This is a genomic window from Nocardia sp. NPDC003999 (genome assembly GCF_053604885.1).
The window spans coordinates 573050-616621 of the sequence record NZ_JBSGIB010000003.1 but is presented as its reverse complement, the minus strand read 5'-3'; the positions used below and the strand labels follow the sequence as shown (position 1 = coordinate 616621).

Here is a 43572-nt window from a genome sequence, read left to right as displayed (position 1 = left end):
AATTCGTCGACCCGAATACCGCGGCACCCCCCACCAACGGTGGAACAGGCAGTGGCGGCGGAACCGGAAACAACAACGGCGGCAACGGCAACAACGGCGACAACGGCAACAACAGCGGCGGAGACAACAACAACGGCAAATCCAACGCAAACGGAAACTCTCCCCAGCCCAGCAGCGACGGCGCCAACCCTCCCACCAGCGGCCTTCCGCCTTCATCATCCAAAAGCGGCTTGGACTCCACGGGCAACCAACCGACGCCGACCGGGTCGACCGGTCCGACCAACTCGACCAGCCCGCTCGGCAGTTCGGGGCCGTTGTCCAAGCTCGCGGACATGCTGGCTCAGCTGAATTCAGGCCCCATGTTCAGTGGTTCCCCCAGCCCGTTCGGCGCGTCCGGCCCGTGGGGCGCGTCCGGCCCATGGGGCGCGGCGGGTCCGTCCGGGTCGATCACTCCGGCGGGCCTCGGCGGCGGATCGGCCGGCGGCGGAGCGGGGATCGCCAGTCCGGTTGACGACAAACTGTTCCCTCGCGCCGGCGCTCCCGGGACCGGTACACCCACCGACACCGGCCGCGCTGGACTCCCGGCCACCGCAACCCAAACCAACGCCGCCTATCCGATGGGGATGGGCGGCTACCCACTGGGCGGAGGTATGGGCGGCGGCATGGGCGGACAAGGTCAGCAACAACAGCAGGAGCGCAAACGTGCCGCCTACCTGGACGGTCCCGAGCACCTCGAGGAAGCCGTCGGCGACGATCCACTGTCGGTCCGGCCCATCATCGATCGTTGAGACAGGTGCCCGACCATGCGCTTTCATATCGTGAACTTTCCCAATACCGAGACCACCCGGCACTATCAGCCGTGCGCGTACACGCAGAAGAATCGGCGCTTCGCCTCGATGATGACCGAGCTCGGTCACGAGGTATTCCTGTACGGCGGCGAGGAGAACGACGCGGCGTGCGCGGAATTCGTCCCGATCGTCACCAGGGCCGAGCAATCCGAGTGGTTCGGCGGTGCCGATCTCTATAAGGACCCCATCAATCTCACATGGAGTCCCCATGATGTGCATTGGCAGATTTCCAACGAGCGCGCGGTCACCGAGATCGCCCAGCGGAAGGGCAAGCGCGACTTCATCGGAATTCTCGGTGGCACTTGCCAAAAGCCCATCGCGGATACCTTCCCCGAGCTGATGACCGTCGAATTCGGCATCGGCTACAGCGGGGTGTTCGCCAACTACCGGGTGTTCGAGAGCTACGCGTGGATGCATGCTGTCTACGGCTCGTATGCGAGTGTTCCCGGCGTCATGAGCGCCCGCGGCCAGTTCTACGACGCCGTGATCCCGAACTACTATGACGTGGCGGATTTCCCGTTCTCCGAGGACAAGGACGGCTACTTCCTGTTCATCGGCAGGATGGTCGAGGCCAAAGGCATTCAGATCGCAATCGACACCTGCACGCGGCTCGGCGTGAATCTGATCGTCGCCGGCGCGGGGGAAGTCCCCGAGGCCGACTGCGTCGAATACGTCGGTGTAGTCGACTCGACGCGCCGCGGCGAGTTGATGAGCCGGGCCCGTGCGGTTTTCGTGCCGACGCTCTATCTCGAACCTTTCGGTGGCGTCCACGCCGAGGCGATGCTGTGCGGGACCCCGGTGATCACCACCGATTGGGGTGTGTTCACCGAAACCGTGCAGCACGGCGTGCAGGGTTTTCGCTGCCGGACGCTGCGCGAGTTCTGCGATGCCGCTGACGCCGTCCACAAACTCGACTATCGCGGAATCCGTGACTACGCGATCTCGAAATTTTCCACCGACGTCGTCGCCCCACAGTACGAGGCGTACTTCGAACGCCTACTCACGCTGTGGGGCGATGGCTGGTACGCGACATAGGAGGTCAGTGTGACGGGACACTGGCGCGGGCGCACACGAGGCCTACCGTGCTGACGGAATCGGGGCGCCGGAACCTGGTCGTACTGAGGGCGGGCGACGAATCACTGCACGAGCAGTGGCTGGCCGGGCCGCATCCACGTACCTGGGATCTGGTGGTGAGCTATTTCGGTGACGACCCGGACCGCTACCGGGTGGCGGACGTGGCCAGGATCGACCGTAAAGGCCCGAAATGGCCTGCCCTGCATCATGTCCTGACGACCGATTTGGCTGCGGTGCTCGATCGATACGATTACGTCTGGCTCCCCGACGACGACCTGGCCGCCGACACCTCCAGCATCAACGAGCTGTTCCACTGCGCGGCGCAGCACCGGCTCGCACTGACCCAACCCGCGCTCACCGAGGACAGCTACTACTCCCACGAGATCACGCTCGTCGATCGACGATTCAACCTCCGGCACACGAACTTCGTCGAAATCATGGCACCCTGTTTCAGCCGGGAATTCCTGCGCCGTTGCCTGCCGACCTTCGACGCCACCCAGACCGGCTGGGGTCTGGACTTCCACTGGCCGCGATTCATCACCGACTCCACATCGATCGCCATCGTCGACGCCGTAACGGTCCGGCACACCCGACCGGTGGGCGGGCCGAATTACGCCGCGGCCCGGGCGGGTGGGATCGACACGTGGGCGGAGTATTGCGAATACCTGGTCACGCACGAAATCAGCGACTTGACGCCACGCGTGCATCGCGGCGTCGGAGCACCCAACCGGCCCGCGGAGACCCTCGAACCCACCGCAATCTGCGTGACCATCGACCGGTGGCGCCCCGAGCTGGCCGACTGGTTCGACTTCCACTCCGCGCAAGCGGAATTGACCATCATCTATACGGATGACCCCGATGTCCGGGCCGCGCTGTGCGCAGTGCGCGGTGAGCGGCCCGTCATCCTTCGCGACCACGCGACACCCAACGATGACACGGTTGCTCGCGAGGTAGCCAACATCGCCGACGCCGCCGCAACGGCCGAGGCGGCGGGTATGCAATGGCTGCTGCCACTCGGCCCAGACGAGGTCTTCTATGACGACGGTCGCCGCCGCTGGCAGATTCCCGGCGCCGGGCAGGTGACATTCATCGGACACGAAGCCGTCCCTTCCCCCGTGCCGGTGACCGATCCCATCCACGAGTGCACCGTGTTCCGGATCAGCGGTCGATCCCCCTTTCTCGACACCCCGGCCAACCGCAGCGCGGTCCGTCTCGGCCCCGCTGTCGCGCCGGTGGACGAGTACGGTTTCACCGGATTCGACGGCGTGCACGGCACCGTGACTGCGCCGATGATCCTGCACTACCCGTATCCGAGTTTCGAGAGCTGGCTGGCCCGAGCCGAAGAAGTCGCCGAGGTCGGAGGCCGCAAGGCGCGGCACTTCGCCCATCACTCCAGAGACCTGCTCCAGGTGGCCCTCGCCCACGGCGAGCTCTCAGGCGCACGTGCCTGCTTCCAAGCCGGAATCCCGTCCGCCGGCATGGTCGACCGGATGCTCCTGAACGGCGAACTCATGCGCGCCGAGCCGCTACGACTGATGCGCGACCCCCCGGCGCGAGAGCGGCTGCCGTCAGTCGGTGAGGTCGAGGGCAGCGCGCACGAGGTGTCGATGCCGTTGTAGCGGTAGACGTCGTCGAGCGATCCGAATCGGCCGAATATATTGCTGACCCCCATGCGATACGGCGCACCGGGTTGCGCGTGGCCAGGAAGACCAGGGTCGAGGCGGCAACCCGCGGCGCGGTCGCGGCGACAGGCGGCCCGCTCGTCGACGGCTGGCGCGAGCGGTCCGACGCCGAATGTGACGCTGCCGGAACGCGCCGTCCTGAGCGCGGCCGGCCACGGCGATCCTCCGGGATGAAAGGGATCGGGTCGGTCGGCAGAGTAGTCCGCGCGGCCGCCGTTGACCTTGGAATCCGCCGATCACCGCAGGCAGCGGACCCGCACGCGTTTGCGTGCGTATGTCGGTGCGCAAAGGGTAGGCCGCATATGCACCTACTTCGATGAATGGAGGCGTCATGAGAGACGTCGACGACACCGTTCACGCAAACCCCGGCCGTCGCCTTCGAATTCCCCGTAGCCGAGGAGCCCTCGGCGGGCTCGCGGTGCTACTGCTGGGCTTGTGGGGTGCGCTGATCCCGTTCATCGGACCCTATTTCGGCTTCGCGTTCACTCCGGACGACCCGTGGGTGTGGACGGCGGCGCGCGGGTGGCTCCAGGTGTTGCCCGGCGTCGCCGCGATCATCGGCGGATTGCTCATGCTGGCCAGCCGCAACCGGCTCGTGGCGAGCTTCGGGGCGTGGCTGGCAGCGGCGGCGGGCTTGTGGTTCGTGATCGGGCCGATACTGGCGGACACCCTGAAAATCGGGGATGTGGGCGAACCCGTCGCCACGTCCGATCTGAAACGGGCCCTGCTACAACTGGCCTACTTCTATGGTCTCGGAGCGCTGATCCTGTTCTTCGCCGCGACCTCACTCGGCCGATTGTCCGTGCGCAGCGCACGCGATATCGCCTTCGCGCGACGCGAGGTCGACACCAGAGCCGCCGCCGAGGCCGACAGTCGGCGCCGCGTAGCCGACGCGCCGGGCCCTGCGGAACCCGCCTCCCGTGCCGATGCCACACCGGGGCCGCGACCGAACAAACCCGAGTTGTATCGCAGCTGACCTCACCTCCAACGTTGCCGAGAACGGTGGCCGCCGACGTTCCATCCGGCACGCTGCTACGCAACACCCCTGTCGGCACAATATGGTCGGTTCGCGCGTGTCGCAGGTCCTCCGGTCGAGGAGGTTCCACCTCGACGGTGCAGCGAGCCCTGCGGCGGCGCGGACTGCTGTAGCCACAGGGATTTCGTGCGGATCGTAAGTCGTGGGCGATGCTGCCGCGCAAGGTGTTTTACGATCCACCGACCAGGCGCGACCGGGTCCGGCAGACCGACTTCAGCGAATTCGAAACCACTGGTGGTGGCATCTGGCGGATCTGCGCGGTCATCAACTATGCCACCAAAACTGGGATTCTTCCGGCGAAACCATCACAGTCGGACAGCGGTCCGACGTGCCGATTGGGTCGGCACTATTGCTGAAAGCTCGCGCCATGCCGTCAACGGCAGCGTGGTCGGATCGGTGCCTACAACCTGCAAGCACACGTGGTCAGCCCCTGCCGCCAGGTGCTGACCTATCCGTTCCTCGATCGCGGACAGATCGCCGTAGGCCATGATCGCATCAACCAGCCGACCGCTGGGTTCGCTGATGTCATCGTCGCCGAAGCCGAGCCTGTGCAGGTTGGCGGCCTGGTGCGGCGCGCCCGACGCATATGCCGCGACATAGGCGCGTGCTACTTCCCGAGCACGGCTGACATCAGTGTCCAGAACCACCGGTTGCTCCACGCCGAGAAATGGCCTGTGCCCCAACACCTCTCTGGCTCTTGCCGTATGCGCTACCGGAACGAAGTACGGGTGCGCACCCCACGTCCGTCGCGCCGCCAGTTCCAGCATCCTCGGCCCGAGGGCACCGATCACCCGCCGTGGCGCCGGATCGGGCACAGGGCCGTGCGCCGGTACCGCGTCCATTGCGTCGAGGTACCCTCCCATCAGCGCCAGAGGTTTACCGCCCGCTGGAATCGCATAGCCGTCAGCCTCGACCGGACGGCCGGCAACGCGGTGACCCCCAAGCCCCAGCAGGTAACGGCCCGGGAAGGCCTCACCGAGCGCACGCTCCGCAGTCGCCATAGCGAGAGGATCTCGCAGCGCGATATTGGCAATACCCGCCGCCACAACGATTCGCTCAGTAGCCGACAGCAGCAGCCACGCCTGTCCGACAGTGTCCCGGCCGAGTCCCTCGCCGAACCAGATCGCACCGAAACCCAGTTCTTCGATCTCCGCGGCCGCATCCCGGACCAGCGTTGCCGGCTGCCTGTCGAAGGCCCATGTCCAGAGACCCACAGCGCCCAAATCTCGTTGTGTCATCGTAGCTTTCCATTCACCCAAAACCGGAGAGATTCTCCGGTTCGCTCTCAGTAGAATATGGAGAGGCTCTCCGATTCGCAAGGGGTGTGATGAGGTCACACGCACAACGCAACTACAACCGCATACTGGCAGCGGCAGCCACTGTCTTCGCGGAGTCAGGGCCCGATGCATCGCTCAATGAAGTCGCCCGCCGTGCGGATGTCGGGCCGGGCACTCTGTATCGCCATTTCCCGGATCGGCAATCGCTGCAGCTCGCGGTGTTGCAGGACCGCATCGAAGCTCTCTGCAGATGCGGCGAGGAATTGCTGTCCGCACCGGACGCGCACGCGGCGCTCGGAGAATGGTTGCGGGCACTGCTATTCCACGCTCGCAACGACCGGGGACTCGGTGCGGCCGCACTCACCGGGCCCATCGGTTCGAACTTCGAGTGCCGGGAAGCCATCAGGCGAACAGCGGAGAAGCTGTTGACGCGCGCACAAGGAGCAGGCACCGTGCGAACCGATACGTCCGCGGACGATCTCATCCAACTGGTGGCCGGGATCGGCCTCGCCGCCACGGACAGCCGCGATGCCGGCCAGCCCGATCGGCTACTCGGAATCGCCGTCGACGGACTCATCACCCATTGAACCCGCCTAGTGTATGTGCCCGTCTGCGTGGACTAGTACGGGATCGTCAACTGCTCCGCGGCGGAGAGAGGTCGAACAGAGTCGGGTCGTGGAGCTGCCGTGCCGCTGCGGCGCGCTGTTCGGCCCGCTCACGAACCGCGCAGGTCGGCCCGATGCCCTGGACCACCGATTGCGGTGACAGCAGCCAACCGTGACAGCGGTGGCAGTGCGCGACGAGTCGCACGGTGGGCTGATCACCGGTCTCGGCCACGGTGTCCTTCCAGAAGTCCGAACGAACTGGGTGTCCGTGCGGGGAAGGGCACCGCTACTTCGAGCCAGGGCAGACCCATTTCCAGCCACACCCGCACGGTAACCCGCCGGGACGCAAGCCATTAGTGAGCCACACCGAACAAGACCGGGGGCAGCCGCATAGGGAGCCTCCCACCGGGCACCTGAGACTCGATCCTGGCCGGGATCAAGCCCTGACACCAGTCTTGAGTAGGCAACTCCTTTCGCTAGTTCGACCCCACACCGAACGGCCCCAGCCGTCCTCGCGTCGGCGGCAACATCAGATCATCGAAGCCATGACCCATGGATAGTATTTAATATTGCAGCTGTCTAGCTCTAGCGCACTATTTAATATAATATATAATGGCGGAGCGCAGCATGGACCTCGGGAAAGGAGCGTCATGGGTGGCGAACACCTGAACAAGACAGCGCGGCGAGTGATCGCGGGGCTGGATGCCGATGGCAAGTCGACGGTCGTCGCGGACGAGAACACCGCCACCCGGGTGGCCCTTCCGGCGTTCACGGTCAACGACGTCTGGCGGGTCGATTCCCTGCCCGGCCGGTACCAGGACGAGGACACGTTGAAATCGGATGTGGAACTCGATCCGCCGGCCAACGGCCTGGTGGTCCGGCTCGCCACCTTCCCCCCGGACAGCGAGATCGATCCCGCGGTGTACGCGGAGTCGATCGGAAACCTGCACGGCGAAGACGCCAACGCCGACAGTGAGGGCATCGTCGGCCTGCACGCGACGGAGACCATCGATATCGCCACGATCCTCGACGGTGAGATATACGCGCTCTACGAAACCGGCGAAACCCTGCTGCGCGCCGGCGACACCGTGATCAACCGCGGCATCAAACATGCCTGGAGCAACCGCACCGACAAACCCGTGACGATGGTCGCGGTCATGCTGCCGGCAAAGGACTGAGGAGTTTCATGTTGTCATTCGACGGACGCGTCGCCATCGTCACCGGCTCGGGACGTGGCCTCGGCGCCTCGCACGCCAAGTTCCTGGCATCCCGGGGTGCGGCGGTGGTGATCAACGATCTGGGCGGTTCCGCTCAGGGCACCGGGGCCAGTTCTGGTCCGGCGGAGGAGGTGGTAGCCGACATCGTTGCCGCCGGGGGACGCGCGGTGGCGAACTTCGACTCGGTCACCGAGAACCCGGAAGGCATCGTGCAGACCGCGATCGACGCGTTCGGACGCCTCGACATCCTGGTCAACAACGCCGGCATCAACCAGGCGCACGCCTTCGGCCGCGATATCCTGCCATCGATCCGGCAGCACATGGAGGTGCATTTCTTCGGTACCGCCGGGGTCACCGCCGCCGCCTGGCCGCACCTGATCGAGAGCGGATCCGGGCGCGTCGTGAGCACCACCTCCCCCACCCTGATCGGCTTCCCGCAGCAGACACCCTACGTCGCCGCCAAGGGCGCGATCTTCGCCTTCACCCGGACTCTGGCCCTCGAGGGGCAGGAGGTGGGCATCAAGGTCAACGCGATCGCTCCGACCGCGGCGACCCGGATGTCCGACGAGGCGGATCTGCCCGACGAGTTCAAGCAGTTCATGCGCGACAACTTGCCGACCTCGCTGGTCAGCCCCGTAGTGGCGTATCTGGCGCACGAGAACTGCGCGATCAACGGCGAGGTGCTCCAGGCCCAGGGCGGCGAAGTGCAGCGGCTGGTACTCGGTTTCAACGAGGGCTTCACGAGCAAGGACCTCACCCCGGAGTTGGTGCAGCAGCACATCGACCAAATCCTCCATCCCGCAACACATGTTCCGTTCAAGACGATCGACGAGCAGGATCTCAGCGCGGTGGGCAAGTAGGACAGCTGTCGCGTCAGGGCAGCTGATGTCGCGACGAAAAGCGCGTCGGCCGGTACTCGCGGCCGCCGCGCTTTCACCTTGGCCCACTCGACTTCCGGCCGTCGAAGTCAGCCCACGCTCAGCGGTGGCGACGGCGGGAACACGACGGGGAGCTCGGTCAGCGCCCGATGGAACGGGCCGGGGCGCCAGCTCAGTTCGTCGGCCGGCACCGCGAGCCGTATCTCGGGCAGGGAATCGAGCAGTTGATCGACCGCGTCCTGCGCGACCAGATAGGCCACCGATCGGGCCGGGCAGGCATGGAGCCCGACACTCCACGACAGATGGGAACTGTTGTCGACGTATTCGCCGACTACGACCGAGGGATCGTTGTTGCACGCGGCCATGCTGATGACGACCGGCTGGTGCGCCGGCAGCCAGACGCCGTCGATGAGCATCGGCTGCCGGGGAAAAGTCGTGCACATATTGGCGAGCGGCGGGTCGGTGAACAGCACCTCGTCCAGTGCAGCGCGGGTGGTCATGCTGCCGCCGAGCAGCCCGCCCGCGAACCGGTCTTCGGTGAGCAGCATGCGCACCGTGTTGACGATCAGATTGTGCAGCGGTTCGATCCCCGCACCGTAGAAGCTGAACAACTGCGCGATCATCTCGTCCTGGTCCAGCTGCACCGAATGCCGCAGCAGCCGCGAGGTGATGTCGTTGCCCGGCTCCTCACGCCGCAGCGCGATCAGGTCTGCCAGCGCCGCGATGAGCAGCGCCTCGGCCTTGTGGGTCTCGGCACCGTCGAATATCGCGGAGAAGGCGTCGGCAGCACGGCGGCCGATATCGGCGGGGCAGCCGAGTAGCGAATTGACCACCTGGAAAGTGAGCGGATAGGCGTACTCGGTGATGATCTCCGCGGTCCCGGTCGTGCAGAACGCATTGATCAGCGGAACCGATATCTGCTCCACCGTATGGTGCAGCGCGAACATTTCTACCTCGCGCAACGCGGCCACGGTGGGGGTGCGGTAGCGGGCGTGTTCGGCTCCGGCGTTGCGAAAGGCGTTGGGCCGCCATCCCATCAGCGGAAGTACCGGGCAGCCGGCCGGTATCCGCGGCTGCCAATGACGGGGATCGGCCGGGAAGTGTTCGGGGTCGTTGAGAATCCGCCGTGCGACCTGGTAGTCGATCACCAGGGTGGCGGGTACGCCCGGCGCGAGGTCGATCGGCACGAGCGCGCCGAACCGCTCACGCATCTCGCGGTAGATCCGATGCGGGTCGGCGGCGAACTCTTCGGTGTACAGGGGGATTCGAGGGCCGCTGCCGTCGACCGGCGAACCGTAGTGGGCCGGACCGGGGGGCTGCGATGAGGTGGTCATGAACGTACTCCGGACTGTCGAGCAACCGATGCGGACCGCCGGTCGAGTACGACGGCGGCCGGTCGGGATGGTATCCGGAGACGCACGATGCCCGTGGGAAGTTAAATATATCCCGCACTTAATGTTCCGTTGTCGATGCGCAGCGTGGGTGACCCACAGGTAGCCGTAATCGCCCCGCGGTCCACTCCCCGCTGGGCATCGTTTTTATTGTGGCGCAGTGAGGACCGTGTCCGGTCCGTCGGAGAACACGAGTCCGGTGTCGGTTACCGGGACGCCGGACGGAGCCAGACTTCCGTCCGCGGCGACGGTGTACGAGTGGACCTGGGTGGTGCCGTGCACAGTCAGCGCGTCGATGAGGAACACCTTCCGATTCAACCGCCACCGAGCCGCCGAAATCCGGCCGAGTATGCCCGGCAGCGGCTCTCCGCCGCCGGCGGTAAGCTGTCGAGCCCGTGGCGGCACTCCACATCGCATAGCTGTTACACCCTTCGGCCGTCTCCGCCCTCACCCCGGGGCGATGTAGCCGCTGCCTCCTGCCGCCGCCCCGGCTGTGTTTCACTGATCGGCGCTGACCGCGAAGACCGGAAACCTGTCGTGCCAGGGACGCGGCTGGAACTGCACGCGTACCGGTCGGCGCGGAAGCGAGGGGACTCTTCCTTCGATGGACGTGTAGACCCATGGACCTTCATCGAGTTCGACGATGGCGATCGTCAGCGGGACCAGCCCACCCCGTCTATCCGTCGGAGCGCGATCTATCGCGCGCCAAGACACGATCGAACCCACGCCCGACGACGGCATCCACTCGAGATCATCGGATCCGCAGGCTGAACATCCAGCGGTCATCGGCGCGAGCCGCATGTCACAGTCCGCGCAACGGCAAATCATCAACGCGCCACCTACACGATGCACATCGCGGGCGCTGATGCCGTTCGATGTGTGCCTCGGATTGTGCGCGTGCATACAGGCCTCCGCGGGATGGTGCCGGCTGGTTCCGCTCCAGCGTCTCCGGATCAGGGCATTGCGGCGACGGTCGATCGACCGGGGGCATACCTGTTTCCGACCCGCGCCCAGAGCAGTCGGGCCGCGATGCAGTGTCCGACGGCGCTGCGATCCATCACGTGCGCCGTACGCCGCACAGTAGCTCACGTATATAATACATAATGTTTTGAAGGTGCGATACCGAAGAGTCGACTGGTGATCGCGTCGTGGACGGTCGCCGGGTAGCTCGCTCCCAAGACTCGGCCTGCCATGCGACGCGAGCTTCTGTGGTTCGACGATCCCGCCCGCGCCGATCACGTTGCCCACCTGGCGAAATAGTGTGTCCCTGAAAGGAATTCGATGCGACGCTCCGCGTTCTTCGACACCGACTCCGACGACCGGATCCTGTCCCCTCTGCCCACGGCCGGCAGTGGCTGGAACGGCGGTCAGATGCGGGGGGCGGCGGTCAGCGCCGTACTTGCTCGCGGGGTCGAGCGCCGCCTGGCCGACCTCGGTCCAGACCGGCTTCGGCCCGCCCGCTGGACTGTGGACCTCTTCCACCCCGTCGCCATGCGCCCCTGTTCGGTCGAGACCGAGATCGTGCGGGCGGGCAAGCGGCTGCGTCTGGTGGACGCGCGCCTCCTCCAGGATGGGCAGCCCGTAGCCGCGGCCAGGGCGCTGTTCCTCGCAGCGGGCTCGGATCCAGCCGGTGACTGCTGGTCGGCGGGCAAGGCACTCCCGCCACCGCCTGCCTCATGGCGACGGAGCGAAGACCGTGCCCGCGTCTATTACAGCGACGACGCCGGCTGGGATGCCGATCCCGCCCAGCACCACAACAGGAGCCGGAACCGCTTGTGGCACGGCCCTATCGACATTGTCACCGGGGAGGAACCGTCACCGTTCCAGTTCGCCTGCGGCGTCGCCGATGTCTCCAATCTCGTCGCCAACCTGGGTACCCATGGGCTCGAGTACATCAACGCCGACGTCACCGTGGCGTTCAGCCGCCTCCCCATCGGCGGCGAAATGGGAATCTCCGCGACGGATCGACAGGAGTACGACGGCATCTCGGTGGGCACCGCCGTGCTCTACGACCGGCTCGGCGCCTTCGGCTCGTCAACCGTCACGGCCATCACCGCGCCCGCCCCCGCCGACCTGCGGGTGGCGAGCACCGCGAGCCCCTAGGGCAGGCCACTGCTGCTGCTCGAGGCACGGAGTTATCCTCGGGAAGGACGACCCCACCGCCGGATCGTCCGCGAGTTCGTCCCGAATCGAGGCCGACGATGGGCGATATCCCGCCGACCCAGCGCAGCCCCTCCTCGGGCATCGTCGCGGAGTTGAGCGCCGAAGGCTTCGACGATGCCGAGGAGATCGGCCGCGGGGGCTTCGGCGTGGTGTATCGCTGCACACAACCCGACTTGGATCGGGTCGTCGCGGTGAAGATCCTCACCGCGGAACTCGACCCGGACGGACTCCAGCGTTTCGTCCGCGAGCAGCAAGCCATGGGCCGCTTGTCCGGGCACCCCCACATCGTGGCGGTGTTCCAGGTCGGCACCACGCGCGGCGGACACCCCTACCTGGTGATGCCTTACCACGCACACGGCTCGCTCGAGCAGCGCATCCGGGACGACGGACCGCTCGGGTGGGCTGCGGTCCTGCGGCTGGGAGTGAAGATCTCGGGCGCGCTGGAAACCGCGCATCGCGCCGGGATCCTCCATCGCGACGTGAAACCGGGCAACATCTTGCTGACCGAATACGGGGAGCCGGAATTGACGGATTTCGGCATCGCGCGAATACCGGGAGGCTTCCGCACGACCAGCGGAATCATCACTGCCTCGCCGGCGTTCACCGCGCCGGAGGTACTGCGCGGCTCGCCGCCGACGCCGGTCTCGGACGTGTACAGCCTGGGAGCCACTCTGTTCTGCTCCCTCACCGGGCACGTGGCCTACGAACGTCGTGTCGGCGAGCAGGTGATGGCGCAATTCTTCCGGGTCTCCGAGCAGCCCGTCCCGGATCTCGGGGAACGGGACGTGCCGGAAGAGGTGCGTGCGGCCATCGAACACGCGATGGCCACGGAGCCTGCGGACCGGCCCGCGGGCGCCGCGAGCCTCGGCCAGGAACTGCGCCGGGTCCAGGAACGTACTGGCGGTCCGGTCGATTCCTTGGTCCTGCCGCCCACACACCGGTCGTCGGTCGCGCCCGCTGAGGTGTCGTCCAGTCGGCGGGAAAGAGACGCTGTCCCACCGACTCCCGCGACGAAGTACCGTCCGCCCGGCCTCCCACGGACGCCTCTCCCCAGGAAATGGCTGCTGGATCAGCTTCGGTCGAACGAACACACCCGGCTCACCTGGATCCACGCACCGAGCGGATTCGGCAAGACGACGCTGGCCGCGCAGTGGCGCGACGAGCTGCTACGTAAGGGCGCGGCGGTAGCCTGGCTCACCGTCGACGAGGACGACAACAATGTCGCCTGGTTCCTCGCACACGTGGTGGAAGCGCTCCGCTCGGCCTACCCGCGGCTCGCCGATGAACTCGCCGATGTTCTCGACGCCCATCCCGACCCCACCCGCGCGATGCTGACCGCGCTCGTCGACGCACTGCATACCCGGCAGGATCGGCTCACCCTGGTGCTCGACGACTGGCAACGGGTGAACGCCCCGGCATCGGTCGCCGCGGTCCGATTCCTTCTCGAACACGGCTGCCATCATCTGCCGATCATGGTGACGAGCACGTCCAGGTCCGGATTGCCGTTGAGCAGACTGCGCATGCACGGCGATCTGGTGGAGATCGACGCGACGGCGTTGCGATTCGATAGCGACGAAGTGCGCGAGTTTCTCGCGGAAGCGGGTGGATTGCGGCTGAACCGGGCCGATATCGACACCCTCGCGCGCGTCACCGACGGCTGGATCGCCGCGCTTCAGCTGGCCGTACTGTCGCTGCGCGCAGGCGAGGATCCCGCGCGTCTGCTCGAACGGCTCGCCGAGCACCCCGACATCGGCGAGTTCCTGGCCGAGAACGTGCTCGGCGCGCTCGACCCCAGCACCCTCGAATTCCTCATGCTCACCTCGCTCTGTGAGCGCGTCTGCGGCGACCTCGCCGCCACGCTCACCGGAAACGATCACGCCCAGGAACTGCTCGAGGACATCGAAGACCGAGGCATGTTCCTGCAGCGGGCCGACCCGGAGCGGCGATGGTTCCGCTATCACCAGCTGTTCGCCGGGTACTTGCGGCGACGGTTGGTCTCCGAGCGTCCGGACGAGATCCCCGCCCTGCGGCTTCGAGCGTCGACTTGGTTCGCAGAGCACCACCTGCTCAACGAGGCGGTCGATCAGGCGCTCGCGGCCGGGGACGAGGACCGAGCCGCCGACCTCGTCGAGCGAGATGGCCAATACCTGCTGGAGCGATCGCGGATATCGCTGCTGCAAGGCATTCTCGCCAAGCTGCCCGTGCGGGCAAGCTGCACGCGACCCCGGCTCCAGCTGCTCGCGACCTGGGTGAACCTCGTCCTGCGCCGACCGGGGCCAACCGCGGCGGCCCTGGCCCGATTCGATGCCGCCCTCGACGAGGCGGCCCCGCCCGAGAGTGAACGCGCGCAGATGCGGACCGAGGCCGACGTCCTGACGAGCGTCGGCGAGATGTTCGCCGACCGGGTTGCCGACCTGGACCGGCTGATCGGCGACGCGCTGGCGCGGCCGGAGGCCTTCTCGCCGTTCGTGGCGGGAGCGGCGGGCAATATCGCCACCTACGCCGCGATCCAGCGCTTCGATTTCGACGCCGCCCGCCGCTGGCAGCAGTGGGCCACCCCGTATCACGAGGCGACCGGTCCGTTTCCCAGGGTCTACGGCTGCTGCTTCGGCGGAATGGCAGCCAGGGAACAGCTCGACCTCCCGGCCGCCGAGGAGATGTTCCGAACAGCGCTCGATACCGCTCGCGCCACCATGGGGAACACTTCGCACGCGGCCCGTCTCGCAAGCGCCCTGCTCGGCGACTTACGTTACGAGACAGGTGATCTCGAGGAAGCCGCCGAGCTGCTCGAAGAGAGCAGGGGGCTGGCGACCGAAGGCGGAGGCGGTGTCGACTTCATGATGGCCACCTACGCGACGGGCGCGCGAGTCCGGGCGCTGCTGGGTGACCAGGACACCGCGCGGGGACTATTGGACGAGGGCATGGCGCACGCCGAACGCCTGGCACTGCCGCGCCTGGCCGCACGGGTGCGCAATGAGCGGGTCCGACTGGGGTTCGAGCTCGAGCACGGCGAACCGGAGGCGATCCTGCGCCGACGCGCGCCCCAGCGCAGGGACGGGATAGCGACTTTCATCGATGAATGCGACGAAGACTCCGCCATCCGGCTGCTGCTCGCCGACCCGAACGCCGAACGCCGTAGCGAGGCGGTCGAGCGAGCGCGCACCCTCACCTCCGGCATCGACGCGGTGAGCAGACCGCTCGCCGCACTGCGCGCCGGTTTCCTGCTCGGCGTAGCGCTGCGGCTTACCGGCCGGTCCGAGGAAGCGGAGCAGACGCTCGCACCGCTGGCACGGCATTCCGCCCGACTGGGACTGTCCCGCCTACCCGTCGATTCGGCGGCCGGAACAGCGCCCCGGCCCACCGGCTGAACAGGGCGCCGGCGGTCGTAGTGGCCGGCTATCGCCTCCGCGAGCCGCCACGACCGAGTTCAGAGGGGCGATATAGACGCGCACCGTGTCCAAGTTCTTGCACACTCCCGCCTCGGGACTCCCTTTAGTGTCGAGAGCACTCGTTATTCGGCGAAGCGCCACGAGGACAGGGAGCGAGAGTTGCCGAAGGGCTATCCGGCACAGGCCGGTCTCACCATCGATTATCCGGTGTCCGCGGTGGAGGACACCGCGCAGGCCAGCGGATACTTGCTGGCCGCCGTGCGGGATTGTCTCGAAGTATCGATCTGCCTGCTCGACGGGCCCGCACAGCCCGAGCAGCTCCGCAGGCTCGAAGAGGAGGCTGCGCGGTGGGCATGCGCGGACATCCCGATCGTCACCATCCTGCGCGTCGTCCACGATGGCGTCCGGCTCGGCATCGAACTGGCCGGCGACCGGGCGTCGACCGAGGCCGGCCAGCTCGGCGCCGTCGATACGGACCGGGTGCTGGGGTTGCTCGGCACCGTCACCGCCGCCGTCGCCCGCGGCTACACGCGGCAGTTGCACACCGCGGCCCATCAGCACCACACCGCCACGCGCGCCCTTGCCTCCGCACTGCTCGAGGGACAGCCGACCTCGACATTGGCGCGCCACAACGGCATCGAGGTCGCCGACGAGTACTGGATCCTGGCCGTCGCCGTCCCCCGTCCCGCCAGCGCCGCAGCCCAGTCACGTGTCCGGACCGAACGTCCGCTCCGGCGCATCCGAGCCGAACTCGCCCACCGTTCCCAGGGTGCCGCGCTGTCGATCCTCTCGCCCACCGGCGGCACCATCCTGCTGCCCACCGCACTCGCCGGCGACAGCACACTGGACGAGTGGATCGCCGCCATCGCCCGCATCGCCGAAGTTCCGGTCACCGCGACGCTCATCCGCGCGGCGACGCCGGATATTCCCTCCTGCGCCGCCCAAGCCCATGAACTGCTCGACTTGGTCCACCGGCTCGGATTGCGAGACGGGCTGCACCGCTTCGCCGATCTGGCACTGGAATACCAGCTCACGCGTCCTGGTCCTGGACTCGAATGGCTCAGCGCCCTGCTCGACCCCCTCGACGAGGAGCCCGAACTGCTCGAGACCCTGCGGTGTCACGTCGCCAACGGTATGAATCGAAGACGAACCGCCCAGATGCTGTACCTACATCCGAACACCGTCGACAACCGGCTCAAACGAATAGCCCAGATCATCGGTTTGGACGCGACCCAGTCGTCCGGACTGTGGTATCTGCGATCGGCTTTGATCGCCCGTAGGCACCGCGCTACCGCTCCGAAGCGGGTCCGCCGCGAACCGCCCACCGGACCCGAGCTACCGCGACAACTCCGCGAAGTGGCCCGCCACAAGCATTATGCATAATGCTAGATACGTAACTTTTCCAATTTTGTGCGCTAAATCTGCTTCAGATGCCCGTCGCCGGGTAGGTCTCAGGAGGAGACAGATCCGACTGACAAAGGAGGCGTACCGGCATGACGGACACGACGGCGAAGGCCAAGGACGCACTGACCGATGTCGCCACGAAGACCATAGGGGCCGTGGCGCCGAAGAAGATCATCGAACCGATGGTCGAACTCTGGGCGCACGGCAAACGGACTCCCGTATATCGGCGTCCTGACGAGGTGGGGTTGGCATACGAGGACGTGTTCTTCCCCGCCATGGACGGCCTGACGTTGGAGGGCTGGTTCATCCCCGCCGACTCCGACCGGTTGATCATCCACAATCACTTCCTGCCGGGCAACCGCTACGGCTACGCGGGCCACCTCGACGGTTTACAGGACTTCGGCGGGTTCGAGGTGAGTTTCCTGCCCGAGTACAGGGCTCTGCACGATGCCGGTTACAACATCCTGTGCTACGACATCCGCAATCACGGCCTCAGCCCCGACGGCCACGGCCGCACCGTCGGTATCGGCCTGCTCGAATACCGTGATGTGATCGGCTCGATCCGCTACGCGAAGTCCCGGCCCGACACCGCGAACATGACCACCGGATTGCTGAGCGTGTGTCTGGGGGCGGATTCGACCTTCGTGGCGATCGACAAGCATCCCGGCGAATTCACCCACATCAAGGCGATGATCGCGTTGCAACCCATCTCGGCTCGCGCGTTCGTCGAGCGCACGATTGTCGAAGGCGCAGGCATCGACAACGGCGTCGAACTGTTCGACCAGGCGTTGCACGCCCGCACCGGCTTCCACGTCGACGAGCAATCGCCGATTCCACGGGCCGCGTCGGTGCGTATGCCGACGCTGGTGGCGCAGGTACGGGACGACACGTTGACTTATCCGTCGGATGTGCAGGCGATCTACGACAACATCGCCGCCCGCGACAAGAAACTGCACTGGATCGAAGGGACCGACCAGCGCTTCCGCGGATACAACTATTTCGGCGAGCGCCCCGAAGTGATGCTGGATTGGTTCGACTCGCACATGAAGTAGAAGCTCACCCCCGCAGCACCGGCCGGGTGGTGGCGAACGCCTGCGATCAAGAGCTCTCCCCCTTGGCGTCCTCCACCACCCAGGCGGCGATCTGGGCCCGGGAGGTGAAGCCGAGTTTGGTCAGGATGTGTTCGACGTGGCCTTGCGCGGTTCGCTGGGAGATGACCAGTGCGGCGGCGATCTGCCTGTTGGTGAGGCCTCGGGAGACGAGATCGGCGACCTGATGCTCGCGCTTGGTCAATTCCGCGGCTCCCGAGGCGGAACTCGGGCCAACGGGCTGTTCACCCAGCGCGTAGGCCGCTGCGGCGTCCATTTCCATCGCCAACCCCCGCCGACGGGCCGCGTCGAATCGGCGTTCCCCGAGCATCCGCCGCGTCCGCTGTTCGCATTCGCGGTGGAAGCGCAGCATGTTCGGGAAGACACTCGTGGCGCTGCTTCCGGCCGGCCACGCGGTCTCGGCGGCTCCCAGCAGAACGGCCGCGCGCTCCGCGTCGCTCGGGTCGACAGTCCACGCCAGTGCCTCGAGGGCGAAGGCGGCCACGAAGGGGTTGCCCAGGCGCTGGTTGACGCGTAGCGAGTCCTCCAGCAATGCCCGTGCGCGGTGATGGTCGCCTTCTTGCCAGGCGACGACGGCGAGACCGCGCAATGCGGCCGCGCGATGGAGTAGTTCGCCGGAAGTCTCCGTCACAGCGAGGATCTGCCGGTAACAATCCGTTGCCTTGGCGACGTCGCCGCCCAGCTCGCATGCCCAGCCGAGCAACGCCAGGGCGTTGAGCCGCAGATTCTCGGTGCTGCCCGGCCCGAGCGACCGCAACGACCGCTCGAAGGCTGAAGTCGCATGGGCGGCGTCGCCCCGGGCGAGTGCGAGGGCCCCCTCGGAGTAAGCGATGCGCGCCAGGGTCAACGGGCTCGGCGATCGCTCGGCGAGCACCCGTCCCTCCTCCAAGAGAGCGGTCGCCGCCTGGAAATCTCCTTGCGCAGCGGCCAACTGGCTGTCGGCACGGAGAGCGTTGACGCGATCGGGTATCGATGAGGCGAGTGGGTGGGCCAGGGCTCGGTCCAGCCAGGACCGGCCTTCCCCGTACATGCCGCGGAAGTTCCAGAAATCGAACATCGCCGCGGCCATGGTCATCCCGCCGTCTCCGGCCGCGCCGGTCTCATCGGAGAGAAACAATTCGAGCGCTTCACGCATGTTCGGTTGTTCGCGGTCGAGCCGGGCGACCCAGTCCGGCGCGCGTGCGCCGATCCACTCCGCGTCCCAGTCCAGCGCCAGCTGCCGGTACCACTGGCGGTGCCTGCGGCGCAGGTTCTCCTCCTCACCGGACACCTGCAGCTTCTCCCGGCCGTAGTCGCGCAAGGTCTCGAGCATCCGGAAGCGCACGACGGTGTCGAATTCCTCGCGGATCAGGATCGACTTGTCCACCAGGGACGACAGCACGTCCAAGACGGCGTGCGGCGCGAAGTCGAAGCCGCATACCCGCTCGGCGGCGTCGAGTTCGCAGGTGCCCGCGAACACCGACAGCCGCGCCCAGAAACGCCGCTCCGCCGCGGTGCACAGCTCATAGCTCCAGTCGACACACCAGCGCAGCGTCTGCTGCCGGGCCGGTGCGGTGCGGCTGCCCCGGGTGAGAAACGCGTAGCGGTCGTCGAGCCGTTGCAAGATCTGCTGCGGCGACATCGTGCGTATCCGGGCCGCGGCCAACTCGATCGCCAGCGGCAATCCCTCGAGCCGGGCACAGATCCTGGCCACCGCGGTTTTGTTGTCCTCATCGAGTTCGAAGCCGGGCAGCGCCGCGGCGGCGCGATCGGCGAACAACGTCACCGCGTCGAAGCGCGGCAACCCCCGCAGCGACGGTTCTCGGTCCGGATCGGGAACCGTCAGCGGAGACACCCGTAGCACAGCCTCGCCCTCGGCATTCAGCGGCTCGCGGCTGGTCACCAGGATCCGCAGGTCCGGACAGGCGCGCAAGAACGTCTCGGTCAGCTGGGCGACCGCATCCACCAGCTGCTCGCAGTTGTCCAGTATCAGCAGCAGTTCCCGCGAACGCAGAGACCGGACAAGCGTCTCGAGCAGCGCCTCCGCCGAATCGTCCCGCACATTCAGGCTCGCCGCCACCACTTCGACCAGCAGCCCGGGATCGGAAACGTCGGCTAGTTCGACCGACCACACCCCGTCACGGAAGTCGCGCCGCGCACTCGAGGCGGCGCGCAGGGCCAGTCTCGTCTTTCCGACGCCCCCGCTTCCGGTCAACGTCACCAGCCGCGACGTCGTCAGCAGATTCCGCACCTCGGACACCTCGGTGCGCCGACCGACGAAACTGGTCAACTCCAGCGGCAAGCTGCCTTCGAAGCTTCGCACGCCGGATGTGCTTGCCATGGCGGGTGTACTCACCTCCCGGCGTGTCCGCAGCGGCTTATCGGCGACCGGAAGGACACGACCGCGCGGTCGAACCGATACGTGGAGCGGATACCACCCGCGACCGCAGAACAAACCGTTCGTTCGGTCTACCGGGCCGGCACAAGCACCGCCGCTTCGGCCAGGAAGCACACCGAGCCGCCCACCCGCTCGCAAGCGATACTCGCGGCGGTGATGAGCGAGCCCGCGGCGCCTCGCTCCGTGTTCCGAGCCGATCAGCTAAGGTGCTTGCGGAAGAACGGCACCAGGTTCTCCAGCGCGACACCGGTCGGGCCCGGCTTGTCGTACAGGTCGTAGTGCGACGCGCCCTCGACCACGACGAGTTGCTTGTCCTTCGACGCAGCTCGACCGTACAGCTCCATGCTGAGCCGCTGCGAACCGAAGGCGCCGACCTTGTCGCCGATCACGACGCACAGCGGCTGGGTCAGGAAGACCTCGACGCGGTCGTACGCATCCCAGTCGGCCAAGGCAGCCCGACGACCGAAGTTGAAGCTGGTCTTACCACCAGGGGCTTGACCGCGATCGGTTTTGTAGTACTCCGTGGCCTCGACGACGTCGACATCCGTGATACCCGCCTGCTTCGCCGCGTCGACCGACGGAGGCAGCAGATCGTTGATCACCTGGGCCTGTCCGCGAGCCTCCGCGGTGCGCTGCGCGGCGATGGCCTCGAGCATCCCCATCGGGTTGTACTCCGAGAAGCCCTCTCGCATCAGCCGGCCGACGTTGCTGCCGACGACGGTGCCCAGTGCCTTGATCCGGCGGTCGATCTTGGTGGCTGCCACGGCGTAACCCGCTCCGCCGCAGATCGCGAGCACACCGATGTTGTCCGCGTCGACGTAGGGCAGGGTGACGAGGTAGTCGATCACAAAGCTGAAGTCGCTGGTCCGGAAACCGGGATCCTCGACCGACCGCGGATCGCCACCGCTTTCACCCTGGAAGCTCGCATCGAAGGCGGCCACCACGAAGCCCGCCTCGGCCAGCGCCTTGCCGTAGACGTTGCCCGAAGTCTGCGCCTTACAGCTACCGGTGGGATGGGCCGAGACGATCGTCGGATACGTCTTCGACTCATCGAAACCGGGTGGGAAGTAGATATCCGTGGCGATGTCCCAGGCCCAACCCTTGACCGCCACCGTTTCGATATTGCCTGCCATGATCTTCCTCTCCTGTGCTCGACCGCTTACAAAGGCAAATCTATGAGCGTTTGGGCAGCAGGGGCAGGGCGCGACGGCGCCTAGGAAAAATCCCTCCCACAAGGATTCCCCACGCCCCCGACGGGGCCGCACCGAAGCCGAGCCGACATTCGTGCGGTATCCCACTTACCTCGTCGAAACGGACCAGCGCTATCGCCGCCATGTGATCGATCGGCCCCGACGGCTCGCCGATGCCCCGAGCAGCGCTTACCAGCGCTGTGACCCAGCCCACCCGCGGAGGTTGACAACATAATATATAAAGCATAGTGTGCTCGATCACATCCTTCGAGCGAGAAAGGCCAGGTCGAGCTCAAACAGCAGCAACGGACTGCCGTCGTGCCCGTTCGCTGAAACATCACCCCCCGAAAGAACAAGGAAGTTCAGATGAGGATCAGCACCGTCGTCGCCACCACTGTGGCCGCCGCATTCGCCGTCGTCGCCGGAACCGCCGGCGCCACCCCGGACAACCCGGACGCCGTCGGTTTCACAGCGCATGCCGTTGGTGACCGGAGCGTCATCGAGACCGACGCGGGTTCGCTTGCGGTGGAGAACGACATGTTCGAAGTCAAGGCCGCCGACGGAACCGTCCTCGCCGCGACGCCGTTGCGATTCCGGGTCGACGAGTTCGAATTTCCCATCAGCGCGGAGGTCGCCGGTCGCACCGCCACCTTGACACCCCGGTTCGATCTCGAGCACGCGGTGTACGCACCGGTCGCCCTGCCGTACGAGGACAAAGCGCCGTGGAAGAACGAGTACGACCGTGAACAGGCCGCTTGGAGCCGCATGACCAGCACCATCACCATGGGCGCCACGCTCGGCACCCTCATCGGCGGCCTCGGCGGCGGCGCCGTGGGCTGTGTGCTCGGCGGAATCGCCGGCGCGACGATCGCCGCGGCCACGATCGCCGGCCTCTTCGGCCCGTTCATTCCCGCCGCCGCGGTCGGCTGCCTCGGCGGGATCGTCGCTGTCGGCGCGCTGGGCACCATCGCCGGACAGCTGTTCGTCACGGCGCCCATCGCCACTGTCGCCGTCATCCAGTATCTGTCTACCGTGAATTCACCGCTGCCGGAAAAGTGATCGGCCCTGCCGAACCCGACTGTCGATGCTCCAGTCCGGCGGATGGAGCATCGACCGTCGTGAAATTCCTGCCGCCGAACTGCGCCAGAGCGTCGAGCACCGACTGCGACGCCGTGCAACCGCCCTGCTTCGGCCTGGTGTAGTAGCCGGCGCTGATCACGGCGAGCGTCGCCGGCATGGGAATGTGGCATCGGCATCAACTGCTTCGTCAGCGTCGGCAATCAGGCCGCGCTCGGCGGGCCCACCCGAGCACTGCCCCACCGAAATCGGTTGCAGGCGAGACCCGATGGATGGCCCGATCCGCACCGGCGTGGTCGCCGAAGGCCGATCTCGCGACCGGGCCGCTGCGTGTTGTGACGGCGATTCGAGTGCTCGTCCCGGAATGCCGGGCCGGAACTTCACCTTCCGGGCCACTAGCCCGCAGTCGTCAATGAATGTGACACCTTTCACAGGCGAATCGGAGACTATCGGCGCGCGCAACCGGGACCAAGTGAATGTTTCCGAATTCCGGGTTCGAAAATCGTGAATTGACCGCTGCGGCAGCCGGTGCGAGCATGCGTTTATCAGGTATCACAAGGGGTCACCCGGTTGGCCCGGGCGAATTCTCCGAGGGAGTCATCGATGTTGACACGGGGCGCGGTGCTGCGCGAATCACCGGGAATCTACGAAATCGTCGAAATGGAACTCGACGATCCGCGACGCGGGGAAATCCGGGTCAGGATGGTGGCCAGCGGCCTGTGTCATTCCGACGATCATTTCGCCACCGGCGACCAGACTCCCGGCATTCTGCCCATCGCGGGCGGGCACGAGGGCGCCGGCATCGTGGAGGCGGTCGGGCCAGGGACGACCGGCTTCGCCGAGGGCGATCACGTGGTGTTCTCCTTCCTGCCGGTATGCGGCCGCTGCCGGTGGTGCGCGAAAGGGTTACAGAACCTGTGCGACCTCGGCGCGTTCCTGGCCACCGGCGCCCGCTTCGACGACCCGACCTCGTTCCGGCTGTCGCTGGGCGGTGCGCCGGTCGGGCAACTCGCCGGGCTGGGCACGTTCTGCGAGTACGTCACCGTGTCGGTGTCCTCGGCCATCCGCATCGATCCCGCGATTCCCCTGGACGTCGCGGTGCTCGCCGGTTGCGGTGTCGGCACCGGGTGGGGCGCGGCCGTCAACTCCGCGCAGGTGCGCCCGGGAGACGTCACCATCGTGATGGGTGTCGGCGGCATCGGGATCAACGCGGTCCAGGGCGCCGCCCAGGCGGGCGCGAGCGCGGTGATCGCGGTCGACCCCGTCGCTTTCAAGCGCGAGTCGGCGCGGAAACTCGGTGCCACCCATGCTGTCTCCTCCATCGAGGAGGCCGAGGAACTCGCCCGCTCCATGACCAACGGTCAAGGCGCGGACTCGGCGATCGTCAGCGTCGGCGTGACCACCGGCAAGCACATCGGCCAGGCGCTGCAGGCGGTGCGCAAGGCGGGCACCTGCGTCGCCGTCGGCCTTGGCGACACCTTCGTCAAGGACGGCGACATCGACCTGCACCAGCTCATCCTGTTCCAGAAGCGGTTGCAGGGCTCGCTTTTCGGCGCCTGCGCGCCGACCGCCGACATCCCCGCCCAGCTCGCGATGTACCAGCAGGGCACCCTGAAACTCGAAGAACTCGTCACCACCCGCTACGCGCTCGAGGACGTCAATCAGGGCTTCGAGGACATGAAGGCGGGCCGTAATCTGCGCGGAATCATCATTCACGAGGGCTGACCGTTACGCACCCTGCGCTCCTCCGGATCGGCCGCCGCATTCGTCTTCGACGCGTTTCATCCGGCCGAGCGACTGCTGACCCAGCCGCTGCTCGTCGTGTGCGGGATCGAGCCGTTCTTCTCCGCACACCTGTGACCGTGAATGCGATGGCCGGTCCGGTGCGCCGGGTCGGCCATCGCGACAATATGCGGCCGCGTGTGGTTACAGATCGTCGGGCGACACAGCCGGTGGGCGGTGGCGCTCGGCCTCGGGGCCGGACGTGATCGGCGCGAAGTTGGCACCCGGCAGGAGCAGGTGGCCCGCGTCGACGGGCAGCGCGACACCGGTGATCTGCTCGGCCAGGTCCGAGAGCAGGAAGACCACCGCGTTGCTCACAGCCTGTGACGGCAGCGCGGTGCGGCCCGCAAGAGGGGCATAGCCGTAGATGGCGTCGAGGGCGATCCTGCGGTCGACCGGTTCGCCCGGGGCGACGAACAGCTTGTGGCCCATGGAGTTGTCCCAGATCTTGGTGTCGATCGCGCCCGGGCAGACCGTGTTGGCGCGTACGTTGTGCGGGCCGAGCTCCAGGGCGGTGTTCTTGAGCAGGCCGATCACGCCGTGCTTGGCGGCGATGTAGGAGGTGTAGCCGGCCGTTGCCTCGAGGCCACCCACCGACGCGATCGCCACGATGGCTCCGGCCCTGCGTTCGACGAAGTGCGGCGCGACCGCTTTGATCGTGCGGAATACGCCGCCGAGGACGGTGTCGACGACAACCTGGAACTCTTGCTCACCGGTCTGCCAGCCCGCGGGACCGAGGTCCCAGACACCGGCGTTGGCGACGACACCGTCGATACCGCCGAGGGTGTCCACGGCCTGGGCCACCGCCGAGTCCAGGTCGTCCTGGCTGCGCACGTCACCGACCACGGTGAGCGCCCGGCGGCCCTGCTCCTCGACGAGTTTCCTGGTCTTGTCCAGATCGTCTTCGGTCGCCAGCGGGTACCTGATACCGGGGACCGGTGCGGCGATGTCGAACAGGACGACGTCGGCACCCTCACGCGCGGCGGTCACCGCGTGCGAACGTCCCTGTCCGCGTGCGGCTCCGGTGATGAAGACGACTTTGCCGTCGAGTGTTCCCATGACGATTCCTTCGGTTCGATTTCGAGAATTCGCCGCAGGCACGGCGAAAAGATCGGGCAGGCGGTTCCGGACATCGACGGATCCACGTGAGGCGCGTACCTGGATTCGACAGTAGAGAGACGTGGGGCACAGCAGTGTCCAACATCTTGGACACTAACCTCGGGGACGGCCGCCACCACTTCATTCGCACCGAAGCGCGTCTTTCCCGATCGCTGATCGGCTTCCGGCGTGGACCCGGGTTACGTTCGTCCTGCCGGGCCCCCGATTTCCCGCAATATGCAGGTGGATCGGGGCGCGTCGACGACCTCGCTCGTATTCAGGCGATCACGCCGTCGGCGCGCAGCTCGGCCATGGCATCGGCACTGAATCCCCAGTCGCCGAGCACCTCGTCGGTCTGCTCGCCCGGCTGCGCGGGTGGGCGCTGGATCGCGCCGGGTGTGCGGCTGAACCGGGGGGCGGGAGCCGGCTGGACGACACCGGACACCTCGACGAAAGTGCCGCGGTCCCGCAAGTGCGGGTGCGTGGGCGCCTCGGTCAGCGACAGGACCGGGGACAGGCAGGCCTCCCGGCCGTCGGCCACGGCGCACCATTCGTCGCGGGTCCTGGTGCGGAAGACCTCGGCCAGCCGCTCGCGCATCCGCGGCCAGCCGCTCCGGTCGTGCTGATCCGGAAGTTCGGACTCGTCGAGGCCGAGCACATCCAGCAGATTGCGCCAAAACCGGGATTCGTTGGCGCCCACACTGATCCAACCGCCATCGGCGGTCTCGTAGACGTTGTACCAGGGCGCGCCCGAGTCCAGGCGGTTCACGCCGCGTTCGTCGTGCCAGTAGCCGGCGGCGAGCAGCCCGTAGAACAGGGTCATGAGCGAGGCCGAACCGTCGACCATCGCCGCGTCGACAACCTGGCCGCGGCCCGAGGTGCGGCTCTCCAGTAGGGCCGAGACGACGCCGAACGCCAGATACAGCGAACCACCGCCGAAATCGCCCGCTAGATTCAGCGGGATGACCGGCGGTTCTCCGGCCCGGCCGACCGAGTGCAGGACGCCGGTGAGTGAGATGTAGTTGATGTCGTGGCCGGGGGCCGACGCCAGTGGGCCGTGCTGGCCCCAGCCGGTCATCCGGCCGTAGACCAGTGCCGGGTTGACCGCCAGACAGTCGTCGGGTCCCACGCCCAGCTTCTCCGCGACACCTGGCCGGAACCCCTCGATGAGGATGTCGGCGCTGCGCGCCAGGGCCAGGACCGCGGCGACCGCCGAGGGCTTCTTCAGGTCGAACACCGCGCTGCGCCTGCCCCGGTTGAGCAGATCGAAGCGAGCGTCGACCGGGGCGCCGCCGTCGTAGCCGGGTGGCCGGTCCAGGCGCAGGACGTCGGCGCCGAGGTCGGCCAGCAGCATGGCGGCGAAGGGGGTCGGCCCGACCCCGCCCAGCTCCAGCACCCGCACCCCCGACAGCGGGCCGCTCATCGGGCCAGCGATCCGTTACTCGCGCCGATGTCCTCGGCGGCGGCCAACGGCGGCGGCCGCTTGCCGTCGAAGGACAGCGGCAGCCCGACGACCCCGATCTCGTCGGCACTGGGTGCGCCGATGATACCCAGTGCGCTGGTCTGCTCGTGGGCGATCATCTCGGCGGTGATCTGCACCGGCGCGAACGGAACCCCGAAGTCCCGCAAGCGGTTCTGCCAGAACTCGCGCGTGTCGCCTGCCAGCCGCTCTCCGATCAGGCGATCGATCTCGGCACGGTTCACCAGCCGCGCCTGGTTGGTCGCGAAGCGTTCGTCGGTGGCCCATTCCGGCCGGTCCAGTGCCGCACTCAAGCGCGCGAACAACCCGTCGTTGCCGCAGCTCACGATGAGATCGCCGTCGGCGGCAGAGAATGCCCGGTGCGGGACGATGAACGCCACGCCCGATCCGCGCCGTTCGCCGGGCGCGCCGTCGGTGTTGTAGCCGGCCACGCCGATCGACATCCAGGCGATGGCGGTCTCGAGCAGCGACGCGTCCACCGCTGCGCCGTCCAGCTTGGACTGCCGCCGGTACAGCGCGGCGAGGATTCCGATGGCGGCCCACATGCCGGTGCCGAAGTCGATGATCGAGACACCGGCGCGCACCGGCGGTCGGTCGGGTTCGCCGGTGATGCTCATGATCCCGGAGAAGGCCTGCATGAGCGGGTCGTAACCGGGCAGGGTGTTCATCGGCCCGGTGTGCCCGAACGCGCCGACCGCGCAGTGCACGAGCTCGGGTTTGGTCACCCGCAGGCTCTCGGCGTCGAGCCCGTACTTCGCGGCCGAGCCGGGACGCAGATTGTGCAGGAAGACATCGGCGCGCTCGGCGATGAGCCGGTGCAGTTCGGCGAGCTGGTCGCGGTCCTTGATGTCGATGCTGACGCACCGTTTGCCCCGGTTGAGCGCATGGAAGGCGGCGCCGCTGCCCTTCCACATGCTCGGTCCCCAGCCGCGCGCGGAGTCACCGGTCGGCCGTTCGACCTTCCAGACCTCGGCGCCGAGTTCTGCCAGGATCTTGCCGGCGAACGGCGCCGAGGCGCTGTCGCCCAGCTCCACCACCACGATCCCCGCCAGGGGGAGTTCATTCTGCATCGCCCGCTCCTGACCGATAGTCTTCTGTCATCGTGCACCTCTACCTGGTGGTCGCGGTGGTGAAGACGGGAACCGTCTGCGCGCCGCGTTCGACGAACCGGACGGTGACGGGTGCGTCGATGGTGAGGGATTCCGGATCGCCCTCGATCTGGCCGAAGAGCATGTAGCCCTCGGCCATCTCGACGAATCCCACGGTGTAGGGAGTGATCGAGGCCCACACGGGCGTGGGGCCGCGCATGACCGTACTGAACGAGTAGAGGGTGCCGTTGCCGCTGGACTGCTCCCAGGCCAGCCGGTCCGAGCTGCAGTACGGGCAGTACGAGTGCGCAGGCCACACGGGCTCGGTGCAGTCGGCGCAACGCTGGAAGGTCAGGCGCTGATCGTCGAGTGCCGCCCAGTAGGGTGCGGCGTCGAGCAGCTCGTACGGCTGCGGCCACTCGTTGGGTGCGGTGGTCTCGCTCATGATGTCTCCGATCCGCTCAGGCCGTCGCGGCCAGTACGAGGACGCTGCCCGCCGCGAGCATGCCGCCCGCGCCCTGGACCAGCGCGGTTTCCGGCCGCACGGCAGGCGCCAGTCCGTGTGCCGTGCCCCGCAGCTGGCGCACGGCCTCGACGAGGGTGTCCATGTTGCAGGAGATGCCGGGCTGGCCGAAGGACAGCCAGCCACCGTTGGTGTCGGTGGGCAGGTCACCGTCGATGCCGGTGCGGCCTTCGCGGTAGACGTCGATGCCGTGGCCCTTCTTCGCGAAGCCCAGGTCCTCCAGGAGGATCGGGCCCATGTGGGCGAAGTTGACCGACAGTTGCACCATGTCGATGTCGGACGGGCCGAGGTCGGCCATGGCGTAGGCCTGGCGTGCGGCCTCGATGGTCGCGGTGTGGGTCAGGTTGGGCAGGGTGCCGAAGCCGGGGAACTTGCACTGGCGCATGTTCATCCGGTCGGTCAGGTACTCGTGTGTGGTGGCCGAGCCGTAGCCGTGCAAGTAGACCGGACTCTGGTGCGGGCGCACGTTGTCGGGCGCGGTGACGACGAGGGCGCCACCGGTGCCGCCGCCCCAGGTGGAACACATCCACCGGCGCAGCGGGGTGGCCACATACGGGGAGGCGAGCACCGTGGCGACATCGATCTCGCCGTGGCGGGCCTTGGCCGCGTGCGGGTGGTGCGCGCCCCAGCGCTGGTTGGCGACGGCGACTTCGGCGAGATCGGTTTCGGTGATGCCGAATTCATGGAAGTACCGGCGCGCGGCCTGGGCGTAGAGGGACGGGATCGTGGGTCCGTAGATCACTTCGTACTGCGGATCCGCGTCGGCCTCGGCGCCCATGGCCACGGCGTCGACGAACAACTCCGTCGCGTCGCTCTGCAGGCAGAGCACGTACTCGGCTTTGCCCGCGGCGATCATCTGCGAGGCCTGCGCGAGCGTGGCGGTGAGGCCGGCGCCGTGCAGGGTCAGCTCACTGGTGAATGTCAAGGGCATCTGCATGTGGGAGGCGAAGATGTTGCTCCACTGCGACCGCTTGTCGGCCCACGGCGAGCGACCGGTGAACAGGGCATCCACCTGGTGCCTGGTGATGCCCGCGTCGGCCAGCGCGGCGACGGTGGCCTCGGCCGCCAGTTGCAGCGGGTCCTTGCGGTCGGCGCGGGTGGCATAGGCATCGCCCATGCCCACGATCGCGGCGACAGGTCGGGCGGTCATGGACTCAGCCCCGCGCGTTTTCGGTCGGCAGCGATGCGCCGACGAGGGCGTCGAGATCGGAGCGCTTACGCAGCATGAGCAGGCTCCACTCGCTGCGCTGGACCACGTCACCGTGCTGGTTGAGCGCCTTCATCAGGAAGGTGACGACGCCGAACTTGTCGTCCTTGTCCTTCTTGCCGGTCACCTCGGCGGTGACGTAGATGGTGTCGTTGATGAGCACCGGCTTCAGATAGCGCAGGTTGTCGATGCCGTAGTTGGCCTGGATGGACGGGCCGAACTGGATCAGACCGGTCATCAGCGAGTAGGTCAGCGAGCCCTGCACCAAGCGCTCGCCGAAGCGGGTCCGCGCGGCGTAGTGGATGTTGGAGTGGATCTCGATCCAGTTGCCGGTCAGCGCGCAGTAGTTCACCACATCGGCTTCGGTGATGGTGCGCCCGCCGGAGCGGAACACGGTGCCGACCTCGATCTCGTCGAGCGGCATATCGATGCGATTGTTGATGGTGGCCATCGGTGTTCCTCCTGGAAGTTCTGCGGGACTGCGGCTTACGCGCCGGACGGCAGGCGCATCGACTTGGCGATGATGGTGCGCTGGATCTGCGAGGTGCCGCCGCCGATGGTGGACTGCACGCTCTCGCGCAGGTAGCGCTCCATGTCGGCCTCGGGCAGGTTGGCGTAGCCACCGAGGATCTGCATGCCGTCGAGGGCACACTGCTTGAGGGTCTCCGAGCCGTACAGCTTGGCCATGGAGGTCTCCCGCGGAGCGGGCAGGCCGGCGGCCTTCATCTTCGCGGCGCGGTAGCAGAGCAGGCGGGCGGCGTCCACGCGCGTCTGGTTCTCGGCCAGCATGTGCTTGAGCACCTGGAACTCGTAGATCGGCTTGCCGAACTGGATGCGCTCGTGGGCGTACTTGTTGGCCGCGTGCACCGCTTGCTGGGCGTTGCCGACGTAGGCGGCGGCCACCGCGCAGCGCTCCAGCTCGAGGTGGTCGGTGATGATCTTCCAGCCCTGGCCGACCTCGCCGAGCAGCGCGTCGGCGGGGAGCCGCACCTCGTCGAGGAAGATCTCGGTGGTGCCGGTGGCGTGCCGCGACAGGGTCGGCAGCTTGCGGATGTCCACGCCCGGAGTGTCGTTGGGGATCAGCAGGACCGACAGGCCACCGTGCTTGTCCTCGGTGTCGGTGCGCACGAGCATGGCGATGACGGTGTCCTTGGCGGCGGCGCCCGAGCACCACAGTTTCTGGCCGGAGACGACCCAGTCGCCGTTCTCGTCGCGGCGGGCACGGGTCTTGGTGTTGGACGCGTCCGAACCGGCGTCGGGCTCGGAGATCGACACCGAGAAGCGGAGGGAACCGTCGATGAACGGCTTGACGTAGCGCGCCTTCTGCTCGGCGGTGCCGTACTTCAGGATGTTCATCGCGGTGAAGGTGGGCACCAGCACGGAGCAGGCGAAGTCGAAGCCGAACTTGCCCAGGCCCTCGGCCATCAGCGAGTAGTCGAAGATGTCGCCACCCGAGCCGCCGTCCGCTTCGTCGATGAGGATGCCCAGCCAGCCCTGCGCGGCGATCTTCTCGTACGCCTCGTAGGGGTACTCCCGGTTCACATCGCAGTGCCGGACGTATTCGACGGTGATCTCCTCGTCCATGAATTTGTTCACGACGTCGAGCCAGGCCGCCTGCGACTCGTCCAGAAAATTGGAATTCATTCTCTTACTCCGTTGTGCGATGCGATTGTTTTTCGCGCGATTCGGCGGATGGCAGGTACCGAGCCTGGGGCGGTCGGCCCGACCACCGCATGTCGATGTCGGGCGCGGTGCGCAAGGAACACTGCGGTGACCTCGCACGATTCCGGATTCCCGAGACGGGATTACCGGCGATATTCCGAGGCTGCACTACGGTGCGGCCGATAGCAAGTGATGAATCGTGAAGTGCCGTTTCACCGATTGCGAATTGAACCGCCGGAATCACCGATCTATGGTCGGAACAGAATTCCGCCGGACCGTCAAATTATCCCGGCGACGACGAATCGGCCATTCAGGAGTGATGATGAGGAATATTCCGTTCTCAACGCGGCACTGGAGCGCGGTCGAGTCCCTGCCCGCCGAGGACGCCCGTCGCGTGCAGGACGAACGACTGCGCGAGCAGCTCGCCTACCTGGCCGGGAACAGCGTGTTCTACCAGGCCAAGTTCGCCGAGCAGGGGGTCGACGTGAGCCGGGTCGCCACGACCGCCGACCTTGCGGGGCTGCCGTTCACCGAGAAGCAGGAGCTGCGCGACAGTCTCGCCGCCCATCCGCCGCTGGGCGCACACGTCGCGGCCGACGGGGCCGATATCGTCCAGGTGCAGGCGTCCTCGGGAACGACCGGCTCGCCGTCATATGTCGGACTGACCGAGCCCGACATCCGCACCTGGTGCGAGCTGGGCGCACGCGCCCTCTATGCCAATGGTTTCCGGCCCGGCGATCGCGTGCTGCACGGCTTCGGCATGAGCAAGGGTTTCGTGGGCGGACTGCCGATCATCCAGATCCTGCAGTACATGGGTGTGGTCGACATCCCCATCGGCGCCGAGGCCGGCGCAGAGCGGCTGCTGCGGGTGCAGGCCGATCAGCGGCCCGAGGGGCTCATCGGCACGCCGTACTTCTTGACCCACCTGGCCGAGCAGGCACCGCGCATCGTCGGCCGCGCCGCCGACGAGCTGGGTGTGCGCTCGATCAGCGTCGGCGGCGAGCCCGGCGGCGGCCTGCCCGCCGTCCGCGGGAAGCTCGAAGCACTGTGGGGCGCTACGTCACGGGAGATGCTGGGCGGCACCGATATCGCCTGCACCTATTGGGGCGAGTGCGAGGCGGGTGAAGGCATGCACTTCCTCTCTCCCGACCTGATGATCGCCGAGCTGATCGACCCGGAGACCGGCGAGCAGGTCGATCCGGTCGCCGGCGCGCAGGGCGAACTCGTCTACACCGCGCTGCGCAGGCAGGCCTCCCCCCTGCTGCGTTTCCGCACCCGCGACCACGTGGTGGTCACCGGCACCGACTGCGCCTGCGGCCGAACCGGTTACAAGGTGCGCTGCGTGGGCCGCACCGACGACATGCTCATCGTGCGCGGGATCAACCTGTTCCCCTCGGCGGTCAAGGAACTCGTCCTGGAGCTCGCGCCCGCGACGACGGGCGAGATGCGGATCCGGCCGGACTTCGAGGGTCACTCCACACAGAAGCCGCTGCCGCTCGTGGTCGAGTACGGACGGCAACTGAGCGAGCAGCAACGCGACGAGCTGCGCACCACGATCGAACAGCGGGTGCGCTCGGCGCTCAACGTCAAAACGATCGTCGACCTGGTTCCCGACGGAACGCTGAAGCGTCCCGACCACGTAAAGGTGGCATTGATCGAACGCGTCTGATCCTGACCAGCGAAGACACGCGCCTAGTTATATACAATATATACTACGGTATGATAGGGTCACTGACCGCTGCATGATCACGAAGGTGAGATGACCACTTTCAACCGCCTGCACCTGATCCGCCAGATCGACCTGTTCACGCTGCGCCTGTTCCTCTCGGCCATCGAAGAGCGGCAGATCGGGCTGGCCGCGATCCGCGAGAACATCGCCGCGTCCACCGCCACCAAACGAATCCAAGTGCTGGAGAACATCGCCGGGGTCGAACTGCTCGTCCGGACCCCGAAGGGCGTGGTACCCAGCGCCGCCGGCACGATCCTGGCCCGCCACGCCCGCAGGATCTTCGACAGCCTCGACGACATGCGATCGGAGTTCGCCTCGCTCACCGAGGGCGTGCGGGGCGAGCTACGGGTCGTGTCGGCCCGCTCGGTGATCGTGCCGTTCCTCGCCCACGAGCTCGGCGAGTTCAGCCGGGAGTTCCCGCTGGTGGACCTGATCGTGCACGAGGTGGAGAACTCCGACATCGTGAAGGAGATCGCCCGCGGCGAAGCCGATCTCGGCGTCTTCGCCTCCGCCTACGGCCTCGACCTCGACGGTGTCGATGTCACCCCGTACCGCCGTGACCGGCTGGTCGTGGTCACCCCGCGCGGCCACCACCTCGCCGAGCGGGGCGCGGTCACCATCCTGGACCTGCTGCCGGAGAACCTCATCGCGCCGCAGGCGCTCGTCGCCGCGCTGCGTGCCTCCGCCCAGCGGGCCGGCGAGGAGTACAAGCCCACGCACGTCCTGCGCAGCGGCGGCACGGCGATCAGTCTGGTGCACGCCGGCCTCGGCGTCACCGTGCAGCCCGAATGCCTGGTCGGGCACGAGTGGTCCGGCCGGGTGGCCGTCCTCGATCTCGATGAGCCGTGGGCCGAGCGCCGGATCCACCTGGCCACGCCGCGAGGCCGCGAACTCGGTCCCTCCACCGAGCTTCTCGTCGAACACCTGCTCGCAACGTCCGCTGCGGAGACCACCGACGCCCTCGGTCTTCCCACCGATTCCTGAGGACACCTTCACGCTCGGTTCCGCCGTATCCGCCGATCTCGCGGCGGCCTTTCTGTCAGCCTGATCTTTCCGAATCCACGTGGCCCGCGCGCGTAAATCAGCGGCGAGGTAGATGATCGTCGACTCGTCGAGGTCGAGCGCTCCGTCGGAGCCGATCGCGAATCGGCGCAGGACCTCCTCGCCACCTCGGGTGTGGTCGGTGCCCAACGCCCCACCTGTCGTCTTGGAATCAGAGGCCATGAAGGGATCATGGGGCGCGGTCCACGGCACGACTGCCCGTGACTCGGACACTTTCCGGATCAGTCGAAGAAGCGGCGCGGTGGCGCCGACAAGCTGCGTGTCGAATCGATTGGCACCATTGCCCTTTCAGACCGGACATCCCGTGATCGTGTCCGAATATCTGGACAGTTCCGGAACCGGAGATTGCCTACCGTCTAGCTCACTTCGCCCCGCATCGCAGCGGCTGCCGAATACGGAGCGGCCAGGGGCGGAAGAACAAGGAGCGCCGATGCTCTGTTTGCGAAAGGTACGTCGATGACGACATCTCCCTCCCGCCGATCCGGTTTCAGCCGCCGTGGATTCCACAAGGCGGCCGTCGCGGTCGCCACGGTCCTGCTCAGCTCGGCGAGCTGGACACTCTCCCCCGCACCGCAGGCCGCCGCCGCCCTGTCGCCGCAGTTCATGCTGGTCGGCGGCACCGCGAGTGGCAGTATCGCGGTACTGCGGATGAACGCCGACGGTTCGCTGACCAAGGTCGCCGGCACTCCGTTCGATGTGGATCTCGGCCTGTTCTCGGTGGCGCTCGCGCCCGAGGGCCGGACCGTCTATGCCACGCAGGCGGCCTCCCAGAAGGTCACCGGCTATCACGTCGACGACCAGGGCGCGCTACGGCCGGTGGCGGGCGGCGAGGCGGTGATCGACGGCGGACTGCCCATCACCTCGGCGATCACCCCGGACGGCAAGTGGTTGTTCGTCGGGGTCGGTGGGTTCCCCGGTCGCATCGACGCGTTCGCGGTATCGGCCGCCGGTGCGTTGACACCGGCCGGCTCGATCCCCGTGCCCGGCGCGGGCGCGGGCATGCTGCCCATGGTGACCATCGACCCCGACGGGCGATTCCTGCGATTCGCGAGCGCGATCGACGGCAACGTCGCCGGTTTCGCCATTCACGCCGACGGGTCCCTGGCCGCACTCGGCGATTCGACACAGGTCGGCCTGCTGCCGGTCAATCCCGGGTACACACCGGACGGACGATTCGTCTACATCAGCCACGAACAGGGCGGCGCGGTCTCGGGATACGCGATCGGCGCAGACGGCCGGCTCACACCCACTCCTGGCTCGCCCTACGCGGTCCCGGCGATGCCGCACAATGCCGAGGTCAGCGCCGACGGGCGCCGCGTCTACATCCCGTCGGTCGCCGCGGGCAAGGTCAACGGTTTCGCCATCGGTGCCGACGGTGCGTTGTCGCCCCTACCCGGCTCCCCGTACAGCACTCCGCTCGGTTCGGGCCCCGGCTGGGTCGTGCTCAGCGACGATCAGAAGCATCTCTATGCCGCCGATGTCCTCACCACCGGAATCACCACCAAGGTGCACATCTATGACGTCCGTGACGACGGCAGCCTGGTCCCCTCCGCACTGCCCACGGTCGACACCGGAACCATCATCTCCGACGGCCCGGTCATGGTGAAGACAAGATAGCCGCTCTGCGCCTCAGCCCAGATTCATATAGACCGCCTTCGGGTAGAGGTAGCTCTCCACGTGCTCGCGGCCGCCCTTCCAACCGTAGCCGCTCATCTTCGTTCCGCCGAAGCCCACCGACGGGTCGAGTACGCCGTAGCAGTTGACCCAGACGGTGCCCGCGGTGAGACCCCGCGACACCCTGTGCGCGGTACCGAGATCTCTGGTCCAGACACCACCCGCCAAGCCGTAGGGGGTCGCGTTGGCCAGGCGCAGTGCCTCGTCCGCGTCGTCGAACGGGATCACCGTCGCCACGGGGCCGAAGATCTCCTCCTGTGCGATGGTCATCTCGTTGGTGGCGGAGGCGAACACCGTGGGTTCGACGAAGAATCCTGAAGCCCGGTCGCCGTCCAGCCTCCTGCCGCCACTGACCAGTTCGGCCTCCTTGTTCCCGATGTCGATGTAGTTCAGCACCCGTTCGAGTTGACGTCGCGAGATCAGCGGGCCGAGCTGGCTGTTCGGGTCGAGACCGTCGCCCACACGAATCGTCTTGGTGAATTCCGCCATGCGCGAGACGAATTCGTCGTGGATCGAGCGCTGGACGAAGATCCGCGTGCCGGCCACACAGACCTGACCGCTGTTGGTGTACACGCCCATCGCCGCGCCGGGGACTGCCTTGTCCAAGTCGGCGTCGGCGAAGACGATGTCGGGTGATTTGCCGCCGAGTTCGAGCTGGAGCCGTTTGATGTTTCCGGCCGAGGCGCGCACGATCGTCCGCGCGGTACCGACCGAGCCGGTGAACGCGATCCGGTCGACGCCGGGGTGCTCGGCGAGCGCGGCGCCGGCATCTCTGCCGAACCCGGTGACCACGTTGACGACGCCGTCGGGCACCCCGGCTTCGGTGAGCAACTCGGCCACTCGCAGCACCGACAGCGATGCGTCTTCGGCTGGTTTGAGGACGGCAGTGCAACCGGTCGCGAGCGCCGGGCCGAAGATCCACCACAGGCCGATGAGCGGGCCGTTCCAGGGGATGATCCCGCCGACCACGCCGACGGGCTCGCGATAGCGCAGGGTCACGAAGTCGCCGGGCAGCGAGTTCGGCGGCGTGCTGGCCGTGCCCGCGGCGACCTGCGAGGCGAAGAATTGCAGCACCTGCGAGGTCCACTCCCGCAGTCCTCGGGTCCGGGCCAGCGGGGCGCCCATGTCGAGGGTCTCGATGGTGGCGAGTTCCTCGAAATTGTCGAGGACCAGATCGTGGACGCGCAGGATCAGCGAGCGACGCTGGTGCGGAGTCCAGCGGCTCCATGGGCCTTCGAAGGCCGCGCGGGCGGCCGCGACGGCGGCGTCCACGTCGGCGGTGCCGCTCGCGGCGATGACGCCGAGGGTGCCGCCGGTGGCCGGATTCACGACGTCGATGGTCTCGCCGGACGCGGCGGGCACCCAGCGCCCACCGATCAGGTTGCGCTGGGCGTTGCCGACGAACTCGGGCACGGGATGGGTTGCAGTAGTGGTCATGGTTCTCTCCGGATCAGCAAAGGGGCGTCGGTCAGCCGAACAGAAAGACGCCCTTGCCCGCGTCCTGCTTGTCGAACCATCGGTACGCCTCGTCGGCCTGCTCGATGGTCCAGGTGTGCGAGTACAGGTCATCGACCGGGAGGTTGTGCGCGACAACGTAATCTGCGCATCGTGCCTGCTCGATCGAAGACATGGTCCAGGACGTCATCAGCGTCCATTGCTTCTTGTAGACCGCCTGGGTCGTGAACTGGACGTGACCGGGCAGGCCGATGAACACGGCCCGGCCGAAGGTGCCGAGGACAGCGAGCGCGTCGTCACCGGCGCGCCCCGAGGTCTCCATGACGACATCGGCCATCCCACCGGTGTACTCGGCAACTACCGCCGCGACGTCCCGCTCGCGAGAGTTCACCACCAGATCGGCTCCGAACCGGCGACTCTCGGCCAGCCTGCGGTCATCGACATCGACCGCGATCACCCGGGCGCCCATCGATGCCGCGAACATCGTCGCCGAAAGCCCCACGGGGCCCTGTCCGATCACCACCGTGGTCGTATCCGAGACACCGCCGAGCCGCTTGATCGCGCCCCACGCCGTCCCGGTGCCGCACCCGATGGCTGCGCCTGCCTCGAACGACAGTCCCTCCGGCATCGGCAGCAGCGCCGCTGCCGGCACCAGGGCGAACGGCGCGTGGCCGCCGTCGACATGAACCGCCATGGTCTTACCCGGCGCGGTCTCACACATCTGCGGCCAGCCCGCGCGACAGCGGCGGCAGGTGCCGCAGCCGAAGTAGTGGTGGATCATCACGCGGTCGCCGACGGCGAACCGGGCCGGGTCGACGCCGTCGCCGAGCGCGTACACCTCGCCACACGGTTCGTGACCCTGGATCACCGAGTGGTCGAAATCGAAAGCGCCGTGGTAGAAGTGCAGATCCGAGCCACACATCCCCGAGGCGCGGACCTTCACCACGACCTCGCCGGATCCCGGTTCGGGCTCGGGGAAGTCCTTCAGCACCGTCGTCCCGTCTCCCGGGAACACGATCCCCTTCATCAGTTGTCTCCTGTCTCTTGCGGGCGATCGGACCGACGGGCGTCGCGCAGACGCGCCGTCGCCTCGCGATCGATGCGCAGTCCCTCGGGATCCAGACGCGGGTCGCCATGAACGACCACGCCGTAGTCGCGCGCTGCGCCCGCGATGCTCACGTACTCGTTGCGAACGTCGGCGAGCACCCGCTCGGGATCGCGACGCAACGGATCGCCCCAGCCCCCACCGCCATTGGTGAGGCAACGCAGGATGGTGTTCGGCTCGGTGGCCCACACCTGTTCGGCGGCGAAGTAGTGGTACCGGCCGTCGATCGGGTCCAGCGCCTTGGTCTCGGGATCGAGCACGCCGGCGACGGGAACGCTGTCGGCGTAGACCTGCGTGCCGGTGCCCAGAATTCCCGGGGTCGCGCTGTCGTCACGCGGCGGGAACAGCCACATCGCCCCGGTTGGCCCGGCCTGTCCGCCGTTCGCGCCCACACCGGACGGCTGTTTGGTGCGGAACGGCGACAGGTAGTGCGCTCCGGCGGTGAGCCACAGCGCGTCCTTGAGATTGGCCGCGCCGCCGCGGAACGTTCCCGCACCGCCGGTGTCGATGGCGTGTTCCTTGCGCAACAGCACCACGGGCGAATCGCGTTCGATCGTCTCGGTCGCGGGATCGAGGTTGTTGAGCGTGAACAGAACCGTGTAGCTGTCGCCGTCGCCGACGTGGGTGGCGCCCCAGGGGCCGTGCTCGCCGCCGCATTGGGTGGCCGAGGTCCACGCGGTGCCGTCGGCCCGCAGTCCCGACGCGTTGTGCGTATTGGTCGAGCCGTAGTCGCCACCCACTCCATACCGGCCCAGTACGGGATTGAGCGCGTCGAAGATCGCCGACGCGACGGCGCCGGAAGCCTCCCAGAACATCATGATCCCGCCGTCCGGCGGCAGAGAGGAGACGATAGTGCCCGGCGGCACCGCGATGTCGACGTTGCGCCAGGTGCCCGAGGTGAACGGCACCTTCGGATCCAGCAGCATCGTGAGAGCCACTCCCACAGCGGTTTTGGCGTCGAGCACACCACAGTTGATGCAGGTCCGCGCCTGGGGCGAGGTGCCGGACAGGTCGATCTCCAAGTTCTCGCCGCGTTTGCGCACGAGCACCCGCACGGTGTAGTCGATCGTGTCGTCGAGACCGTCGGCGTCGATCAGCGCCGAACCCTCGTAGTCGCCGTCGGGTATCAGCGCGATCGCATCGCGCATCCGTTCGGCGGAGGTGTCACAGGCATAGTCGAGCGTGCCGAGGTACGCCGCGACGCCGTACCGATCGATGTTCTCGAGCACCAGCCGCTCCCCCAGCTTCAACTGCTGGAAGATGCTCTTGAAGTCGGGCAGCAACATGCCGCCCCACCGGGTGTTGTCGAAGATCAGGCTGAACGTGGAGCGCACCGGTTCGTCCTGCGACCACAGCAACATGGGCGGGATCACCAGCCCGTTCTCGAAGACGTTGCTCTTGGTTGCCGAGAAACCACCGGGCACCGTGCCGCCCATGTCGAGCTGATGCGCGCACATGGTGACGAAGGAAACGATCTCACCGTCGACGAACACCGGACGGGTGAACGCCACATCGTTGACATGCCTGCCACCGCGATAGGGGTCGTTGCAGATCAGCACGTCACCGGGACGCAGGTTCTCGGACCCGTACTCCTCCACGGCGTTTCGGACGGCGTCGCCCATGGTGCCGAGGAAGACGACCAGGCTGTTGCTGACCACGGCCATCGGATAGCCTTTGCCGGCGGGACCGCTGATAGTGCAGGCGAAGTCGTACCAGTCGCGGATGATGGGCGAGAACGCCTCGCGCATGAAACCGGTGGACATGTGCTCGACCGCGTAGCGCAGCCGGTTGGCGATCACGGTCGCGCTGAACCGGTCGCACCCGTATCGATCGTGGAACTGCGCCTCGGAGAGGTCTCGGAGCCGAGGGGCGGCGGGGATGGGGGGACTGGACATGTCACTTCCTCTGGATCACGATTTCGCCGTACCGGCCGACGGTGGCCTGCTGCCCCGCGCCGACATGGGTGGTGGACAGTTCTTCCTCGACCACCGCCGGGCCGTCGAGCACATCACCGGCTCGCAAGCTCACGCGGTCGTAGACGTGGGCCTGCTGGGCGCCGACGCCATCCGCGTCCAGGTCACCTAGATAGCGCAGAGTGACCGTGCGGATCGGAGTGAGCGGCCCGTCCGCCTCGGAACGGACGGCGAGTTCGGCGTATTCGACCTTGGGGGTGTCGAGCACGGCGCGGACCCGGAACGTCACACCCTCGACAGGCATGGTCTCGAACCGGTTGCCCGAGCGTGCTTCGTAGGTGTCGTGGAAAGCAGACACCATGGTGGCCACCGCCGCTTCGTCGATCGTGCCGCTCGGCACCGGCACGAACGGGGTCTCCCAGCTCTGTCCGGCCAGGTGCGCGTCCATGCTGCGCAGCATCCGCACCGATCCGCCGCCGGTCCGCGCCCGCAACCTTTCCTCCATGTCGGCGAACAACGCATCGATCGCGGGAGCGGCCTCGCCGGTGAGCATTAGATACGCACTGCGGTCGACGGTGAACACCTGGTCGGTTGACAGCAGGCCGACGGCGGAGAACAGGCCCGGGTTCGGTGGCACGATCACCTGCTTGCACTGCACCGTATCGAGAACCGCCGGCAGCAGCATCGGGCCCGCGGCGCCGAAGGCGACCAGGCTGTAGTCGCGGGGATCGACACCGTTCTTGATGGCGACGTTGAACACGCCTTCGGCCATGTTGTTCACCGCCATCTCGTAGGCGTAGCGGACCCGATGGGCCAGATCGAGCTCGGTGTCGAGGGACTCGAACGCCCGCCGTGCCGCGTCGGCGTCGAGCCGCAGTTCCCCACCGGCGAAGTCGCCGGTGCCCAGGATCCCGATCAGCAGGCAGGTGTCGGTCGTCGTCGGTTGGGTGCCACCGCGGCCGTAACACGCCGGGCCTGGCTGCGCCTTGGCGCTGTCGGGCCCGACCTGGATTTCTCCGGCGGCACCGAGGGATACGATGCTGCCGCCGCCCGCGCCGATGCTGGAGATGTCGTTGGCGAGGGCGTTGACCACGAGGTCGTGCTCGAGTTCGAAGGTGGTGTCGACGAAAGGTTCCCCGGCGCTGACCACGCTGATGTCACAGGACGTGCCGCCCACGTCGGCACACAGCAGGTCGTTCTCGTCGATCAGCGCGCCGAAGTGGGCGCAGGCGACGGTTCCGGCGGCGGGACCGGAGAACACGATCCGGAACGGCTGCTCCATCGCCTGCGCCGACGGCACCAGGGTCGCAGCGCAATCGGCGAAGTTGAGCTGACCGGCGAAACCCAGTTCGCTCAACCCTTTCTCGAGGCTCGCCGTGTAGTCGGTGTAGATGATCTTCATCAGCGTGTCGATCACGGTGGTGGAGGCACGCGCGTATTCCTTCGCCAGCGGGGACACCTCGCTCGAGATCGAGCACGGCACGTCGCCGAGCACCTCGCCGACCAGCTCGCGCAGCCGCAGCTCGTGCGCGGGTTCGACATAGGCGTTGAGCAAGCAGATCGCGACACCGGCGACCTCGCACCGGCGCAGCACCTCGAGCTCGGTCCTGGCCTGATCCTCGTCGAGCCCGAAGAGCACCGCGCCGTCGGCGGTGATCCGTTCGCGGATGCCGCGCCGCAGGTAACGCTGCACCAACGGCCTGGACGCGTCACCGAAGCTGCGCCGCCAGTGCGGGTCGAGGATGGCCTCGGCCGGACGCCAGACGCGGCCCATGTCGAGGATGTCGCGGTGCCCCTCGGTGGTCAGGAAGCCGATCTTGGGCAGCTGGCGGGTGATCACGGCGTTGAGACCGTGCGTGCTGGCGTGGTTGAACACCGCCGCGTCCACTACGCCGAGGATCTCGGCACCACGCAATACGGGCCCCGCGACCTCGGCGTAATCGGTGGAGATCTTGGCGGTGTGGATCCGCCCGTCGCGCCAGGCGACGACGTCGGTGAACGTGCCGCCCACATCGACTGCGATCATGGTGTCTCCTGTAGTGATTCGATGCTCAGACGAGGTCGGCGAGCAGCTGGATGGGACCGAGGCGGTGCCAGGGCTCCCGCGTCACGGAATGCAGGCAGTGCTGGCACTTGACCACCCGCACCCAGCCCCGCTCGGCGACCACGGGATACGCGCGCAGTTCGGCGGCGCCGCATCGTGGGCAGGTGCCGTCGCGGGGTTCGCGGGTCACCTCGAGGGGTGTCGGTGCGTCGGGCATGACGGGTCCTCCTACGGCAATGGTTTTGTTCGGCGAGCGCCGTGAGGACGACCGTAGGATCGAGAGATCTGGGTCACAATCCGCCTGACGAAGGCGCGTTGTCCTTCGAACGAACCGTCATGCCGCCGGTGGACGATATATTATATTGACTATGTGACACCCTCACGCCTGGAAGGAGGGTCTGCCGTTGCCGTCAGCACCCGCGGCGTGCGTGAGCGCCTTTCGCACGGAAGATCCGGCCGCGGCCCACGACCACGTGGCCGCCACCTTCGCCCACCACGAACTCGCCCTCGACGAGCGTGGCGGCGTCGACTTCACCCTGGAGACGGTGCGGTCGGAGAGCCTGACCGTCGGCCGGATGGCCTACGGCACCGCCGCGCGCATCGACGGGCCGGCGATGCAGACGTGCTATCACGTGAATCTGGCCGTCGCGGGACAGAGCACGGTGGCGCAGCACGGCACGCGCCGCTCGTTCGGCGCGGGTGAGGCCGGAGTGGCGTTCGTCCACGACGCTCCTGTATCGATCCGCTGGAGCGCCGACGCGGCGCACTATCACATCAATCTGCGCCGAGGTGCCTTCGAACGTCACGCGGCCAGGCTGCTCGGCCACCGGGAGACCGAACCGGTCCTGTTCGACCTCACCTTCCCCATCGATTCCCCCACCGGCCGTGCCCTTTTGGCCTCGACCCGATTCGTCTACGACGAATTGGCCCGCGAAGGCGGGGTGTCGACGATGCCGCTGGCCTGCCGCGAACTCGAGTCGACACTGATGACACAGATCCTGCTCACCGCGCCGAGCCAGCTCACCCCGAGGCT

The 43572-nt window shown here is 67.1% G+C and carries 37 protein-coding genes (1 of these 37 running past the window's edge); 17 read left to right on the top strand and 20 right to left on the bottom strand.

Annotation, left to right across the window (positions count from 1 at the left end; translation table 11 throughout):
• Positions 1-334, bottom strand: a 334-nt coding sequence (locus ACWESM_RS10380) for a hypothetical protein (protein ID WP_452491436.1), incomplete at its 3' end; no start/stop codon positions are given.
• Between ACWESM_RS10380 and ACWESM_RS10375 the strand changes: the two genes are divergently transcribed.
• The 4 genes from ACWESM_RS10375 to ACWESM_RS10360 all read left to right on the top strand — a co-directional run bounded on the left by ACWESM_RS10375 (position 333) and on the right by ACWESM_RS10360 (position 4580).
• Positions 333-788, top strand: coding sequence for a hypothetical protein (locus ACWESM_RS10375; protein ID WP_397281028.1), 456 nt, complete (start codon positions 333-335; stop codon positions 786-788). The two genes, ACWESM_RS10380 and ACWESM_RS10375, sit on opposite strands and share 2 nt — an antisense overlap.
• A gap of 15 nt (positions 789-803) precedes the next feature.
• Entirely contained in the window at positions 804-1883 is a 1080-nt protein-coding gene (locus ACWESM_RS10370; protein WP_397281030.1) for a glycosyltransferase, read from the top strand.
• 47 nt (positions 1884-1930) lie between these two features.
• Positions 1931-3541 (top strand): DUF707 domain-containing protein, encoded by a 1611-nt coding sequence (locus ACWESM_RS10365; protein WP_397281032.1) that lies wholly within the window; start codon positions 1931-1933, stop codon positions 3539-3541.
• A 394-nt stretch (positions 3542-3935) separates the two neighbouring features.
• A complete protein-coding gene (locus tag ACWESM_RS10360; protein WP_452491433.1) occupies positions 3936-4580 on the top strand; it encodes a hypothetical protein in 645 nt (214 codons plus the stop codon).
• A gap of 365 nt (positions 4581-4945) precedes the next feature.
• Here ACWESM_RS10360 and ACWESM_RS10355 read toward each other — a convergent pair whose 3' ends face one another.
• Positions 4946-5878: a TIGR03620 family F420-dependent LLM class oxidoreductase gene (locus tag ACWESM_RS10355; protein WP_452491431.1), complete on the bottom strand. Its 933-nt coding sequence runs from the start codon at positions 5876-5878 to the stop codon at positions 4946-4948.
• 89 nt (positions 5879-5967) lie between these two features.
• Here ACWESM_RS10355 and ACWESM_RS10350 point away from each other — a divergent pair, with 89 nt between their 5' ends.
• Entirely contained in the window at positions 5968-6504 is a 537-nt protein-coding gene (locus ACWESM_RS10350) for a TetR/AcrR family transcriptional regulator (protein ID WP_452491429.1), read from the top strand.
• A gap of 46 nt (positions 6505-6550) precedes the next feature.
• Here ACWESM_RS10350 and ACWESM_RS10345 read toward each other — a convergent pair whose 3' ends face one another.
• Complete coding sequence (locus ACWESM_RS10345; protein ID WP_364437099.1) at positions 6551-6727, bottom strand: DUF6011 domain-containing protein; 177 nt, start codon at positions 6725-6727, stop codon at positions 6551-6553.
• 445 nt (positions 6728-7172) lie between these two features.
• On the opposite strand from ACWESM_RS10345, the gene ACWESM_RS10340 reads away from it, so the two are divergent.
• Both ACWESM_RS10340 and ACWESM_RS10335 read left to right on the top strand, forming a co-directional pair.
• Entirely contained in the window at positions 7173-7700 is a 528-nt protein-coding gene (locus ACWESM_RS10340) for a cupin domain-containing protein (RefSeq protein ID WP_364437077.1), read from the top strand.
• An 8-nt stretch (positions 7701-7708) separates the two neighbouring features.
• Complete coding sequence (locus tag ACWESM_RS10335) at positions 7709-8599, top strand: SDR family NAD(P)-dependent oxidoreductase (protein ID WP_364437074.1); 891 nt, start codon at positions 7709-7711, stop codon at positions 8597-8599.
• Positions 8600-8706: 107 nt separating this feature from the next.
• On the opposite strand, the gene ACWESM_RS10330 is transcribed toward ACWESM_RS10335, so the two are convergent.
• From ACWESM_RS10330 to ACWESM_RS10320, 3 genes are all read right to left on the bottom strand, one after another.
• Positions 8707-9951 carry a cytochrome P450 gene (locus ACWESM_RS10330; RefSeq protein WP_452491427.1) on the bottom strand — a complete coding sequence of 415 codons (1245 nt, stop codon included), beginning with the start codon at positions 9949-9951 and terminating at the stop codon, positions 8707-8709.
• A gap of 204 nt (positions 9952-10155) precedes the next feature.
• Positions 10156-10314 carry a hypothetical protein gene (locus ACWESM_RS10325; protein ID WP_364437068.1) on the bottom strand — a complete coding sequence of 53 codons (159 nt, stop codon included), beginning with the start codon at positions 10312-10314 and terminating at the stop codon, positions 10156-10158.
• A gap of 192 nt (positions 10315-10506) precedes the next feature.
• Positions 10507-10749, bottom strand: coding sequence for an OB-fold domain-containing protein (locus tag ACWESM_RS10320; RefSeq protein WP_452491460.1), 243 nt, complete (start codon positions 10747-10749; stop codon positions 10507-10509).
• Positions 10750-11289: 540 nt separating this feature from the next.
• On the opposite strand from ACWESM_RS10320, the gene ACWESM_RS10315 reads away from it, so the two are divergent.
• The 4 genes from ACWESM_RS10315 (at position 11290) to ACWESM_RS10300 (ending at position 18016) form a co-directional block, all read left to right on the top strand.
• Positions 11290-12111: an acyl-CoA thioesterase domain-containing protein gene (locus ACWESM_RS10315; RefSeq protein ID WP_452491425.1), complete on the top strand. Its 822-nt coding sequence runs from the start codon at positions 11290-11292 to the stop codon at positions 12109-12111.
• 98 nt (positions 12112-12209) lie between these two features.
• A complete protein-coding gene (locus ACWESM_RS10310) occupies positions 12210-15539 on the top strand; it encodes a protein kinase domain-containing protein (protein ID WP_452491423.1) in 3330 nt (1109 codons plus the stop codon).
• A 180-nt stretch (positions 15540-15719) separates the two neighbouring features.
• The gene (locus ACWESM_RS10305; protein WP_364437058.1) at positions 15720-16943 is read left to right on the top strand and encodes a PucR family transcriptional regulator; all 1224 of its coding nucleotides are present in this window, start codon (positions 15720-15722) and stop codon (positions 16941-16943) included.
• 203 nt (positions 16944-17146) lie between these two features.
• Positions 17147-18016, top strand: coding sequence for an alpha/beta hydrolase family protein (locus ACWESM_RS10300; protein ID WP_195043138.1), 870 nt, complete (start codon positions 17147-17149; stop codon positions 18014-18016).
• A gap of 46 nt (positions 18017-18062) precedes the next feature.
• Here ACWESM_RS10300 and ACWESM_RS10295 read toward each other — a convergent pair whose 3' ends face one another.
• On the bottom strand, positions 18063-20393 hold the full coding sequence (locus ACWESM_RS10295) for an ATP-binding protein (RefSeq protein ID WP_452491421.1): 2331 nt from the start codon (positions 20391-20393) through the stop codon (positions 18063-18065).
• 254 nt (positions 20394-20647) lie between these two features.
• On the bottom strand, positions 20648-21583 hold the full coding sequence (locus tag ACWESM_RS10290) for an alpha/beta hydrolase (RefSeq protein ID WP_452491419.1): 936 nt from the start codon (positions 21581-21583) through the stop codon (positions 20648-20650).
• A gap of 423 nt (positions 21584-22006) precedes the next feature.
• On the opposite strand from ACWESM_RS10290, the gene ACWESM_RS10285 reads away from it, so the two are divergent.
• Together ACWESM_RS10285 and ACWESM_RS10280 are read left to right on the top strand one after the other, a co-directional pair.
• Entirely contained in the window at positions 22007-22699 is a 693-nt protein-coding gene (locus tag ACWESM_RS10285) for a hypothetical protein (protein WP_397281056.1), read from the top strand.
• A 621-nt stretch (positions 22700-23320) separates the two neighbouring features.
• On the top strand, positions 23321-24442 hold the full coding sequence (locus ACWESM_RS10280) for an NDMA-dependent alcohol dehydrogenase (RefSeq protein WP_397281058.1): 1122 nt from the start codon (positions 23321-23323) through the stop codon (positions 24440-24442).
• 201 nt (positions 24443-24643) lie between these two features.
• Here ACWESM_RS10280 and ACWESM_RS10275 read toward each other — a convergent pair whose 3' ends face one another.
• From ACWESM_RS10275 to ACWESM_RS10245, 7 genes are all read right to left on the bottom strand, one after another.
• Positions 24644-25558, bottom strand: coding sequence for a mycofactocin-coupled SDR family oxidoreductase (locus ACWESM_RS10275; protein WP_452491417.1), 915 nt, complete (start codon positions 25556-25558; stop codon positions 24644-24646).
• A 316-nt stretch (positions 25559-25874) separates the two neighbouring features.
• Positions 25875-27020, bottom strand: a complete 1146-nt coding sequence (locus ACWESM_RS10270) for a CaiB/BaiF CoA transferase family protein (RefSeq protein WP_452491415.1) — start codon at positions 27018-27020, stop codon at positions 25875-25877.
• Positions 27017-28147 carry a CaiB/BaiF CoA transferase family protein gene (locus ACWESM_RS10265; protein ID WP_452491413.1) on the bottom strand — a complete coding sequence of 377 codons (1131 nt, stop codon included), beginning with the start codon at positions 28145-28147 and terminating at the stop codon, positions 27017-27019. The genes ACWESM_RS10270 and ACWESM_RS10265 overlap by 4 nt, the downstream gene beginning before the upstream one ends.
• A gap of 40 nt (positions 28148-28187) precedes the next feature.
• On the bottom strand, positions 28188-28610 hold the full coding sequence (locus ACWESM_RS10260; RefSeq protein ID WP_397281066.1) for a Zn-ribbon domain-containing OB-fold protein: 423 nt from the start codon (positions 28608-28610) through the stop codon (positions 28188-28190).
• Positions 28611-28626: 16 nt separating this feature from the next.
• Positions 28627-29838, bottom strand: a complete 1212-nt coding sequence (locus ACWESM_RS10255) for a thiolase family protein (RefSeq protein WP_452491411.1) — start codon at positions 29836-29838, stop codon at positions 28627-28629.
• A gap of 4 nt (positions 29839-29842) precedes the next feature.
• Positions 29843-30346: a MaoC family dehydratase gene (locus ACWESM_RS10250; RefSeq protein WP_067809730.1), complete on the bottom strand. Its 504-nt coding sequence runs from the start codon at positions 30344-30346 to the stop codon at positions 29843-29845.
• Between the two features lie 35 nt (positions 30347-30381).
• Positions 30382-31539, bottom strand: a complete 1158-nt coding sequence (locus ACWESM_RS10245) for an acyl-CoA dehydrogenase family protein (RefSeq protein ID WP_452491409.1) — start codon at positions 31537-31539, stop codon at positions 30382-30384.
• Positions 31540-31876: 337 nt separating this feature from the next.
• Between ACWESM_RS10245 and ACWESM_RS10240 the strand changes: the two genes are divergently transcribed.
• From ACWESM_RS10240 to ACWESM_RS10230, 3 genes are all read left to right on the top strand, one after another.
• Complete coding sequence (locus ACWESM_RS10240; RefSeq protein ID WP_452491407.1) at positions 31877-33226, top strand: phenylacetate--CoA ligase family protein; 1350 nt, start codon at positions 31877-31879, stop codon at positions 33224-33226.
• Positions 33227-33316: 90 nt separating this feature from the next.
• Positions 33317-34270 (top strand): LysR family transcriptional regulator, encoded by a 954-nt coding sequence (locus ACWESM_RS10235; RefSeq protein ID WP_452491405.1) that lies wholly within the window; start codon positions 33317-33319, stop codon positions 34268-34270.
• 534 nt (positions 34271-34804) lie between these two features.
• Positions 34805-35965 (top strand): lactonase family protein, encoded by a 1161-nt coding sequence (locus ACWESM_RS10230; protein WP_452491403.1) that lies wholly within the window; start codon positions 34805-34807, stop codon positions 35963-35965.
• A gap of 12 nt (positions 35966-35977) precedes the next feature.
• On the opposite strand, the gene ACWESM_RS10225 is transcribed toward ACWESM_RS10230, so the two are convergent.
• From ACWESM_RS10225 to ACWESM_RS10205, 5 genes are read right to left on the bottom strand one after another with little or no spacing between them, the layout of a single operon-like run.
• The gene (locus ACWESM_RS10225) at positions 35978-37459 is read right to left on the bottom strand and encodes an aldehyde dehydrogenase family protein (RefSeq protein ID WP_452491401.1); all 1482 of its coding nucleotides are present in this window, start codon (positions 37457-37459) and stop codon (positions 35978-35980) included.
• A gap of 31 nt (positions 37460-37490) precedes the next feature.
• Entirely contained in the window at positions 37491-38504 is a 1014-nt protein-coding gene (locus ACWESM_RS10220) for an alcohol dehydrogenase catalytic domain-containing protein (RefSeq protein WP_452491399.1), read from the bottom strand.
• Positions 38504-40477: a hydantoinase B/oxoprolinase family protein gene (locus ACWESM_RS10215; RefSeq protein ID WP_452491398.1), complete on the bottom strand. Its 1974-nt coding sequence runs from the start codon at positions 40475-40477 to the stop codon at positions 38504-38506. Before ACWESM_RS10215 ends, ACWESM_RS10220 begins: the two co-directional genes overlap by 1 nt.
• Before the next feature lies 1 nt (position 40478).
• Complete coding sequence (locus tag ACWESM_RS10210) at positions 40479-42521, bottom strand: hydantoinase/oxoprolinase family protein (RefSeq protein ID WP_452491396.1); 2043 nt, start codon at positions 42519-42521, stop codon at positions 40479-40481.
• A 25-nt stretch (positions 42522-42546) separates the two neighbouring features.
• Positions 42547-42756 (bottom strand): hypothetical protein, encoded by a 210-nt coding sequence (locus ACWESM_RS10205; protein WP_452491394.1) that lies wholly within the window; start codon positions 42754-42756, stop codon positions 42547-42549.
• Between the two features lie 187 nt (positions 42757-42943).
• Between ACWESM_RS10205 and ACWESM_RS10200 the strand changes: the two genes are divergently transcribed.
• On the top strand, positions 42944-43572 hold the 5' portion of the coding sequence (locus ACWESM_RS10200; protein WP_228827021.1) for an AraC family transcriptional regulator. It continues 367 nt past the right edge of the window; the window shows 629 of its 996 coding nt (coding positions 1-629); it begins with the start codon at positions 42944-42946; its stop codon lies beyond the right edge, outside the window.

Excerpts from the sequence above, each read along its gene's own strand:
- ACWESM_RS10375 (WP_397281028.1), top strand. The coding sequence starts at position 333 with ATGCTGGCTCAGCTGAATTCAGGCCCCATGTTCAGTGGTTCCCCCAGC.
- ACWESM_RS10370 (WP_397281030.1), top strand. The coding sequence starts at position 804 with ATGCGCTTTCATATCGTGAACTTTCCCAATACCGAGACCACCCGGCAC.
- ACWESM_RS10360 (WP_452491433.1), top strand. The coding sequence starts at position 3,936 with ATGAGAGACGTCGACGACACCGTTCACGCAAACCCCGGCCGTCGCCTT.
- ACWESM_RS10355 (WP_452491431.1), bottom strand. The coding sequence starts at position 5,878 with ATGACACAACGAGATTTGGGCGCTGTGGGTCTCTGGACATGGGCCTTC.
- ACWESM_RS10350 (WP_452491429.1), top strand. The coding sequence starts at position 5,968 with ATGAGGTCACACGCACAACGCAACTACAACCGCATACTGGCAGCGGCA.
- ACWESM_RS10340 (WP_364437077.1), top strand. The coding sequence starts at position 7,173 with ATGGGTGGCGAACACCTGAACAAGACAGCGCGGCGAGTGATCGCGGGG.
- ACWESM_RS10335 (WP_364437074.1), top strand. The coding sequence starts at position 7,709 with ATGTTGTCATTCGACGGACGCGTCGCCATCGTCACCGGCTCGGGACGT.
- ACWESM_RS10330 (WP_452491427.1), bottom strand. The coding sequence starts at position 9,951 with ATGACCACCTCATCGCAGCCCCCCGGTCCGGCCCACTACGGTTCGCCG.
- ACWESM_RS10320 (WP_452491460.1), bottom strand. The coding sequence starts at position 10,749 with ATGCCGTCGTCGGGCGTGGGTTCGATCGTGTCTTGGCGCGCGATAGAT.
- ACWESM_RS10315 (WP_452491425.1), top strand. The coding sequence starts at position 11,290 with ATGCGACGCTCCGCGTTCTTCGACACCGACTCCGACGACCGGATCCTG.
- ACWESM_RS10310 (WP_452491423.1), top strand. The coding sequence starts at position 12,210 with ATGGGCGATATCCCGCCGACCCAGCGCAGCCCCTCCTCGGGCATCGTC.
- ACWESM_RS10300 (WP_195043138.1), top strand. The coding sequence starts at position 17,147 with ATGGTCGAACTCTGGGCGCACGGCAAACGGACTCCCGTATATCGGCGT.
- ACWESM_RS10295 (WP_452491421.1), bottom strand. The coding sequence starts at position 20,393 with ATGGCAAGCACATCCGGCGTGCGAAGCTTCGAAGGCAGCTTGCCGCTG.
- ACWESM_RS10290 (WP_452491419.1), bottom strand. The coding sequence starts at position 21,583 with ATGGCAGGCAATATCGAAACGGTGGCGGTCAAGGGTTGGGCCTGGGAC.
- ACWESM_RS10285 (WP_397281056.1), top strand. The coding sequence starts at position 22,007 with ATGAGGATCAGCACCGTCGTCGCCACCACTGTGGCCGCCGCATTCGCC.
- ACWESM_RS10280 (WP_397281058.1), top strand. The coding sequence starts at position 23,321 with ATGTTGACACGGGGCGCGGTGCTGCGCGAATCACCGGGAATCTACGAA.
- ACWESM_RS10275 (WP_452491417.1), bottom strand. The coding sequence starts at position 25,558 with ATGGGAACACTCGACGGCAAAGTCGTCTTCATCACCGGAGCCGCACGC.
- ACWESM_RS10270 (WP_452491415.1), bottom strand. The coding sequence starts at position 27,020 with ATGAGCGGCCCGCTGTCGGGGGTGCGGGTGCTGGAGCTGGGCGGGGTC.
- ACWESM_RS10265 (WP_452491413.1), bottom strand. The coding sequence starts at position 28,147 with ATGCAGAATGAACTCCCCCTGGCGGGGATCGTGGTGGTGGAGCTGGGC.
- ACWESM_RS10260 (WP_397281066.1), bottom strand. The coding sequence starts at position 28,610 with ATGAGCGAGACCACCGCACCCAACGAGTGGCCGCAGCCGTACGAGCTG.
- ACWESM_RS10255 (WP_452491411.1), bottom strand. The coding sequence starts at position 29,838 with ATGACCGCCCGACCTGTCGCCGCGATCGTGGGCATGGGCGATGCCTAT.
- ACWESM_RS10250 (WP_067809730.1), bottom strand. The coding sequence starts at position 30,346 with ATGGCCACCATCAACAATCGCATCGATATGCCGCTCGACGAGATCGAG.
- ACWESM_RS10245 (WP_452491409.1), bottom strand. The coding sequence starts at position 31,539 with ATGAATTCCAATTTTCTGGACGAGTCGCAGGCGGCCTGGCTCGACGTC.
- ACWESM_RS10240 (WP_452491407.1), top strand. The coding sequence starts at position 31,877 with ATGATGAGGAATATTCCGTTCTCAACGCGGCACTGGAGCGCGGTCGAG.
- ACWESM_RS10235 (WP_452491405.1), top strand. The coding sequence starts at position 33,317 with ATGACCACTTTCAACCGCCTGCACCTGATCCGCCAGATCGACCTGTTC.
- ACWESM_RS10230 (WP_452491403.1), top strand. The coding sequence starts at position 34,805 with ATGACGACATCTCCCTCCCGCCGATCCGGTTTCAGCCGCCGTGGATTC.
- ACWESM_RS10225 (WP_452491401.1), bottom strand. The coding sequence starts at position 37,459 with ATGACCACTACTGCAACCCATCCCGTGCCCGAGTTCGTCGGCAACGCC.
- ACWESM_RS10220 (WP_452491399.1), bottom strand. The coding sequence starts at position 38,504 with ATGAAGGGGATCGTGTTCCCGGGAGACGGGACGACGGTGCTGAAGGAC.
- ACWESM_RS10215 (WP_452491398.1), bottom strand. The coding sequence starts at position 40,477 with ATGTCCAGTCCCCCCATCCCCGCCGCCCCTCGGCTCCGAGACCTCTCC.
- ACWESM_RS10210 (WP_452491396.1), bottom strand. The coding sequence starts at position 42,521 with ATGATCGCAGTCGATGTGGGCGGCACGTTCACCGACGTCGTCGCCTGG.
- ACWESM_RS10205 (WP_452491394.1), bottom strand. The coding sequence starts at position 42,756 with ATGCCCGACGCACCGACACCCCTCGAGGTGACCCGCGAACCCCGCGAC.